This window comes from Novosphingobium sp. FSW06-99 (assembly GCF_001519065.1).
Taxonomy (GTDB): domain Bacteria; phylum Pseudomonadota; class Alphaproteobacteria; order Sphingomonadales; family Sphingomonadaceae; genus Novosphingobium.
This window is the reverse complement of record NZ_KQ954251.1, coordinates 511649-561258: the sequence shown is the minus strand read 5'-3', so window position 1 is coordinate 561258 and position 49610 is coordinate 511649. Positions and strand designations below refer to the sequence as shown.

The 49610-nt window shown below is 63.5% G+C and carries 68 protein-coding genes and 1 tRNA gene (1 of these 69 cut by a window edge); 35 read left to right on the top strand and 34 right to left on the bottom strand.

Annotated features, from left to right (window positions below; genetic code table 11):
• Positions 1-198 precede the first annotated feature (198 nt).
• The 25 genes from AQZ49_RS22085 to AQZ49_RS21680 all read right to left on the bottom strand — a co-directional run bounded on the left by AQZ49_RS22085 (position 199) and on the right by AQZ49_RS21680 (position 10317).
• Positions 199-714: an HNH endonuclease gene (locus AQZ49_RS22085; RefSeq protein ID WP_156428099.1), complete on the bottom strand. Its 516-nt coding sequence runs from the start codon at positions 712-714 to the stop codon at positions 199-201.
• Positions 711-917: a hypothetical protein gene (locus tag AQZ49_RS02685; protein WP_156428098.1), complete on the bottom strand. Its 207-nt coding sequence runs from the start codon at positions 915-917 to the stop codon at positions 711-713. Before AQZ49_RS02685 ends, AQZ49_RS22085 begins: the two co-directional genes overlap by 4 nt.
• 210 nt (positions 918-1127) lie before the next feature.
• Positions 1128-2432, bottom strand: coding sequence for a site-specific integrase (locus tag AQZ49_RS22490; protein WP_067612416.1), 1305 nt, complete (start codon positions 2430-2432; stop codon positions 1128-1130).
• A 5-nt stretch (positions 2433-2437) separates the two neighbouring features.
• Positions 2438-2785 (bottom strand): hypothetical protein, encoded by a 348-nt coding sequence (locus AQZ49_RS02675; protein ID WP_197410886.1) that lies wholly within the window; start codon positions 2783-2785, stop codon positions 2438-2440.
• Positions 2786-2908: 123 nt separating this feature from the next.
• A complete protein-coding gene (locus tag AQZ49_RS22705) occupies positions 2909-3394 on the bottom strand; it encodes a DUF2829 domain-containing protein (protein ID WP_067612414.1) in 486 nt (161 codons plus the stop codon).
• Between the two features lie 69 nt (positions 3395-3463).
• Positions 3464-3733, bottom strand: a complete 270-nt coding sequence (locus AQZ49_RS02665) for a hypothetical protein (RefSeq protein WP_067612412.1) — start codon at positions 3731-3733, stop codon at positions 3464-3466.
• 33 nt (positions 3734-3766) lie between these two features.
• A complete protein-coding gene (locus tag AQZ49_RS02660) occupies positions 3767-4090 on the bottom strand; it encodes a hypothetical protein (RefSeq protein WP_067612410.1) in 324 nt (107 codons plus the stop codon).
• The gene (locus tag AQZ49_RS22075) at positions 4087-4998 is read right to left on the bottom strand and encodes a DHH family phosphoesterase (RefSeq protein ID WP_156428097.1); all 912 of its coding nucleotides are present in this window, start codon (positions 4996-4998) and stop codon (positions 4087-4089) included. Before AQZ49_RS22075 ends, AQZ49_RS02660 begins: the two co-directional genes overlap by 4 nt.
• Entirely contained in the window at positions 4995-5540 is a 546-nt protein-coding gene (locus AQZ49_RS02655; protein WP_067612406.1) for a hypothetical protein, read from the bottom strand. Before AQZ49_RS02655 ends, AQZ49_RS22075 begins: the two co-directional genes overlap by 4 nt.
• Positions 5537-5875 (bottom strand): hypothetical protein, encoded by a 339-nt coding sequence (locus AQZ49_RS02650; protein ID WP_067612402.1) that lies wholly within the window; start codon positions 5873-5875, stop codon positions 5537-5539. The genes AQZ49_RS02655 and AQZ49_RS02650 overlap by 4 nt, the downstream gene beginning before the upstream one ends.
• A complete protein-coding gene (locus AQZ49_RS02645; RefSeq protein WP_067612399.1) occupies positions 5872-6108 on the bottom strand; it encodes a hypothetical protein in 237 nt (78 codons plus the stop codon). The genes AQZ49_RS02650 and AQZ49_RS02645 overlap by 4 nt, the downstream gene beginning before the upstream one ends.
• Positions 6105-6455, bottom strand: coding sequence for a hypothetical protein (locus tag AQZ49_RS02640; RefSeq protein ID WP_067612397.1), 351 nt, complete (start codon positions 6453-6455; stop codon positions 6105-6107). Before AQZ49_RS02640 ends, AQZ49_RS02645 begins: the two co-directional genes overlap by 4 nt.
• A 4-nt stretch (positions 6456-6459) precedes the next feature.
• Positions 6460-6864 carry a hypothetical protein gene (locus tag AQZ49_RS02635; protein ID WP_156428096.1) on the bottom strand — a complete coding sequence of 135 codons (405 nt, stop codon included), beginning with the start codon at positions 6862-6864 and terminating at the stop codon, positions 6460-6462.
• A 115-nt stretch (positions 6865-6979) separates the two neighbouring features.
• Positions 6980-7243, bottom strand: a complete 264-nt coding sequence (locus AQZ49_RS02630) for a hypothetical protein (RefSeq protein ID WP_067612391.1) — start codon at positions 7241-7243, stop codon at positions 6980-6982.
• Positions 7240-7569: a hypothetical protein gene (locus tag AQZ49_RS02625; protein ID WP_067612388.1), complete on the bottom strand. Its 330-nt coding sequence runs from the start codon at positions 7567-7569 to the stop codon at positions 7240-7242. Before AQZ49_RS02625 ends, AQZ49_RS02630 begins: the two co-directional genes overlap by 4 nt.
• Positions 7566-7934 carry a hypothetical protein gene (locus tag AQZ49_RS02620; RefSeq protein WP_067612386.1) on the bottom strand — a complete coding sequence of 123 codons (369 nt, stop codon included), beginning with the start codon at positions 7932-7934 and terminating at the stop codon, positions 7566-7568. Before AQZ49_RS02620 ends, AQZ49_RS02625 begins: the two co-directional genes overlap by 4 nt.
• Positions 7931-8119, bottom strand: a complete 189-nt coding sequence (locus AQZ49_RS02615; protein WP_067612383.1) for a hypothetical protein — start codon at positions 8117-8119, stop codon at positions 7931-7933. Before AQZ49_RS02615 ends, AQZ49_RS02620 begins: the two co-directional genes overlap by 4 nt.
• Complete coding sequence (locus AQZ49_RS22070) at positions 8116-8280, bottom strand: hypothetical protein (protein ID WP_156428095.1); 165 nt, start codon at positions 8278-8280, stop codon at positions 8116-8118. The genes AQZ49_RS02615 and AQZ49_RS22070 overlap by 4 nt, the downstream gene beginning before the upstream one ends.
• Positions 8277-8429, bottom strand: coding sequence for a hypothetical protein (locus AQZ49_RS22065; protein ID WP_156428094.1), 153 nt, complete (start codon positions 8427-8429; stop codon positions 8277-8279). Before AQZ49_RS22065 ends, AQZ49_RS22070 begins: the two co-directional genes overlap by 4 nt.
• A complete protein-coding gene (locus AQZ49_RS02610; RefSeq protein ID WP_067612379.1) occupies positions 8426-8605 on the bottom strand; it encodes a hypothetical protein in 180 nt (59 codons plus the stop codon). The genes AQZ49_RS22065 and AQZ49_RS02610 overlap by 4 nt, the downstream gene beginning before the upstream one ends.
• Positions 8602-8892 carry a hypothetical protein gene (locus AQZ49_RS02605; RefSeq protein ID WP_067612376.1) on the bottom strand — a complete coding sequence of 97 codons (291 nt, stop codon included), beginning with the start codon at positions 8890-8892 and terminating at the stop codon, positions 8602-8604. Before AQZ49_RS02605 ends, AQZ49_RS02610 begins: the two co-directional genes overlap by 4 nt.
• Positions 8889-9170 carry a hypothetical protein gene (locus AQZ49_RS02600; protein ID WP_067612370.1) on the bottom strand — a complete coding sequence of 94 codons (282 nt, stop codon included), beginning with the start codon at positions 9168-9170 and terminating at the stop codon, positions 8889-8891. The genes AQZ49_RS02605 and AQZ49_RS02600 overlap by 4 nt, the downstream gene beginning before the upstream one ends.
• On the bottom strand, positions 9167-9538 hold the full coding sequence (locus AQZ49_RS02595; protein WP_067612367.1) for a hypothetical protein: 372 nt from the start codon (positions 9536-9538) through the stop codon (positions 9167-9169). The genes AQZ49_RS02600 and AQZ49_RS02595 overlap by 4 nt, the downstream gene beginning before the upstream one ends.
• Before the next feature lie 78 nt (positions 9539-9616).
• Positions 9617-9904 (bottom strand): hypothetical protein, encoded by a 288-nt coding sequence (locus AQZ49_RS02590; protein WP_067612365.1) that lies wholly within the window; start codon positions 9902-9904, stop codon positions 9617-9619.
• The gene (locus AQZ49_RS21680; protein WP_231738633.1) at positions 9904-10317 is read right to left on the bottom strand and encodes a helix-turn-helix transcriptional regulator; all 414 of its coding nucleotides are present in this window, start codon (positions 10315-10317) and stop codon (positions 9904-9906) included. The genes AQZ49_RS02590 and AQZ49_RS21680 overlap by 1 nt, the downstream gene beginning before the upstream one ends.
• A gap of 65 nt (positions 10318-10382) precedes the next feature.
• On the opposite strand from AQZ49_RS21680, the gene AQZ49_RS22950 reads away from it, so the two are divergent.
• The 6 genes from AQZ49_RS22950 to AQZ49_RS02555 are packed head-to-tail and all read left to right on the top strand — an operon-like array spanning position 10383 to position 14592.
• A complete protein-coding gene (locus AQZ49_RS22950) occupies positions 10383-10607 on the top strand; it encodes a helix-turn-helix transcriptional regulator (RefSeq protein WP_067612359.1) in 225 nt (74 codons plus the stop codon).
• Complete coding sequence (locus AQZ49_RS22945) at positions 10604-10783, top strand: hypothetical protein (RefSeq protein WP_067612355.1); 180 nt, start codon at positions 10604-10606, stop codon at positions 10781-10783. The genes AQZ49_RS22950 and AQZ49_RS22945 overlap by 4 nt, the downstream gene beginning before the upstream one ends.
• Positions 10780-10968: a hypothetical protein gene (locus AQZ49_RS02570; RefSeq protein ID WP_067612353.1), complete on the top strand. Its 189-nt coding sequence runs from the start codon at positions 10780-10782 to the stop codon at positions 10966-10968. The genes AQZ49_RS22945 and AQZ49_RS02570 overlap by 4 nt, the downstream gene beginning before the upstream one ends.
• Positions 10965-12050, top strand: coding sequence for a DUF7146 domain-containing protein (locus tag AQZ49_RS02565; RefSeq protein ID WP_067612351.1), 1086 nt, complete (start codon positions 10965-10967; stop codon positions 12048-12050). Before AQZ49_RS02570 ends, AQZ49_RS02565 begins: the two co-directional genes overlap by 4 nt.
• Positions 12050-12613: a hypothetical protein gene (locus tag AQZ49_RS02560; RefSeq protein ID WP_067612348.1), complete on the top strand. Its 564-nt coding sequence runs from the start codon at positions 12050-12052 to the stop codon at positions 12611-12613. Before AQZ49_RS02565 ends, AQZ49_RS02560 begins: the two co-directional genes overlap by 1 nt.
• The gene (locus AQZ49_RS02555) at positions 12610-14592 is read left to right on the top strand and encodes a hypothetical protein (protein ID WP_067612346.1); all 1983 of its coding nucleotides are present in this window, start codon (positions 12610-12612) and stop codon (positions 14590-14592) included. Before AQZ49_RS02560 ends, AQZ49_RS02555 begins: the two co-directional genes overlap by 4 nt.
• 35 nt (positions 14593-14627) lie before the next feature.
• Here the strand turns inward: AQZ49_RS02555 and AQZ49_RS22695 are convergent, their stop codons facing one another.
• Genes AQZ49_RS22695 through AQZ49_RS02545 form a run of 3 tightly spaced genes read right to left on the bottom strand, consistent with a single transcriptional unit; the run spans position 14628 to position 15389 of the window.
• Entirely contained in the window at positions 14628-14789 is a 162-nt protein-coding gene (locus tag AQZ49_RS22695) for a hypothetical protein (RefSeq protein ID WP_231738627.1), read from the bottom strand.
• Positions 14790-14792: 3 nt separating this feature from the next.
• A complete protein-coding gene (locus AQZ49_RS02550) occupies positions 14793-15149 on the bottom strand; it encodes a hypothetical protein (protein ID WP_067612344.1) in 357 nt (118 codons plus the stop codon).
• Positions 15150-15173: 24 nt separating this feature from the next.
• A complete protein-coding gene (locus AQZ49_RS02545; protein WP_156428093.1) occupies positions 15174-15389 on the bottom strand; it encodes a hypothetical protein in 216 nt (71 codons plus the stop codon).
• Between the two features lie 1219 nt (positions 15390-16608).
• On the opposite strand from AQZ49_RS02545, the gene AQZ49_RS02540 reads away from it, so the two are divergent.
• The 24 genes from AQZ49_RS02540 (at position 16609) to AQZ49_RS02425 (ending at position 40885) form a co-directional block, all read left to right on the top strand.
• Positions 16609-17205 (top strand): hypothetical protein, encoded by a 597-nt coding sequence (locus AQZ49_RS02540; protein WP_156428092.1) that lies wholly within the window; start codon positions 16609-16611, stop codon positions 17203-17205.
• Complete coding sequence (locus tag AQZ49_RS02535; protein WP_067612335.1) at positions 17198-18748, top strand: hypothetical protein; 1551 nt, start codon at positions 17198-17200, stop codon at positions 18746-18748. The genes AQZ49_RS02540 and AQZ49_RS02535 overlap by 8 nt, the downstream gene beginning before the upstream one ends.
• An 11-nt stretch (positions 18749-18759) precedes the next feature.
• Entirely contained in the window at positions 18760-19005 is a 246-nt protein-coding gene (locus AQZ49_RS02530) for a hypothetical protein (RefSeq protein WP_156428091.1), read from the top strand.
• A gap of 1 nt (position 19006) precedes the next feature.
• Positions 19007-19348 carry a hypothetical protein gene (locus AQZ49_RS02525; RefSeq protein WP_067612326.1) on the top strand — a complete coding sequence of 114 codons (342 nt, stop codon included), beginning with the start codon at positions 19007-19009 and terminating at the stop codon, positions 19346-19348.
• A gap of 16 nt (positions 19349-19364) precedes the next feature.
• Positions 19365-21005: a portal protein gene (locus AQZ49_RS02520; RefSeq protein ID WP_067612325.1), complete on the top strand. Its 1641-nt coding sequence runs from the start codon at positions 19365-19367 to the stop codon at positions 21003-21005.
• Positions 21002-21313, top strand: a complete 312-nt coding sequence (locus AQZ49_RS02515) for a Bbp19 family protein (RefSeq protein WP_067612321.1) — start codon at positions 21002-21004, stop codon at positions 21311-21313. The genes AQZ49_RS02520 and AQZ49_RS02515 overlap by 4 nt, the downstream gene beginning before the upstream one ends.
• A complete protein-coding gene (locus tag AQZ49_RS02510; protein WP_197410885.1) occupies positions 21282-22163 on the top strand; it encodes a hypothetical protein in 882 nt (293 codons plus the stop codon). Before AQZ49_RS02515 ends, AQZ49_RS02510 begins: the two co-directional genes overlap by 32 nt.
• A gap of 199 nt (positions 22164-22362) precedes the next feature.
• Positions 22363-23316 carry a phage capsid protein gene (locus AQZ49_RS02505; protein ID WP_156428090.1) on the top strand — a complete coding sequence of 318 codons (954 nt, stop codon included), beginning with the start codon at positions 22363-22365 and terminating at the stop codon, positions 23314-23316.
• Between the two features lie 65 nt (positions 23317-23381).
• The gene (locus AQZ49_RS02500) at positions 23382-23852 is read left to right on the top strand and encodes a hypothetical protein (RefSeq protein ID WP_067612311.1); all 471 of its coding nucleotides are present in this window, start codon (positions 23382-23384) and stop codon (positions 23850-23852) included.
• 47 nt (positions 23853-23899) lie between these two features.
• Complete coding sequence (locus AQZ49_RS02495; protein ID WP_067612308.1) at positions 23900-24097, top strand: hypothetical protein; 198 nt, start codon at positions 23900-23902, stop codon at positions 24095-24097.
• Between the two features lie 13 nt (positions 24098-24110).
• Positions 24111-24716 carry a phage connector family protein gene (locus AQZ49_RS02490; protein WP_067612306.1) on the top strand — a complete coding sequence of 202 codons (606 nt, stop codon included), beginning with the start codon at positions 24111-24113 and terminating at the stop codon, positions 24714-24716.
• Positions 24717-24719: 3 nt separating this feature from the next.
• Positions 24720-26978 (top strand): phage tail protein, encoded by a 2259-nt coding sequence (locus AQZ49_RS02485; RefSeq protein WP_067612303.1) that lies wholly within the window; start codon positions 24720-24722, stop codon positions 26976-26978.
• The gene (locus AQZ49_RS02480) at positions 26975-27457 is read left to right on the top strand and encodes a hypothetical protein (RefSeq protein ID WP_067612299.1); all 483 of its coding nucleotides are present in this window, start codon (positions 26975-26977) and stop codon (positions 27455-27457) included. The genes AQZ49_RS02485 and AQZ49_RS02480 overlap by 4 nt, the downstream gene beginning before the upstream one ends.
• The gene (locus AQZ49_RS02475; RefSeq protein WP_197410884.1) at positions 27438-27977 is read left to right on the top strand and encodes a hypothetical protein; all 540 of its coding nucleotides are present in this window, start codon (positions 27438-27440) and stop codon (positions 27975-27977) included. The genes AQZ49_RS02480 and AQZ49_RS02475 overlap by 20 nt, the downstream gene beginning before the upstream one ends.
• Positions 27977-30070, top strand: a complete 2094-nt coding sequence (locus AQZ49_RS02470; RefSeq protein ID WP_067612294.1) for a hypothetical protein — start codon at positions 27977-27979, stop codon at positions 30068-30070. The genes AQZ49_RS02475 and AQZ49_RS02470 overlap by 1 nt, the downstream gene beginning before the upstream one ends.
• Before the next feature lie 7 nt (positions 30071-30077).
• A complete protein-coding gene (locus tag AQZ49_RS02465) occupies positions 30078-33158 on the top strand; it encodes a hypothetical protein (RefSeq protein ID WP_156428089.1) in 3081 nt (1026 codons plus the stop codon).
• Entirely contained in the window at positions 33155-35623 is a 2469-nt protein-coding gene (locus AQZ49_RS02460; RefSeq protein WP_067612284.1) for a hypothetical protein, read from the top strand. Before AQZ49_RS02465 ends, AQZ49_RS02460 begins: the two co-directional genes overlap by 4 nt.
• Before the next feature lie 163 nt (positions 35624-35786).
• A complete protein-coding gene (locus AQZ49_RS02455) occupies positions 35787-37931 on the top strand; it encodes a hypothetical protein (RefSeq protein WP_067612282.1) in 2145 nt (714 codons plus the stop codon).
• Between the two features lie 64 nt (positions 37932-37995).
• Positions 37996-38217, top strand: coding sequence for a hypothetical protein (locus AQZ49_RS02450; protein ID WP_156428088.1), 222 nt, complete (start codon positions 37996-37998; stop codon positions 38215-38217).
• Positions 38214-38738, top strand: a complete 525-nt coding sequence (locus tag AQZ49_RS02445) for a glycoside hydrolase family 108 protein (protein WP_067612278.1) — start codon at positions 38214-38216, stop codon at positions 38736-38738. The genes AQZ49_RS02450 and AQZ49_RS02445 overlap by 4 nt, the downstream gene beginning before the upstream one ends.
• Complete coding sequence (locus tag AQZ49_RS02440) at positions 38726-39028, top strand: hypothetical protein (RefSeq protein ID WP_067612275.1); 303 nt, start codon at positions 38726-38728, stop codon at positions 39026-39028. Before AQZ49_RS02445 ends, AQZ49_RS02440 begins: the two co-directional genes overlap by 13 nt.
• A 1-nt stretch (position 39029) precedes the next feature.
• Positions 39030-40001: a hypothetical protein gene (locus AQZ49_RS02435; RefSeq protein ID WP_067612272.1), complete on the top strand. Its 972-nt coding sequence runs from the start codon at positions 39030-39032 to the stop codon at positions 39999-40001.
• Positions 39994-40521, top strand: coding sequence for a hypothetical protein (locus AQZ49_RS02430; protein ID WP_067612268.1), 528 nt, complete (start codon positions 39994-39996; stop codon positions 40519-40521). Before AQZ49_RS02435 ends, AQZ49_RS02430 begins: the two co-directional genes overlap by 8 nt.
• Positions 40508-40885: a hypothetical protein gene (locus tag AQZ49_RS02425; RefSeq protein WP_067612265.1), complete on the top strand. Its 378-nt coding sequence runs from the start codon at positions 40508-40510 to the stop codon at positions 40883-40885. The genes AQZ49_RS02430 and AQZ49_RS02425 overlap by 14 nt, the downstream gene beginning before the upstream one ends.
• A 169-nt stretch (positions 40886-41054) precedes the next feature.
• Here the strand turns inward: AQZ49_RS02425 and AQZ49_RS02420 are convergent.
• Positions 41055-41131 (bottom strand) — tRNA-Arg (locus AQZ49_RS02420).
• Positions 41132-41290: 159 nt separating this feature from the next.
• Here AQZ49_RS02420 and ggt point away from each other — a divergent pair.
• Both ggt and AQZ49_RS02410 read left to right on the top strand, forming a co-directional pair.
• Positions 41291-43018, top strand: a complete 1728-nt coding sequence (gene ggt, locus AQZ49_RS02415) for a gamma-glutamyltransferase (RefSeq protein ID WP_156428087.1) — start codon at positions 41291-41293, stop codon at positions 43016-43018.
• 118 nt (positions 43019-43136) lie between these two features.
• Positions 43137-43670 (top strand): hypothetical protein, encoded by a 534-nt coding sequence (locus AQZ49_RS02410; RefSeq protein WP_156428086.1) that lies wholly within the window; start codon positions 43137-43139, stop codon positions 43668-43670.
• Positions 43671-43679: 9 nt separating this feature from the next.
• Here the strand turns inward: AQZ49_RS02410 and AQZ49_RS02405 are convergent, their stop codons facing one another.
• From AQZ49_RS02405 to AQZ49_RS02395, 3 genes are read right to left on the bottom strand one after another with little or no spacing between them, the layout of a single operon-like run.
• Positions 43680-44618, bottom strand: coding sequence for a LysR substrate-binding domain-containing protein (locus tag AQZ49_RS02405; protein WP_067612259.1), 939 nt, complete (start codon positions 44616-44618; stop codon positions 43680-43682).
• Complete coding sequence (locus AQZ49_RS02400; RefSeq protein WP_067612256.1) at positions 44615-45343, bottom strand: class II aldolase/adducin family protein; 729 nt, start codon at positions 45341-45343, stop codon at positions 44615-44617. The genes AQZ49_RS02405 and AQZ49_RS02400 overlap by 4 nt, the downstream gene beginning before the upstream one ends.
• The gene (locus tag AQZ49_RS02395; protein WP_067612253.1) at positions 45340-46476 is read right to left on the bottom strand and encodes a TauD/TfdA family dioxygenase; all 1137 of its coding nucleotides are present in this window, start codon (positions 46474-46476) and stop codon (positions 45340-45342) included. Before AQZ49_RS02395 ends, AQZ49_RS02400 begins: the two co-directional genes overlap by 4 nt.
• A 165-nt stretch (positions 46477-46641) precedes the next feature.
• Between AQZ49_RS02395 and AQZ49_RS02390 the strand changes: the two genes are divergently transcribed.
• Positions 46642-47430, top strand: coding sequence for a queuosine precursor transporter (locus AQZ49_RS02390; RefSeq protein ID WP_067612250.1), 789 nt, complete (start codon positions 46642-46644; stop codon positions 47428-47430).
• A gap of 206 nt (positions 47431-47636) precedes the next feature.
• On the opposite strand, the gene AQZ49_RS02385 is transcribed toward AQZ49_RS02390, so the two are convergent.
• Together AQZ49_RS02385 and AQZ49_RS02380 are read right to left on the bottom strand one after the other, a co-directional pair.
• Complete coding sequence (locus tag AQZ49_RS02385; protein WP_067612247.1) at positions 47637-47816, bottom strand: PspC domain-containing protein; 180 nt, start codon at positions 47814-47816, stop codon at positions 47637-47639.
• Between the two features lie 134 nt (positions 47817-47950).
• Positions 47951-48181: a hypothetical protein gene (locus AQZ49_RS02380; RefSeq protein WP_067612245.1), complete on the bottom strand. Its 231-nt coding sequence runs from the start codon at positions 48179-48181 to the stop codon at positions 47951-47953.
• Positions 48182-48261: 80 nt separating this feature from the next.
• On the opposite strand from AQZ49_RS02380, the gene rimP reads away from it, so the two are divergent.
• Both rimP and nusA read left to right on the top strand, forming a co-directional pair.
• On the top strand, positions 48262-48822 hold the full coding sequence (gene rimP / locus AQZ49_RS02375) for a ribosome maturation protein RimP (RefSeq protein WP_067612242.1): 561 nt from the start codon (positions 48262-48264) through the stop codon (positions 48820-48822).
• Positions 48823-48825: 3 nt separating this feature from the next.
• On the top strand, positions 48826-49610 hold the 5' end (the start) of the coding sequence (nusA, locus tag AQZ49_RS02370; protein WP_067612239.1) for a transcription termination factor NusA. The gene runs 868 nt beyond the window's last position; only the first 785 of its 1653 coding nucleotides appear in the window; its start codon is at positions 48826-48828; the stop codon falls past the right edge of the window.

Here is a 49610-nt window from a genome sequence, read left to right as displayed (position 1 = left end):
GGAATTCCGGCGACAGTATACACATTACAGCGCAAACGCCACGACAAGCCCATGCATCCCATAGAAAATTGGCGCGCCCTGCTGGATTCGAACCAGCGACCACCGGCTTAGAAGTATTGGAAAAAGGCGGTTTTCTGCGGTTTTTTGGGTGTGAAATGGTCAGATATTGCGTGTTTGACAAACAGGTCGTTGGAAGGGTTACGGGACATGGCGCCATGTCTTGCGCAAGCGGATCGCTGAAATGCATTGGTTGGTCACGTTGAGTTCCGCTGCGAGATCCAGCGTCGTTTTTTCGGATGATCTAATATAACGCACAGCTGCTTCGTTGAGTTTGGCAAGTCCTGATCCGCGTCCCATACGGATCGCGGCATCGTCCATGAGTGCGGCGGCGCGGCGCTGAGGACCACTGCGCTCCTTCGCGACCATATCGGCCATGTTCTCCATTTGGGTTCCCCATTCGAGGTGGTGTGGGTTAACGCAGAGCGGATTGTCGCATGAATGCATGGCAAGGTGCCCTGAACTCGGCCGCGCACGCCCACTCACCGCAAGAGAGACATGCGTCGCTAGAACACGCAGCGGTCTATTGCGTCGGGAACTGCCACTGGAAATCTGGCCGTAGCCTGCAGATGTGCGCGCACCTTTCCAATTCCAGCATTCGTCATCACCGCGCCGATCGACCTTGGCCCAATACCTGGCCAGCGTTTCGAGAATCATTTGAACCTCCCATTGTCATTGGCCACCACCGTGCTCGCATTTTGCATTGTCGCTTCGCATGCCACGCGCGCCGATTTGCGCACGATGGTTTCCAATGTCCCGGGATCAAGGCCTTGCGCCACTGCGAGCAGGCGTGCGCCCGCGACAATGCTTTCAACACTGTTGCAGAGGGTCGTAAAAGTTCGTGCCATTGGTCGCTCCATGTCTGGCCGACCATCCTCACGCCAATGAGGGTGGCCGGACGTGCCGCGATTGGCGTACCGTTGGAGCAACGGCGCATCCGAAGATGCTCGCAACACGCCCGACCATAAAAAACCCGCTGACACGGGTATCGTGGCGCGGGCTGCGCGCTCCAATGCGGTGACGCCAATCACCTGCGCGGGATTTACCGCACAGCCCCTTGTAAGCCGTATCTAGGACGATTGTAAACCGCTTCCCTTTGCCCCCTTGGTTTTACGAGCGGGTTTCGCCGGGGTGTCGAAGGTGCTGGCGATGGCGGCGGCGGTCATGGTGGGGTCTACCGGGCCATAGACTTTGAGCATCATGTTGATGCTTTGCAGGCTGTGGCCGGTGATGCTGGCGATCATGGCGGGGATCATGCCACGGCGGCGCAGGCGTACCACGCGGGTGCGGCGCAGATCGTGCCAGACCAGGTCGCGCATCTGGGTGCGGCCGGTGGTTTTGACGGCGTGTTCGATCACGTCGCGCCACGCCTGGATGAAGGGGCGCTTTTTCCAGGGCAGGCCCGTGCGATCGTCGACCAGGACATAAGTCAGCAAGCGTTGCGGATCGGCGGCGCGATCGCGCGCGCGGTTGGTGCGGATCGCGGTTTCAACCTTGGCGCGCAGCTTGGGATCGAACGGGATTTCCATGCTGGTGACAGCCTCGTCGGAGCTGGTCTTTTGCTGATGCATAACCCAGCCCATGACTTCACCATCCGGCCCTGTGAAACGCGCGCGCACGGGGGCGTCGTGCAGCTCGATCGACTGCAACTGGTGTTCGTTGAACGCGATCAGATCGCCTTCACGCTGGGCGGTGTAGAGCGCCAGTTCCATCGCCAGCGCCATGCCGGGCAGGCCGAGGGCATAGGCGGCGGTGATGAAGCAGCCCTCGTCCTCTGCCTCCCACACGTGGCGGCGCGGCGCTGGTGCGCCCAGGTCGAAGCTGCGTGCGGGATTGGCGCCGGGCGGGATGATATCGACCCGTTCGGCGAAGGCGAAAAGCTGGCGCAGGATCTTAAGCATGTTGAACGCGGGGGCGTGGCCGATGCCGCCCTGATCGACCGGCTTTGCCGTGGCATCGCGCAGGGCGCGCACGCGCGCGGGGGTGATATAGGCGACGGGATGCTTGCCCGCCCATGCCTCTATGCGGCGCAGCGCGATTTCATAGGTTTCGGCGGTTTTGGGTTTCAGCCGCGCTTTGCCGGTGGCGGGGTTGATGCCCTCGATCACGTCGCGGCGATAGCGGTCGATCAGGGCGTTGACGGTGCCGCCCTGCGGCTTTGGCTTGATCGCGCCGGGCATCGGGGCGCCGGATTTCCACGCGGCGACTTCGGCGTTGCGCGTGCGGGCGCCGGCGATCGCGGCGCCTTCGTCCTTGCCGAGAGACAGGGGTTTCCATCCGGCGCGGGCGAGTGTGGCGCTGGGTTGCCAGTACCAGCTTGTGACGCCAGCCTTGTTGGTTTTGCCGACCAGACAGGGGATGCGGATCTGGGCCATGGCGATCAGCCCTTTGGCGTGAGGCCGAGGCGCGCGGCCATGGCGTTCACTTCGGCGGCGCGGGCGCGCTGGGCATCGGCGTGGCCATCGTGGCGGGGCGGACGGGCCTGATCGGGGGTGTGGTTTTCGGTAAAGGCAGGCGAAAGCTGACGCTCGATCGCGCGCATGCGGGCGGCGCGGTCGAGCAGTTCCCGGCACACTTCTTCCAGAAAGCGGGTGTGCAGGCGGCGTTCGCCCGCCAATAGCATGCGCATCGAGCGTTCAGAGATATTCAGGATGGCGGCGGTGGCGCGCTGGCCGCCGAGCAGATCGACGGCCTGACGGAAGATTTCACGCTGGGTTTCGGTATCCATGTTCGGTCCTTTTGACCAGGTCACGCGGCGGGTGCCGGCGCGCGGGGGAGTGTGGCGGGGTGGGGTGGGGCCGGTCAAGTGCAACCTGACCGGCTCCGGTGCGACCCGGTTGGCCCGGGGTGGTTATTCGGGGACGAGTTGCCAGTCGTTTGCAAGCATGTCGGTTTGCGAGGCGAGCCAGGGAACACATTTGTCATCGACGGTTTTCATGACGATGTAGGGAAGTGCGTCAAATTCCGAACCATCAAACAGGGTGCTGTGACCCTCTGGCATAAGCAAAAGCCACATGCCTTTGCCGTTCCAGCCCGCGCGTGCGACTTTGTGGCCGTCTTTGAGCAGTTCGATCGCGTGGCCGAAGTTCAACGCATTGATTGGGCAATAGGAACGCTCGAAAACATCGGCCGGTGACCATGAAATATAGCCATCATGGTTAGGATGGTTGGCTGCACCGCCATCGGTGTATTCAACCAGATAACCAGCGTCTTCGGAGTTTTCATCTGTGGGAACTTCCCACCGGCGATAATCGCAATAGGCGCCTCGTGACATCGGTTCGGCGATAAGGGCTTTCGTGCCAAGATGGGTGGCACCATGTCGTGTCCGAAGTGACATAACGAACCTTTCACACATTCTGGTTTGCCGGGAACCGCCCGGCGCGGAAGGGGGAAGCTGGACCCCGGATCAAGTCCGGGGTGACGAGGGAAGTGTGGCGCGAGCGGCGGTCTGCCGCATCCGGCGCGCGATTTCGCGCTTGTGTTCGTGGGGTTGGTTGGTGTGGCGATTGATGTGCGGATCGAACCGCGGGGCGCCATTGTTGCGGCGAGAGCGAGGTTGCGTCGGATTGGGATCAAACAATTCGCGTGATGGCTGCAGGCCATGGAAAAGGCCCAACAGGCTTGCGGGAAAAAGTGTCTTGTACATTTTTACCTCTTGCAGGACGCGCACAGCCATCGTCCCTGCTGGCCCGGATGGTCGGGAAAGCGGTTAGAAGGGGAGATCATTTTCATCGACGGTGAGGCGTCGGCCGCCGTTTTGGCCGTAGCCCATGGAGGCCAGCGCCTTGGCGACCAGGTTCCACACGTGCTCGCGCAGTCGGGGATGGCCGTAGACTTCACCGGAGCGCTGGACGCCTCCTTCCGTGATCCTGGCCAAACTGCGATCGAGCGCGGCCTTCGATCCACCGCGCAGGGTGCGGCAACGGTAATCGCCGCGCGTCATGTCACCGCCGATGTTGTCGACGACCATGCGGGCCAGTTCGGTCTGTTCGCCGGTGACGGCAGACCAGAGTTCGACGCGGATAACGATCACGGCAACGGCACTCCGAAACCAGCAGCGTTCCGGTGGCCGCCTCCACCAAATTTCTTCGCGACAAAAGATACGTCCTGACGCCCGTCCTCTGAACGAAGTGACCAGCCACGAAAGCTTTTGAGATCGCAATAGGTGGCCGAAAACGGAGCGTCCGGATATTTCGCGAGCAAGTAATGTCCGACTTCGCTTGCAAACATCGGTGGGCAATTGCAAACCGGCACACCGCCGAAACCACCAAGATGGCATACGCGCGCAAAACGGGCGATTTCATCAACTTTCTGATCCATGAAGCGCTGCATCGCGAGCGCTTCTGCCATGATTTCAGCTAGGCCGTTCTCTTTGCAGAGGCGATCATCGACCGCACTCCATGCGTCGAACGTCATAGGCTCACACCGTAGCCAAGCCCCAAAAGGCTTGGTTTCGGGAAACGTAAATCGCCACAGATCGCGATCCTCAATCAAACGGATCAGCAACGGTACTTCGACGCCCGGATGACAAAAATCCCAGACCATCCGTGCGCCAGACCGGTCCATGTCAAAAAGGGCATTGATTGGCGGATAGCCATTATCCGCAAGATCGCGCGCCATTGAAGCCGCGACCGGCATGGTAAAACGGTGGGGCTTTTCGGAAAAACGACGATAAAGGGCAAGATCAGCTTCGGCGGTTTTGTGATGATCGAGAATGACGACGGATGCAGCGCCATGCAAAGAGGCGAGACCATCGGATTTATAGCTGAAATCGCCGATTAAGACATGCTTGCCAAGGACTTCAGGCGGGGCGTCTCCATAACTCGCCGGAAAAAACTGAACACGGTTTCCCCATTTTTTCCAGACTGCCCAAGCTGCTCCAAACCCATCGGCGCAATCGGCGTGATAGATCATAATATCGGGCTGATATGCATCGGTCATAGCGCAAGTTGCTCCTGGATAGGGCTGCCGTGGCGGGTGGCTAGGGTTTGGTGGACGTGGGTCCACCATTGGCGGAGGGCTTCGGCTTCGGGCGCGGTGTGGTCGGGCGCGTAGAAGCGGGGGCCGAACGGCGGGCGCGTGCCGAAGCTGTCGTGCCAGTCGTGGCCTTCGTCGTAGAGGTCGGCCATGGCGGACAGGCGGGTGACGCGGCGGGTGGCCTCTGCCTGATCGAGTTTGCCCTGGGCGATCCAGCGCGGGTAATGCTGCGCGCGGCGATCGAGTTCCTGGCGCAGGGCGCCGCGCCGTTGGGCCCAGGTGAACCCGCCAGAGAGCGCCACAGGGGCGATCGGCGCAATGGGCGGGGTTGCGGTCAACACAGCGGCGTATCGCGCGTGATCGGCACCCCAGGCAGCGCAGAGCGCCAATTCGGTGTCGGCCTGTGCCTGTGTCATCTGCAGGCGTTCGACCTGGCGCGGGTAGGCGGCGCGGCGCGCGGCGAGTTCGCGCGCGAGTTCGGCGGCGATTTCGGGGTGGGGAATCATTGCAGCGTTGCCCCCATTTGCGCGGCGGTGGCCGTGGTGGCGGCCTTTTTTTCGGCGGCGGTGATCCAGTTGCGCAGGGCGCCGGTGAGGCCCTGGACCGAGCTGGCACGGATACCGCAGCATTCGACGGTGACCAGATCGCCGCGCTGGCCGACGCGGGCGCCGAATTTGCGTTCCATATTCATGCCGAGGGCGTCGACCAGGTGGCGCATGGCGATCGTGCGGCGATAGCGATCGGTTTCTTTTTTCTCGGACAGCGCCGTAGCCATGGCCATGCCGCGTTTCACCCATTCGATTACCGCCGGGAGGTAAGGCTTTGCGGGTGCGGCGGTCATACCGCTGGGCCAAATTCGGCGATCAGCGCGTCTGCCACGGCAATAGCCGCGCGGGCAGCGATCAGGGCCAGATCATGCAATTCGCGATCGGCATCGGTGGCGTCGATCGCGGTGATAACCGCACCCAGCGCAGCGGCGGCGAAGTATTCGCGCTTTGTCAGGCCATCTGCGACGAACCCATCACGGGGTGACTTGTTGCCGCCGGGAAAGGCGCGGTGCGAGCGATGGGTCATTTGTTGAAATCCATCTGCAGTTGGCGGGCGGCTTCGGCGCGGTCGAGGCGTTCGATTTCGGCCAGGAGGAGTGCGGCGGCCTTGACGAGGTCGCGGCGGCGCGGGGCGAGTTTGAATTCGCTGGGGAGCCAGGGCCAGATTTCTTCGGCGCTGTAGTGGACGGGGCCGAGGCTGTCGGCATCGGCGCGCTGTTCGTCGGGCAGCGCGGCATAGAGCGCCAGCACGGCGGCGTGGCGGGCCAGTTCGCCGTGGTGATGGGTATCATCGTGGTGCGGATCGTAGCCTTCGATCGCGATCTGGCGCAGGCGTTCGTCGGCGATTTCGGCCAGGACAAGCGACAGGGTCATCGGTTCAGTCCTTCAAGTCGAGCATTTCGGCGCTGGCGTTGAACACGAAGCGCGGCAGCGAATTGCCGCCGGCGCCGGGCGAAAACGAGATCGCCGCGACGGCAAATTCTGGGAATTCCAGACTGAACAGGCCATCGGCGGTGGCCGCGTTGATGGTGAAGCCATAGTTGCCCGCTTTGTCGCGCGCGGCGCGGAACTTGCCGATTTCGTTGTCGGCGGTCACCTGGACTTTGCCCGCGTCGGCATCGGTGCCGAATGCCAGGCGCAGGCGCTGTTCGGGCTGGGTCAACGAAATGCTGCGCGCCAGTTTTGCGCCGATGGTGATGCGGATGAAGCGGACGACGGTTTTCTTGTCGTTGCGGGTCAACTGGCCCGCGCAAACGCGGATGCCGTCGGATGGAATAGCCAACTTGCCACTTTTTGCGTGAGACGGCTTGACGGCCTCGATTTCTTCAAATGCCATGATGTGATCCCCGGATTTTGAGGAAAGCTGGACCCCGGATCATGTCCGGGGTGACGAAGAATTACAGGATGCGGAACAGGGCGACGGCGGCGGCGCCGAGAAGGCAGCCGGTGATGACGCCAGCGATCGCGGCGAGAAAGCCTGGCGCGGGACCGTCTGTGGCGGGTTCCACGGCGGCGGGGTAATCGATCGGGATGATCGGGGGCAATGGATCGAGGGGCATGTTGCGACTGGCAGCGATGCGGCGATCGAGATCTTGCGCGATGGCGGCGGGCGCATCGGTGGCGACCAGGCGCAGGCGCGCGCGGGGTGGCTGACCGATCATTGGTCGGGGGCCTTTTTGGCAAGGGCGCCGGCGAGCAGGGCAGTGGCGTCGGCTTGCAGCTTCGTCTCAAGCCGTTCGGCGGCGCGCAGCAAACCCGCGGCCAGACCTCGCGCGCCTTCGGGCGTAACGCGCTCTATAAGGCCTTTCTTTTCACGCGAAATAAGGATGCCAATGCAATGCTCGTCGCTGCCGATAAGGATTGTATCGCTGGCGCAAAAGTGCACGCCATCAACATCAAGACACGAGGCGTTAAAAACCGAATGATCAGGATCATCGATATGCTCGACGTATTCCGGGGTTTTTTTCAAGCTTCCGTTGTGCTTCACAATGCATCCCCTTCGTTGTCGATGCGGTCGATGGTGGCGAGGGTGAGCGCGGCGAGTTTGACCAGGCGGCGGCGGATGCGATCGTGCGGTTTGTGGAACTGCACGTCCTCCACGATGGCGCGGGCGCCGGTGTGGAGATCCTCGACAAACTGGCGCAAAGGGCGCCGCGCGTCTTTTTCGGGGGTGTGGCCGTAGTGGAAGATCTGATCGTGGCGCACGGCCATGACATCCTCCATCGCGCGGACCAGGGCATAAGTCGGTGTGGCCGGGTTGGGCAGATCCCCGGCCACACCGTCCGCCACGCGCCGGGCGGACCCGTCACATTGATCCCCACCGTGGATGGCGCGAGGCGGAATTTCGTTCATGATGCCGATCTTTCCCGAAAGGCCCGGACCAGCGCCGCGCGCTGGGCGCGGTGGCTGCGGATCAGGGCGTGGATCACTTCGGCGGCGTGCTTGTCGCCGCCGTGCGCCAGGCGCGCGGCCAGGCGTTCGGCAGGGCGCGCGATTTCGTCGGCGCGCGTGAGGGTGTAGGCGCGGCGGCGCGTCATTTGCACAGCCATTCGATGAACGCGCCGATCAGGCCGAATGCCGAGACGATGATCATCAACACCGTGAAGGCCGGCGCCGGATCGAGACCACCAGAGTGCGCGATGACGGCGACGAAAAACACGCCGCAGATGAGCACGCCGAACAGGATGCCGATGATCATGGTTGCACCGTCTTTTCTGCAGCACGTGCCTTTTCCCAGGCGATGAAGCGCTTGTTGCGTTTGCACAGCGCCGGAAAGTTGTGGCGATGGTACGCTTCGGCCGCATAGGACCGCGCGGTGTGGCCGCAGGCCGGGCAACTGAGGTTCATGGCCGCACCGTCAATTCGCAGGGCGGCGGATCGGCGCGGAAGCAATAGTGCGGTTCGGGCGCCGGGCGGGGCGTGGTGATCCACGCGAGGGCCGCGCCGCCGAGGCTGAACGCGACCATGGCACACAGGGCGACGAGATAGTCGCTGGCGTGCATTTGGGTGTCGGGGCGGATCATTCCGCCACCTGTTCGGCATTGGCGCGGCCCCAAGGCGTATCGACACCATGAACGATGCACTGCGGATCTTCGCCGTGCACTTCCATGCAACTGCACCCGCCGGGGCTATGCCCGATCACCTCGTGCAGCTCGACGACGAAGTGCGACCAGCCATGGTAGCGGACCATTGGCCGCCCACTGGTTTCACAGACGGCGATAACCTTGCGCAGCGCGGTTTTGCAACCGCTGCGAGTGGGCGAACGAAAGTTGATCCAATCGCCGGGCTGGTAGTTCGCGCCGGCGCTCATCGGGCATGCCCGTGCGCCGCAAGGCGGGACCCGATAGTCGCGCTTACGCGTTCGATCTCGCGAGCCAAATGATCTGTGAACAATTTGATAATGGGCGGACGCAAGTGATCATCCAGCGCGGCCATGACCAACACAAGAGAATGCCCAAGCGCCGTTGTCGCGTCGATCGACGCATTGGCGAAAGGGACTTCAGCCGCCTCGCGGGCATCCATGAATTTGATGACCGCTGCTTCGATCGCACTGCGTAATGCAATGACATCTTTGTCATTAGCGCTCATGCCGCATTCCCCCGATAGTCGCGGCCGCCGACCAGGTGCAGGTGGGCGGCGGCGTTGTCCATTTCGGCGGCGGCGGCGCGGTGGGCCTGATCGTCGAGGGTGGCGCCGCAGTCGGGGGGGATGAAACCGGCCAGCCATGCATCGACGGCGGATTTGATCCAGGCCGAGCGGCGGTGCGGTTGGGTGGTGAGCGTGCCGTCGCGCAGCAGCAGGGGCAACGGGCGGGGAAAATCGTGCTGGGCGATAAGCTGGCGCAGATAGACGATCATGCGCCGTTCGGACATCGCCGACTGGCCGAGTTCGCGGCGGATATAGAACAGCGTGCACGTGGTGGCGCACGGGTCGATGATGGGGGAACGCGATGCCATTGGGGCCTCCGTCGAGTGGACGGGGGCTTTATGTAACGAAACGCATTACGCCGTCAAGACGGGAAATATCGTAAAACGTTACTCGTTGTCATCGGGCGCATCTGCGCCACCGCGACAAAGTGCAGGATTGCTGGACCCGCGACAGGCGTAATCGTGCAAAATCACCACCGAAGGGCGCGTCAGGATGTAGAGGGAGAGACCGGCCAGCACGGCGCAGGCGAGCGCGATCGCCTCACCACGGCGCGTGAGCACGCGCCGATCGCGGCGGCCGGTGAAATGGTAGAGCATGGCCATGGGAACGGCGGCGCAGGACAAGGTGAGCAACAGGGCGATGGCACCGGCCGTGCTCTGTTGCAGCCACGCCATCACGCGGCGCGCTGGGACCGGACTGTGGCGCGATCAAGCAGCGCCGCAGTGGGCGCATCGGGATCCGGGATGTCGATTATGCGTGGTTCGGCGACGCGATCGATCATTTCGCGCTGCAGCGGATCGGCGGCGCGGTAGCGGCGCACCAGCTCCATTTCTTCGGCCCGCAAAAAGGCGTTCTGATCCTCATCGTTGAGCAGGTCGACCGCGGTGACACCGAACACCTGGGCGATGCGGCGGGCATAGTCGAGTGAGAATTCGATGTTGCCGCGTTCGAGTGAGCTGATCGTCATTTTGCTGACGTGGATAAGATCGGCAAGCTGTTGCTGCGATATGCCGCGCGCCTGCCGGAACTCGCGGATGCGATTGGGCCATAAGTCCATGGCCGGAAAGTGTAATACATTTCCTGACATGCTGTAGCCTTGGTTTGATTACGGCGCCCTTGTCAAGGTGTATCGATTTGCGTTACATCGAGGGCATGACCGAAATGGCACGCCCGCACCCGCTGCGCCAATGGCGGAATTCCCGCAAACTGTCGGCCGAGGCGTGTGCACGGGCAGTCGGCACAAGCCGGCAGGTGTGGTGCAGTTGGGAACGCGGGCTGTACCGGCCCAGCGCCGCCTTCATGGATCGCATCCGCAAATTTACCGATGGGCAGATCAGCGCGGACGATTTTTTCCACAGCGTGGAAAAAGCCGCGTGATCGGGGATCAGGATCTGCATGTGATTGCGGCGAAGCGCGGTGAATGGGGCGTGCTGATCATTATCGACGGGGTCGAGATGCATTTGCCTGCGCGCCGTGTGCCTGCGTTTCTGGGCGCGGTTGAGGGCGCGCTGTTGGTGGCCAAGGGTGAACATGCTGCGCAGGTGGGCCCATGAGCGAGGCGGCACACCTGCCGAAAGTGCGCGTTGTCGAGCATGACGAGGGCGACCGCGTGGCGCTGATCCTGCCGCATGGCGTGGTGATGATGACGCCGCATGAGGCAATGGCGCTGGCGGGGGAATTGCACCTGGGCGCGATCGAGGCGGCGTTGCGCAAGACGATGCGGGGGCTGTTGCCGTGACCCTGCTGTCTGTCACCGAGATCGAGCGCGAGCTGCGCGCCAATGCGCTGGCGATCGGGCGGCAGTGTCTGCCCGGCGCGGTGGAAGAGGGCAGCCATTTGTGTGCCGGATCGATCGCGGGCGAGCCGGGGCAATCGCTGAAACTGGCGATCAGGGGCGACAGCAAGGGGTGGTGGCGCGACTATGCGGGCACCGACGGTGGCGACATGCTCGACCTGATCATGGCCACGCAGGGGTGTCGCAGCAAGGGCGAGGCGGTGGCGATCGCCAAGCAGTGGCTGGGCAAGGATGATGATTTTGGCCGGGTGCGCCATGCGCCGCCGAGTGCGGACGAGCTGGCAGCGCGGGCCGAGCGGCTGCGGCTGATCCAGGAGCGCGAGGCGGCGAAGGCGGCACAGACGCGGACTGCCAAGATCAAGGGGGCGCGCGCGCTCTATCTGCATGCGCTGGCGCGCGGGATCGCGGGGACGCCGGTCGAGGCCTATCTGCAGGGGCGCGGCTTGCGTGCGGGCGACCGGTGGCCCGGGGCGTTGCGGTTTCATCCCGAGGTTTACAACAAGGAGCTGGGCGACAAGGCGCCGGCGATGCTGGCGCCGATGTTTCTGGCCGATGGCACGCATGTGGCGACGCATCGCACCTGGTTGCAGCCATGTGCGCGGCGGGGATGGACCAAGCTGGACGTGGGCAGCCCGAAAATGGTGATCGGGCCGATGCGCGGCGCGTTTGTGCCGATCAACAAGGGCGCCAGTGGCAAGCCGATGTCGGCGATGCCGGAAGACGAGCCGGTCTATATGACCGAGGGGATCGAAGACGCGATCGTGGTGCGGATGGCGCGGCCCGAGGCGCGGATAATCTGCGCGGTGAACCTGCCCAATATGGGCATGGTGGTGTTGCCGGCGGCGGCGCGGCGGCTGACGATCGTGGCCGATCGCGACACCAAGCCCACGGCGATCGACGCGCTGGAGCGTGCGATTGCGGCGCAGCAGGCGCGCGGGCTGGACGTGCGCCTGGTGATGCCGCCCGTGGGGTTCAAGGATCTGAACGAATGGCTGTTGATGGGCCATGCGGCGCGGGAGGCATAATGAACCAGCGCACGCACCGCGCGTCGCAGATGGCGCGGATGAATTTGGGATGCCGAGCGAAAGCGGGCGATGAAGTGGCGGGGAGAATGCACACGAGCCGAACCGCCATGGAGCCCGTTAGTAGGGCCGACGTGGGCCGCACCACGTCTGCAACGTCTGAGATTATGGACGTGACGGCGGGAGAGAACGCACCAGAATTCCAGATACCCGGCGCGGGGTTCCAAACAGACGACAAGGGCAGCGACTGCGATGCGTTGACAGCGGAAGTATTAAACGGGTCTGCGCTGGGTGCTGCGTCGATCGAGCCCGTGAATGTCAGCGAATGCCCCACTTTTTCGCAGCCGGCGCGGTTGGCGCTCCCAACATCGAGCGCGATGGACGACATGGCTGCGGCATCGCGCATGTCTGTGGCCCAGGCGCGCGCCCATGGACGCCTGGATGTGCCATTTCTGGCGGATGGCGCGGACGGCAAATTCTGGTGCGCGACGTGTGAATGGCGAAAGCCGCTGTGGTTTGGTCGCGACTGCATCGAGGCGGGTTGCGCGCTGAAAGGTCGCGCATGACGCGGCGCAAGGCGACGACGGCCCCCGACCCGCTGACAGAGATCGGCGATGCGCTGGAAAATCCCGAGGCGGCGCCGACGATGGCCGCACCGGGCGACCGGGTGCGCGATGACGATGGTGACGATGGTGAGCCGTTTCCGCTCGATTGTCCGGTAGTGCCGCTGGGTATTCAATCGACCATCGACGGGTCGCAGCGGTGTTACTATCTGAACGTCAATGGCGAAATTGTTTCGCTGGAAGCCGGGAACAAGCACGGGAAGAACAACCTTGTGCATCTGTTCGGCAAGAGCGCCAAGTATCTGGAAAAGGCGTGGACGAAATGGTCGGCGCCGAAGAAGGAATACTCAAAGGCTGACAAGGCCTGGATCGAGGTTGAGCCGGCGCGGCCGATCGGGTTTGACCAGGCCGAGGCGAGCGCGGCGCTGATCATGGAATGCAGCCGCCGGGGGATTTTCGACCCGGCGGGCCGGTTGCGCGGGCGCGGTGCGCATGCGGTGACGGGCGGCGGCCTGGCGCTGCATGTTGGTGATGGCGTGGCGGCCGTGGTGCCGCGTGCCAATGGCGCCATGGGGGCGATGGCCTGGTATGATACCGGGCTGTATGAGCGGTTTGTCTATCCGGCGGCGGCGCCGTTGGCGCGGCCGTGGCCGCAGGCGGTGTCGCCCGATGTTGCGGTGGAACTGGCCGCGTTGCTGCGCACCTGGAACTGGAAGCGGCCGGCGCTTGACCCGGTTTTGCTGCTGGGCGCGATCGGGCAGGGCTTTATCGGCGGGGCGCTGGGCTGGCGATCGAACGTGTGGATTACCGGGGCGCGTGGCACCGGCAAATCGGCGCTGAACGGCAAATACGGGATCTGCCCGGCGATCTATGGCGACATGCTCTTTCGCACAGGAAATTCGAGCGCGGCGGCGATCCGGCAGAGCCTGAAGAATTCGACCGTGCCGGTGATGCTCGATGAGATCGAACCCAGCGCGGACAACCGCCAGGTGACGCAGGTGATCGAACTGGCGCGGATCGCATCGAGCGGCGACAACATGCACCGCGGCGGCCAGGATCACCAGGCGCACGAATTCACGCTGCAATCGCCGTTCTGGTTTTCGTCGATCAATATTCCACCGATCGAGGCATCGGACCGGTCGCGACTGGCGATATTGGAGCTGAAGCCCTTTACCGCCGACATGGTGGCGCCGAATTTCCGCAAGTATGACTTTGCGACGATGGGGCGGAAGCTGTTTCGGCGGATGGTCGACGGGTGGAGCTATTTCCGGCCGACGTTTGATGCCTATCACAGCGCGTTGCTGGCGCGCGGGCACGAGAGCCGGGGTGCGGATCAGTTTGCGACGTTGCTGGCCTGCGCGTGGGTGCTGCTCAACGACCAGGCGCCGGATGACGAGGACGTTTCGCATTGGATCGAGCATTGCCGGCCGCAGCGCATGGCCGAAGTCAACGACGCAACCAGCGACGAAGAGGCATGCATTCTGCACCTGACAACATTCCTGGTGCAGCCGCGCGGCAAGGATAGTCGCGAGGCGATCAGCGAGCTGGTGGGGCGGTGGGTGCACAACTCGATCAACCCCAGCGAATTGCCGGGCGCGGATGCCACGCGCAGCTATGTCGAGCAGATCGGGCTCAAGGTGATGAACGCGGTTTGGCATCCGGCCGAAGGCGACAAGCCGGGGCGGTGGGGCGCGGAAACGTTCATGCCGCGCAGTGCGCCGGGTTTCCTGGCCGTGGCGGCGCGGCACCAGGAGCTCGACAAGATCTTCTCGGGGACCAAGTGGCAGGGCGGCGTGTGGAAACAGACGCTGGCGCGTGTGCCTGGCGCGATCGAGGGCGTGACGATCAGCTTTGCGCGGGCAAAGATCCGCGCGGTGATGGTGCCGCTGTGCGCGATCATCGATGAGAGCGAGTTGCCCGAGCTGAGCCGTGAGGCCGCGTTGACGGAGTGGCTGGCGCAGCAGAAAGGGGCCGAGGTATGACCCCGGCCCCTGTTGGTGCGGTTAGGTTGGCGGGCTTAGCTGTATGCTCCGATGATCAGGGCCTCGATCAGCGTGGATCGTGGGCCCGGTTGTGCGTCGATCAGGGCGAGTGCCTGCGGGCTGAGGGTTATCAGGACATCGCGGCGTTTTTCGCCTGCGGGCTTGGTGGGGCGACCTCGGGGGCGTTTTTCGGTCATGGATTAGGCCGTCACTTCGGCCGCGCGCGCTTTGTTGGCCCGGCGGTTGGCGTCGTTTTGTGCAATAGCCTCGTCGGTGGCGTCATTTGCATAAGCCCAGACCTTACGGGCAAAAAATGCCGCGTGATATGCCAGCCAATCTTGCTCGGACCGCACCACAGTATTCGGGACATGCCGCCAGTTACCCAAAGCCGTTATCAGCATCGCGGGATATACCGGGGGTGCGTAAAAAAGCGGCGCGCCGTCGAAGCCATCCGGCGCTTCCTCAGTCAGTGCGACCGGTTTGTCAGTCGGGTGTTGAAGTGCGATTTGGCCAGGTTGATTGCCGTGGCGGGCGTAAAATACGGGCAGAAATTCCATAGCCTCGATCCTTTCCGTTTTGGGTTAAAGCCGAACGCGCGCAGCGAGTTGTTCAGCGGTTTGGCCGCCGATCCATGCGTTGTTGATGGCGTCGCAGATCGACTGTTCGAACTGATAACGCAGGTCATCATCCATCGTTTCCAGCTCGGTGCGCGCCGCAACAATGTCGAACGCGCCATTGAGTACAGCCAGCTCGGTTTCGCTGAACCCTTCGGTGTTGCTGTCGGTGAACTGAGCCATGATCCTGATCCTTGCATTTCCGTCCGGCCCTGCGCCGTCCTGATAAGCAATAAATACATATGCCGAAAACATACGTCAACAGGTTTTTTGCATATGTCGAAAAATGGTGCCAGTAGGTTTCACGGCCTTAGTTGGGAAACATTTCGCTCCGGCTTTTCAGAACCTAAAATCCCCGTCAATACGTTTGCGGTGTTAAGTTTTGCGTCGGTCCTGGCGCCGACTGGCGGCCGCAGCGTAGGCGCAGCCGGAGCGGTGCGCGGCCGCACATTTCAACCCCGGCCCGCGTCCTGGTGCAGTTGCTTGGGGTGCGTCTTGGTTTCGCGTTTGACCCCGGCCCGTTTGACTGCGATAAGATTGGTCAGCCAGCTTGCCGCGCCCATTGGGTCAGGGGTTGCGGTTGCAAGTGCAACCGTGCTGCAACCGTCCTGCAACTGGCAATCAATTGATATCATTGGCTTTTCGTGTGTGGTTGCGCGGTTGCACGTCGTGGCCTCGCGTGATGCGCATGTGGGCGCGTGTGTGCACGCCTATGCGCGTATACGTGCGCGTATCGCTGCAACCATGCAACCATTCACTAATCTATATATAAAACATAGGTTTAGTGGTTGCAGAGCGGTTGCAGCGCGGTTGCACCTGCAACCGGCGATATCGCCACGATCGGTCGCGCCGATCTCGTCGCCTGGCCTGAATATTCTAGGGGGCAGATATGCGTGCTGCGCACCTGGGCGCCTGATCCGGGGTAATTCGGGGGCAGTGCGACGGGAAACTTTGGGATTTGGCCGCGCGGGCGCGATCGGTCGAGCGCTGGGCGAGAATGGCGGATTTCTGCGGTTTTTCGGCGAGGCGCTGGGCTCTGTTGGAAGGGTGATGTTGGAAGGGTGGGCGGAAGGGGCTGTAATCGTGCGGTTTTCTTCGGCGCTGCATCTGCCTGACAGGCTGGCGCGCTGGGTGCGGTCGACGGTCACCATGGGCCATCCGGGGGGCGTTTTGGGCCCGCGATCGGGGGCGGGTGCCCCCAGCGGCCCGCGCCCTTCGCTCGCTCCCTGCCACACCCAATTTTCCGAAAATCGTTGTGATGCGACCTGTGGAGGGCGCGCAAAGGTCAGGCCCTGGGGAACGGGTCGGGGTGGGGGCTATCGGGTTTTTGGAAGAGCGGATCGGGGTGCTGAATTGCGCGCCCCGTGCGCCGCTGGGCAAACGCTAGGCGGGGGATTTGACCGTGTCAAAGCTTTCTGACGGTGTTTCCACCGCGGCGGCGGAAATGGTCGATCAGGCCAAGAAGGCGCATGACGCGCGCGACCTGACGCGGCCGGAACAGCTCGATCTGCTGGGCGTGCCCACGCCCACCGAAATGCTGGAGGCCCGGCGCAAGCTGGGGCCGAAGGCGAGCGCGCTGGAACTGACGGCCGAGGCACGCCGGGGCAGGCCGCCGGGCGCGAAGAACCGGGCCGGGCAGGACTTTCGCCGGTACATCATGGGCTTTGGCCAGGACCCGGCGATCACGCTGATGCAGATCCAGTCCACGCCGGCCGAGATCCTGATGGAACAATCGCGGCGGACCTATACCCGGATCGACCGGCACGGGAACCCGCACGAGATCGTGGTCGAGCTGAGCTATGGCGAGGCGCAGCAGTTGCGCAAGCAGTGCGCGGCCGAGCTGATGCCGTTCATCCATGCCAAGCAGGCCGCCGTGGACAAGGATGGCGAGGCGGTGGCGCCACTGATCATCGCCGGCAGCACGCACACCCAGCAGCAGGTCAACGATATCATCAACGCGGGCACGCTCGACGTCGATTGGGACGAAGTCGATGACTGAGGCGCGCGTGCTCAATTCGCCCGGGCCGATCGCGGATGCGTTCCGCCAGTCGCGCGCGTTCATCAAGATCTGCGTCGGGCCGGTGGGGTCGGGCAAGACGATCGCCGCGCTGGCGTCGGGGCTGGAACTGGCATCGCGGCAGGGCGGCCGGGTCGACAGCAAGGGCGTGCTGCGGCGCAAGGCACGGATCGGCGTCATCCGCGAAAGCTATCCCAGCCTGGAAGCGACCACGCTGAAATCGTGGTTCAACATCGTGCCCCGCGACAAGGGCTTTTCGATGCGGGCGCCCTATACGCACAAGTTTTCCAAGATCCTGAAGACCGATCCGGAAACCGGCGCGATCCTGGAACGGCTCGATTGCGAATTCGAATTTCGCGCGATCGGCGATCAGGGCGTGGAAGCCGCCTGCCGTGGCTGGGAAGTCAACGCGGTGATCGTGGATGAGGCGGATATTCAGCCGCCCGATCTGATCCCGTTCCTGACCGGTCGCGTCGGCCGCTTTTCCGACCTCGACCCCAAGATGGTGATCGACCCGCAGATCATCGTGGTGATGAACATGCCCGATGTCGAAAACCATGCCTATCGCCTGGCATTCGACAAAGCACTTATCGACCTCGATCCGGAAGCGGATGTGATCCTGCAGGACTGGCTCGGGGATCGCGAGCTGATCCAGACCTTTGTGCAGCCCGGCGGCATGGAAGCGGGCGCGGAGAACCTGCACAATCTGGAAGGCGGCCGCGCGTACTATGTGCGCCAGATCGCGGCGAACAAGCACAAGCCCGGCTATGTCGATCGCATGGTGCACAACAAGCCGGTGGCGCTGATGCACGGTCTGCCGGTCAACCCCGATTTCGATCACCGGCTGCACGTCGTGGAGGGGCTGAAATGGGACCGGCGGTTCAAGCTGATCGTGGGCGTGGATCAAGGCTTGTTCGCGGCGGCAGTTCCGCTTTACCGGAACGAATTGAACCAAGTCCGCACCCTTGGCGCACTGGCCAATCTGGCCCCTAACGGTCGGGAATTGTTGAAAGTTGGCGCCGCGCAGTTCGGCCGGATGCTGCGCAAATACCTGCTGGAAAAATTTTCGATCACGCATGCCGATCAGCTTCGCGTGGTGGGCGATCCGGCGATGTTCCTGTCGAGCGACCGGCCAGACGATGACTATGACTGGCGCGAGGTTTTCGAAAATGCGCTGGGGTTCAAGGTCCATCGGGCCAAGACGAACAAGGCATCGCTGCGCAACGAAGTGATCTGGAAGGCGATGAAGGAATTGCACGGGTACCAGATCGATGCCGGGGCGACGCACCTGATCAAGGCCCATGCGGGCGGATACCGCTATTCGAAGGCAGAGACATCGACCGGCGAAACGCGCGGCGAACTGTCGATTGCCGATACGATCTTCACCCACGTCGCCGACGCAGAGCAGTATGCGGCACTGGAAGGGCAATACACGATGGCCGATGTTCGCGGGCGCGAGCGAAAGCCGCAAAATCAGATCATCCGTTTCAACACCAATTACGATGTTTTTTCCAACCTTGATTGATGGAGGGTACAATGGCTCAAGCAGCTTTTCTTCCCATTTTGCTTGCCGGGGTTAGTGCGGCGGGCACGGTCGCGGCGCTCGTCGACCGGCCCAAGGCGCCGGTGGTGCCGCCGCCGGTCAGCCTGAACCAGGCGCAGCAACAGCAGAACGCGCAGGACAGCCTGCTTGGCCGCATGGGCAGCGCCGCTGACATGCTGACCGGGCCGAATGGGGCGCAGCCGATGATGCCCGGCCCGAAAACCTTGCTGGGGAACTGACATGGCGATGATCGAAAACCCCGCCTATGCGGCGATCGTGAGCGGCCGGAAGATCACCCTGGCGCTGGCGCAGTGCGACAAGGATACCAAGCACGAGCTGGGTGTCACGCTGACGGCCGGCGAAGGCGACTGGCTGATCCGGCAGGGCATGGATGTGATGCTGGTCAAGGATTGGCCACTGCCCACCGGCGAGACCGAACGCCGGTTCAACACCTGGATCATCCGCGTGGCCAATCGCGAGCTGGGGCGGGTGACCGTGCCGCAGCACGTGCTGCGCGCCCATGGCCAATACACGCTGTCGCGCGCGCTGTGCGTGCCCGAACGAGTGGCCGCCCCCGAATAATTCGAAAGGATGTCCCATGCCAGTCGATCAGGACCAGGTGCAGATTTTGCTCAAACGGCACGAAACACTGTGCGAGCAGCGCCGCGCGCACGAAAGCCTGTGGCGCCAGTGCGAGCGCTGGGCCGACCCCTATCAGCAGGGCGGTTTCTACAAGCTGACGCCCGGCTATCAGCGCGACCAGCACCTGACCGACGATACGGCGGTGTCGGGGCTGGAAACCTTTGTGGCGGCGATGCAGGCGATGCTGTTGCCCGATGGCGAACAGGTGACCAAGCTGTGGACCACCAACCAGACGCTGAACGCCATGCCCAAAGTGCAGAAATGGCTGGCAGGCGCGGCGGAACGGCTGCACGCGTGCCGCAATGCGCCGCACACCGGGTTTGCCAGCCAGAGCCCGCTGCGCTGGCGGCAACTGGGCCTCTATGGCACCGGGGCGTTCTGGACGGATGAAAACGTCGGGATCGGCCTGTCGTATCGCACGCTGCACTTGTCGGAGATCTTCATCGACGATGATTTTCGCGGCATGGTCGATACGATCCATCGCCGGTTTCGGCTGACCGCGCGGGCGATCGCGCAGATGTTCCACGATGACGCGATCGCGCGGTGCCCGAAAGTGATGGAGGCGCTGCGCGCGGGCAAAGTCGATCAGAAATTCCATGTGGTGCACGTGGTGCGGCCCAACAGCCATTGGGAAGCGGGCCGCATGGATATCGACGGGTTCCCGATCCAGAGCCTCTATGTGATCGAGGAGGACAAGACGCTGGTGTCGGCGCGCGGGTTCTACAGCCCGCCGCTGGCGGTAAGCCGCTATACCCTGGCGCCCAACGACCCCTATGGCGTCGGGCCCACGGCGATGAAGATCGGCACGATCAAGATGCTGAACCAGATGGGCCATGACTATATCCGCGCCACCCACCTGAACCTGTCGCCGCCCGTGCTGGTGCCCGAAGAAGGCGCGTTCAACCGCATGAGCATGACGCCCGGCGCGGGCATTCCCGGCGGCATGATCAACGGCAAACGGCAGATGGAGCCGTTCCTGGCCGGGGTGCAGACCGCCTATGCCGAAAAGGCGATGGAAACCTATCAGGCGGGGGTCGAAAAAACCTATCTGACCAACGCGTTTGCCATCATGCAGGAACCGATCGACCGGCAGACGGCCACCGAATATCTGGGCCGCAAGCGCGAGGCGATGGCGCTGCAGGCGCCGAATGTCGGGCGTCAGCTTGCCGAAAGCCTGACACCGCAAGTGGCGCGCGAAATGGATATCCTGTTGCGCGCGGGCCAGATCGACCCGCCGCCGGGCGAGCTGCGCGAGGCGCGCGCGGGTCTGCGCTACGAATTCGTCAATCCGTTCACCACGGCGGCCAAGTCGGCCGAGGCGCAACAGTTCCTCACCGGGTTGCAGGCACTGCAGCCACTGGCCGAAATCGACCCGAGCGCGATGGACGTGGTCGATACCGACGCGGCGCCGCGCGGGGTGATGCTGGCGCTGGGCGTGCGGGCCGACTGGCTGGCCGATCCGGACCAGGTGATCGCCAAGCGCCAGCTTCGCGCGCAGCAGCAGCAGCAGGAACAGTTGACCACGGCGGCGCCGGCGATGAGCCAGGCGATGCTGAACATGGCGCAGGCGGGCAAGGCCGCCGGGGCGATGGCATGATGCTTGGCAAATGGCGAATGCGGGAGCTTGATCGGAAGATCAGGGCGGCGCGCAAACAGTCGTTTGATGTGGTGTTCGACCTGAACGGCCCAAACGGCGTGCATGCGGGCCGTGTGCTGGCCTATCTGCGCGAATTTTGTCACGCGAATACGACTACGGCGACCGGAGATATGTACGACATGGCGGTGCGCGAGGGTCGGCGCCAGGTCCTGTTGCAGATCATGTCGATCCGCAACTTTCAACCCGAAGATATCAATCCCCTGACGGAGGTGCACGATGAGTTTATCCGACCTGATGAGTTCAAATGATGGCGGTGCGGCCCCGGGCGGGGCGCCCCCTGCGGCAGGCGATGGCGCACCCGCCGCGCCCGCCACGCCCGATCCGCAACTGACTTATGCGCCCTGGATGGATGCATTCGGCACTGAACCGCTGGGCGAAGGCGCGCCCAGTGCGCGCGACTGGGTGGCGCAAAAGGGGTTCAAGAGCCCCGATGAAATCGCCCGGTCGGCGCGCGAGGCGGAGCGCGCGCTGCATGCGCGCATCCCCATTCCCAAGGCCGAGGAAACCGACAAATGGGCCGAAGTGTGGAACAAGCTGGGACGGCCGGAAACGCCCGACAAATACACCATCGGCGCGCCGGACGGATTTCAGCCCGACCCGACCTTCACCAAAGCCTTTGCCGAGAGCGCGCATGCGGCGGGCCTGACGCAAGCCCAGGTCGAAGGGATCGTGGGGTGGTGGAACAATACCGCGATCCAGTCGATCGAGGGCGAAAAGGCCCGCGTCGATGCGCAAAAGGCCGCGCTGCAATCCGAATGGGGGGCCGATTACGGCAAGAACCTGCAATTCATGCGGCGCGGCGCCGAAGCGCTGGGATTTGACAAGGGCGCTGTCGACAAGCTGGGCGGCGCATTCGGTGTGGATGGCGCGGCCAAGATCCTGGCCGATCTGGGCAAGCGCACGTCGGAGGATCTGTTGCGATCGGGCGAAAGCGAGATTGTCAGCCTGAGCGTGCCGGAATTGCAGGCCGAGCTTGACCGGCACAAGCGCGAGAACGGTGCGGCGATCCGGTCGGGTGATGCCGTGGCGCGCGCGACCTATGACCGGCTGATCGCGCAACTGGCGGCAGCGAAGAAGGCGGCGGCGAAGCGCGATTGAATAGCCGCTTGACGGGCGCCCTGTCTTTGACGGATAAGGGCGCCCTCAACGCCGGATAAGCCGCATAACCCGTTTCGGGGCGGCCCCGGCGCCGGCGGTGCCGTTACACCCGCTCAAGCGTGCGTCAAACGCCAGACAAGGCCGGGCCTGCCCACAAGCCTTTCGATCGATGTTCAACCACATCTTTCGGGAGGCCCGCATGGCTGACCAGGTCTATGTTACCGAGAAAATCACGTTTCAGTCCAATATGGAACTGGCCCTGCAGCCGCGCGGTGGCGAGCTGCTGACTACCTGCATGGAAGGCGATCTGGACGGCATTCTGGCCGAGATCGAGGATTTCTTCGGCGCGGTGGAAACCGAAACCGTCGAAGGGCGCCACGTGCCGATCGTGCCCACCGATGGCGCGCAAACACGCCTTTGGCTGGGCAAGCCCGCGCCGGATTATTTCGACAAGCTGGTCAACAAGCAGGACCAGTTGATGGCCAATATCGACCTGACCGGTGGTTACACCATGCAGGGGTCGGCGGCCATTCGGCGATACCACAACCGCCAATGGATCAACGGCTTTTTCGGTGGCCGTCTGACCGGGCAGGGCGGCACGGCAGGCACGACCGTGGTGCCATTCCCGACCGCGCAGGTGATCCCGGCCAATTTCGGCTATGGCGCCAGCGGCAGCAACCATCTGAACGTGGCCAAGATCATCCAGGCGCGCACGGTGCTGGCCCTGGGCGATGTCGATTTCGACCAGTCGATGGCCTATATCATGGTTACGCCGATCCAGATGGGCGATCTGATGAAGGAAGTACAGGTTACCAGCGACGAATTTCGCGCGCTGGGCGGCCGGGCCTCGGCGGACGGCAAGAAGATCATCCAGTTCCTGGGCTTTGAATTCATCGAAGTGAACCTGGCCAGCCCCAGCTATGCCACGCGATCGCCGACCACCTATACTTCGCCCACCACGGGCCAGCTGGTGCGCAAGCTGCCGTTCTGGGTAAAGGCCGGGGTCTATGCCGGGTGGTGGGAACGGCTGTTCACCAACATCACGTTGCGCGAGGATCTGCACTACGAAACGCAGGTCTATGCCCGCAGCTGCATGGCCGTCACGCGCACGCAGGACGGCATGTCGGGCTTTATCGAATGCTACGAAAGCTGAGGTAGCGCGCACCGCGTGGCACGCGCCACGCGGTGCCGTCTGCCCCCCAACGAAAGGGTTGAGACATGCCATTTGGTTATTCGGTACAGGCCCAGCAATTCTGGGGCACGACCCCGCCGCAGTTGATGGATGGCGGCGTGGTCAATGCAGAGCGCCGGTCGTCGACGTTCGTGATCACCGGCGCGTCGCTGGTGGCACAGGGCGTGGGCGCGGCGAACGATATCGTGCTGATCGGCAAGCTGCAGGCAGGCGCCTATTTCGTCGACCTGCAGGCGCAGAGCGATACCACGCTGACGGGCGTTACGCTGGAATTCGGGTATGGCACCACGCCGCTGCCCGCCTCGATCGTCAGCGCCACCACGTTTGGCTCGATCGTCGCCCCGGCGGCGAACACGCTGAACACGCTGCGCCCGGTGGCGCAGCGCGTGGCGGGGCAGGTTACCGCCGACCAGTATCTGTTCATGACGATCGCCAACGCGGCGCTGCCGACGGCGTTCAACATGGAACTGCTGCTGAATTACATGATGACGAACTGAGCGCGCGGCCCCGGTTCGCCGGGGCCGCCGCAGTGTAGGAAACGGCGATGGCTGCATATTATTACCAGATCCCGGCCGGGGGCCGCGTGCAGGATGTGTCGGTCGGCGCCGGAACGCCCTCGATCGCCGCAGACACTATCTCGGTCATCTTCAACAAGACGGTCGAGATCAACCGCAACGACGTGATCATGGCGCTGGAACAGATCAAAATGGCGATTTTGGAAAACACGTTCCCGCCGGTTTGACGGAGCGCGGCCGATGCCATCGAAAATCGCCATCTACAATCTGGTTGCGGGCCATCTGGGGCAGGACGAAGTCCTGTCCTTTCCCGCGATCGGGCCGCTGGGCGATGCGATCGCAATGTTCTGGGAAACGGCGCGCGAAAACACGCTGCGCGCCAACACCTGGCATTGTGCGCGCACGCGGGTGACACTGGCACCCACCGCCGTACCGCCCGCGTTCGGCTATACCAACGCATTCAATCTGCCGGGCGATTTCGTGCGTATTGTCCAGGTCAGCATATCGGGATTTGGCGATTTTCGCGACTATGTGCGCGAAGGTCGCCAGTTGCTGTCGAATTTCGCACCGCTCAATCTGGTCTATGTCTATGACCTGAAAGAGGTCGATTATTTCGACGCCGATCTGGCCATGGCCTTTTCGCTGATGATCGCCGGGCTCGCCGCTGAAAAAGTGACCGGCGATGGCGATCTGGGCCAGCGGCTGATCCAGCAATTCCATGACAAGTATGACGATGCCGCACAGGCCGATGGCATGGAAGATCCGCCGTTGCAATTTGCCGAAGACGACTGGATCAACGCGCGGTGGAATGCCTCATACGGCCCGGTTGCCGCCGGATACCAGTAAGCCGTGGGCAACCAGCATGTCCTGATCGACAGCTTTGCGGGCGGCCAGATCTCGCCCCGCCTGTTCGGCCGCAGCGATCAGGGCATCTGGGACATCGCCGTTGCCAGCATGGTCAACTTTGCGCCGACGGTCGAAGGGCCCGCGATCAAGCGCAGCGGATCGCAACTGGCGGGCGTGGCGGCGGCCGGGGCGACCACGATCCTGCCGTTTGAGTACAACGCGACCGAGGCCTATGCGCTGGTGTTTTCGCAAGGGCTGGTGACGGTCTATTACGACGGTGCGATCCTGACCAATGGCGGCACGCCGGTGACGATCGCGGTGCCCTATGCCGCCGCCGATGCGCCCGGGCTGATGTACTGGCAGGATGCCGACGTGCTGTATCTGTGCCACCCAGGCTATCCCCCGGGCAGCATCAACCGCACCGGGGCCAGCACGTTCACTTATACCGCGCTGGCGCTGAAGGCCGGGCCCTATCAGCAATCGAACAGCGACCGCACGATCACCGTCTATCCCAGCGGCACGACGGTGGATGCATCGGTGACATTGACGGCCAGCAGTGCGATATTCCAGTCCGGGCATGTCGGCGGGTCGATCCAGCTGCAGGCCGCGGATTTTTCCGCCTATGTGCAGTGGAGCCCGGGCATACAGGTGGCCGCCGCGCAATATGTGTGGTGGGAGGGAAATCTCTACCAGCAGCAGAACGGCAATTGCACCGGGGCGACGCCGCCCACGCACACGCTGGGTTCCGAATGGGATGGATCGGACGGGCCCCCGCCGAGCAGTTCGACCAACGAGGGCGTGCTGTGGCTGTTTGTGTGCAACCAGTTCGGCCAGTTCACCATCACCGGCACGACCGGCACGCCGACCAGCCCCAGCACGACCTGCACGGCCACGGTTACCCAGGCCGCGCCGCCGTGCATGTCGACCAGCAGCTATGCCACCTGGCGCTGGTCTTTGCCGATGTTCTGCACCGCGAATGTCTGGCCCAAAGGGTGCCTGATCTGGAATGGGCGCCTGATCTTCTACACCGATTTCTGGATCATCGGATCGGTGGTCAATGACTTCCTGAATTTCAACACGTTCGACCCAACCGGGCTGGTTCAGGCGGATCTGTCCTATTCGTTCCGCATCGACGGGTCGGACGCGATCCAGTGGGCGGCGGTGGATCTGCAACTGGTGTTTTCGACCACGCGCGCCGAATATATCGTGACCGGGCAGAACAGCAGCGCCGCGGTCGACAGCACCAATATCCAGGTGGTGCGCCAGAGCAATTACGGCAGCGTGCCGGTGCGCCCGGTGCAGGCCGAAGAGCGCGTGATCTTTATCCAGCGCGGCGGCCGCAAAGTGCGCGAAGGGCTCTATTCGGTGATCTATGGCCGATACCAAAGCCAGAATGACACGGTGTGGTGCCGCGACCTGGTGCAGCCGGGGATAAAGCGCCTAGCCTGGCAACAGGAAACCGAAGAGCTGATCTGGGCGCTGCGCAACGATGGCATTGCGCTGGTCCATGCCTTCAACCCCGACCAGCAGGTAAAAGGCTGGTCGCAAGTGCCGATCGCCGATTTTGGCGGGGCGAATGCCAATGTGATCGACATGTGCAGCACGCCCAATGTCAGCGGCACGACCGATGTCATGTGGTTTCTGGTCGAGCGCGCGGGCGGCGTGATCACGGTGGAATACCTGAACGATTGGTGGGTAGAAGGCACGCCGATCGCGCAGGGGCGATTTCTGGACGGCGCGCTGTCGTATTCGGGCGCGCCAGCGACACATTTCGGCACCGGGGGCAGCGGGTTTCCATCGAACTATTACGGACAGACGATCAGCGTGCTGGCCGATGGCGTGGTGACATCGGCGGTGGTGGCCGGCGATGGCAGCTTTACACTGGGCACGGCGGCCAGCCAGGTTACGGCGGGCATCCTTTATACCGCGCAGATCGTCGGCCTGCCGCCGAAACTGGTGAACCGGGCGGGCGGCCAGAGCGAGCTGGTGAAAAAGCGTCTGATCAAGGGCATCATGCGGGTGATCAATTCGGCGGGGCTGTTCCTTAGCAGCCTGTTGACGGCAAAACCCACCGAAATGCTGCCGCGCCCGCAATCGACCCCGATGGACAGCGCGCAGCCGCTGTATGACGGGCCGACCAATGATCTGTTCGTGGCCGACAGCACCAACCGCAACGGGCAATGGGTGATCACCAGCCAGTTGCCGTTGCCCGCGATCGTCAGCCAGATGCGTCTGGAATATACGACGGAGGAACAGACGTGATCGCGTTTGAACCGATGCGGGCGGCCCACGTGCCGATGATCCAGCTTCGCGCCGGGCAACATGGCACGCTGGGGCTGCATGAGCCGCAGATGACCGAGGAATATGGCTGGCAACTGATCGGCGCCGGGCCGTGCTGGGCCGGGATCGAGGCGCATAGCGGCCGGGTGGCGGGGGCGGCGGGGTTCACCGTGGTCTATCCCCAGCAGGCGGCGGCCTGGGCGCTGTTTTCCGAATGCTTTGCCGACCATACGCGCGCGGTGGTGCGGTTTGTGCGCGAACAGATCGTGGCGGGGCGATGGGCGCGCGTGGAGGCGATGACGCGGTGCGACCGGCCCGAACAGGGCCGCTTTGCGCAGGCATGCGGATTTCACCGGGTTGCGGTGCTGCGGCGGTGGGGCCCGGCGTCGATCGACATGGTGCTGCACGAAGTGATTGACGGCAAACTGTGGGAGAAGCGCCATGCAAGCAGCGGGTGCTAACCCCTATGCCATGGGATTGCAGGCATTCGGCACGATCGGCCAGGGCGTCGCCGGGATGCAGGCGGCCGATTACAACGCCAGCATTGCGCGCCAGAACGCGGCGATCGCCACGCAAACCGGCCTGACCCAGATCCAGAACAGCGATATGCAGTTCCGCCAGGCCGAGGGCAAACAGATCGCCGCAGCGGGCGCCAGCGGCGTGTGGGGCACGACCGGATCGCCCCTGGAGGCGCTGGCCCAGTCGCGCCTGGAACAGACTTATTCGGCGATGAACATCATGCGCGCTTCGCAGGTGCGCGCGGCAGGGTTCGACGAAGAGGCACAGATGGACCAGCAAAGCGGCCTGATGAAGATGCTGGCAGGGATCACCGGCGCGACCAGCGGCCTGATGAAAACCCAGACCGACTATGCCAACGCCAACAACCAGTATGGCTATAACCCGCTGTCGCCCGGCGGCGCGGTGCAGCCGTTTGCCCCGGATGAAAGCCTGTATCCCAGCGTGGCGCAGGTGATGGGCTGATGGCCGATTTTGCGCCACCACCGGTGCCGACACCGGAAGCCACGCCCTATCTGCCCGAGGCGGCGACGCCCGATGCCTTTGGCGCGCCGGTGGCCGGTGCTGCCGAACAGGCGGGCGCGACGATGCAGGCAGGCGCGCTGGACGCGCACCGCATCCTGCTGAACAACCAGTACGATGCCGATCTGTCGGCGGCGCAAGTGCGCGCGGCGCAGCTGCGCCCGCAGATGCAACAGGCGATCGCCACGATCCAGGGCGACCCGGATCTGAAACTGCCCGAATATAGCCAGCGGGTGGGCGACGCGTTTGACCAGATCGCCGGGCAAGTGACCGACGATGTGGCCAACCCCAAGATCGCCCGGATCATGGCCGCGCAAGTGGCCGACATGCGATCGAGCTATGCCACCGAGGCCGGGCAATGGCAGACCGTGCAGACGGCGGGACAGGCGGTCGGGCAGTTGGGCGCGCTGAAGCAAGCCCTGACCGGGCAGGCCTATTCGTCGGCAATGCCCGATGATGTGCTGAAGCTGGGCCAGCAATGGTCTGACACGGTGCACAGCCAGCAGGGCCTGACACCCGACCAGCGCAGCGCGATCGCGTTGAGCGGGCTGGAGGAATTGCCCGTGGCCTATGGCCAGGGCCTTGCCTATTCGGATGACCCGGCCAAAGTGCGCATGGGCTATCAGCTTTACCAGAGCGGATGGTTTGCGCAGGCGGGCGTCAAGGGCGACCAGTTGCACCTGCTGGGCCGCATGTTCGACAGCCGCATGGCGCATGTCGATGCCCAGCAAAAGGCGCAGAACGAGGCGGCGATCCAGGGCTTTGTGGGCCAGACCGATCAGGCGCTGGCCACGATCAACGCCGGGGGCAATGTGCCCATGCCGCAATTGCAGGCGATGGCGCAACAGGCGCGGCAACTGGCGGATGCGGCACAGGCCGCGGGCAAGCCAAAACCGGAACTGATCAACCGCGCAGACCAGCTCGAAGCCGCCCTGGCCAAAGTCGATGTCAATGGCCGATACCAGTATCTGCCCCCGGCGCAATTGACTGCCATGGCCGAAGCGGCCGAGGCGGACAACGCGCGCAAGGTGGCGGCGGGACAGCCGGTGAGCCTCGCCGAGGGCGCGCATGTGCAGGCGCTGCGCAATCTGGCCAATACCACGCAGGCGGCGGTGCAGAGCGACCCATGGTCACTGGCCACGGCGCGCGGCGTTGCACCCGCGCCGCTCGATCCGACCAACCCACAAAGCTATGCGACGCGGGCGATGCAGGCCCAGCAATTGCAGCGCGTTCTGCAACTGCCCTATCCGATCGCGCCTTTGCAAAAACCGGAGGCCGAGCAGCTGGGCAAGCAGGCGGCCAGCAGTGAACAGGGGCGCATGGCCGCACTGGCCACGCTGGATCATTTCGATTTCGCCACGCGCGATCTGGCGGCGCGGCAGGTCATGCCGCATGACAGTGGTTTCGTGATCGAGGCGGGGCTGGACCCGTTCAACCGCGAAGTGGTGCAGCAAGGTCGCGAGCGCGCGAGCGCCGACCCCGGCTTCTGGTCGGCAAAACCGGCCGATGCGGTGCCCGGCACCAAACCGCCCGCACAGGCGCATATCGCCGATCTGAACGCGCGGGTTGATGCAGCGCTGGGACCGATGATGGATCAGACCGAAATCGCCGGCGTGAAAACCACCGCGGCGAACTGGATCGCCGGCATGCTGGTGCGCCAGGGCCGATCGAGCATGACCGTTACCGACACCGATGTGCAGAACGGATTGCGCGCCGCGCTGGGCGGCCATGTGACATCGGGCGGGCAGGTGACGGGCGGGATCGGATCGTGGGGCGCGCCCAACAATGTCTATGTCGTGCCGACCAGCATGAACGCGCCGGGCTTTGTCAATTACGTCAACCGGCAGGTAACCGCCGATCGCGCGAAAGGTATGGGCCCGGTCAATCCCGATGGCACACCGTTCAATCTGAGCCAGGCGGTGCCCGTGTTCGCCGGAAACGGCACATACAAGTGGAAAACACCCGCCGGATGGGTGATGGCCCCGGCGCACCCCAGACAGGCGCCACAGCCCTATCTGACGCGCGGGGCCAATTGACGTGGGCGTGTTGCAGACTGGCCAGTTGCTGCCACCCGAACAGCAGGGCGGCCCGCCGCCGACTGCACAGGCCAGCGACACCGATATGGCCGCGGCGTCTTCACCCGGGTTCGGCACAACCTTCGGCGCGGCAATGTCGGCGGCCAAAGACCAGACCTGGACCGTGGCGCAATTCCGGCTGAACAGCGCCTATTCAGGGCTGGCAGACCAATTGGCGACGCAGACCGGGCAACCGGTGGATGCCTATTATATGTCGGGCCAGAGCGACACCAAGGCATCGCCCATGCGGATATGGCAGACGATCGCCGCGCGCCGGCAGACTGACCCCGATTTCATGAAAGATGTCGGCAGCGACCAGGCCGATTTTGAAAAGCGCGTGCTGACACGCGGTGGCCAGCACCAGATCGATGCCGCAACGGCATCTGCAGGCGGATGGTTGCCCAATCTGCTCGGCACGGCGGCAGCCGGGGTCTATGACCCGTTTCAATGGGTGGCGGCCACGCTGGGCGGCCCGGAAGTGGGAACCGCCGCGCGCAGTATCGTGGCGGGCGGTCTGGCCCGCGTGGGCGTGGCGGCGGCGACCAATGCCGCCTTTGCAGCGGCGGAAGAGCCGATGAACGTCGCGACGCGCCAACAGATGGGCGAAACCGTGACACCGGGCGATGTTGCACAAGACATCGGCGGCGCGGCAGTCTTTGGCGGTGCATTGCACCTAGGCGGCGAACTGTTGGGCCCGGTCGCGCGTAGTGCGGCGCAGGCGGCGGCGCCGGTGGCGCAGCCGATCGCCGACACCACGGCGGCCGCGCTGCGCAACGCGGGCGATCAGGCGCGCACCGGCTATGAAAGCGCGCTGGCGAAAGTCTATTCGGCATTGCCCGATAGCGTGCTGCAACAGCACTTTGCGGACAAAACCGCACCATTTGAACGCACGCCCGACGAACAGGCCGCGTTGAACGTGCTGGGTCGCCAGGGCGAAATCGACGCGACCAATCCCTATCAGCCCAGCTATGCGGCGATGGCGGTGCACCAGGCCAGACTGGCGCAGGCTGGCGCGGCGCTCGATGACGGGCGCGTCGCCCAGGGTGGCGCATTCGCCAATCCGCCTTCGAGCGGACCGCAGGCGGCTTATTTCGATCGACTGGCGACGATCGAGAGCGGCGGCCGGGCCAATGCCTCGCCGGGCACGTCGAGCGCGAAGGGCCTCTATCAATTCACCGATCAGACGTGGCTGAACCTGTACAAGGCGCACTTTGGCAGCGCCGGGCAAACCGATGCGCAGATCCTGGCGCTGAAAACCGACAATGGATTGCAGAACACGCTGGTGCGCGATCTGACGCACCAGAACGCGGCGGCATTGGCACATCAGGGCATCGCGCCAACAGACCCGAACCTCTATCTGGCGCACTTTGCCGGGCCGGATGATGCCGCGCGGATCATCAACGCCGATCCTGCAACGCCGATCTCCGACGTAATGCGCGCCCGCTCGATCGAGGCCAATCCGTGGTTGCGCGGCAAGACGGCCGGCGACGTGCGCGCCTGGGCAGAACGCAAGATGGGCACCGGCGGCGCAACGGTCGCAGCGCCGATCGCGACGGGCGACGACACGGACGCCACGCTTGCCGCCAGCGATGCCGCTGACGCCGGGCTTGAGGCGGACGAGGCGGCCGCGCCCTATGATCAGGAAGCACCGCCCGGGCCCGACGGTGGAACGCCAGCGGAACTGCCCTTGTCGGTGCAAACGCTGATGCCCGCGCTGCGCGCGGCGGTGGCCGACAAGACAGTACGGCTGAACCGGTTTGACGATCTGGCGCAAAGTCTGGGCGCATCGAGCGAGGACGTGCAACGCGGTCTGTCGGAACTGGTGCGATCGGGCGAGCTGCGCCAGCGATCCGACAATGGCAGCTTTACCCGGGCGGCGCCGCCGGCGCGGGAACTCAGCCTGATCCAGTGGATCAAGGCCAATGGCGGGATTACCGACCCCGGCGGCGATTTTGCCGCGATGGGCCTGAACGACTGGTACAAGGGCGGCCCGTTTCGCGACAAGAAACCGATCATTGCGCCCGATGGTACACCCGATCGCGGCGCCGACACGGTGATGCGCGCGGCGGTGGAGGCGGGATATTTTCCGGAGCATCGCGCCGCGCTGGATGCAAAGGGGCCCGACGCGCTCGATACGAACGACTTGCACAAGGCGATCGATCACGAGCTGCGCGGACACCCGCGATATCCCATGGCATCGAGCGCGTGGGAAAAGGCGGTTGGCCTGACCGTTTCGGATGACGGACGCCTGCCGCCTGGTGAGGCGCCGATCACCGGCCCACGCACGATGGACGAGGCGTTCGGCAATCTGCCCGAACACCTGCAGTCGGATCTGTCGCTGGCATCGATCGTCAACCATGATCGGCCGATCGAAAGTCTTGACCCGTGGATCGTCGATCGCGCACACTATCTGTGGCATGAAACCACGCTGCCGATCGACGAAGCGCTTGACCGCGCGGTCAACGATTATGCGGCCAAAAACGCGCGCGAAGCACTGGCGGAAACCGGCGACAAGAGGTATGGCAATGTCGACTATGAATGGCCAACCTACCATGATCCCGAACCCGAGGGACAAGGCGCAGCAACAGCGCCAGATCGCGGCGGACAAGCGCCTGCCGATGGCATTGCGGACGCGGGCGGCGCACGCGGCGGATCTGATGGAAGCGGCGGCGGCCAAGGCCAGCAAGGGCCAATAGACCCCGAAGCCTTCCGCGAATACGACAGCCCGGATACCGATCGCATTGCCAAGGCAGCCGACAGCGCCTGGCACGACATCGAACAGCGCATCGATCCGGCCATTGCCGAGCGCGACCGCCAACGCGTGCAAATGGGGTTTGATGCGCCGTTGCGCGGCGAGAACAAAACAGGCGTGGCGCAAGAGGGGACCATGGGCCTTGGCCTGTTCGATGCCAGCGATCAGCCGGTGTTCGACCTTGGCCCCGGCGACAACGCGGGCAAGATCGAGGCGATCCAGTCGGCGCTGAACGCCGATCAGGACGCGCTCAACACGATCACTTCCTGCCTGACGCCAAAGATGGGTGGACAATGACGATATCGGTATGCGTGTCCGGGCTGATCGCCGATGGCCGGATCACCAAAGGGCAGGGCGAAGAGATCGAGCGTTACTACACCGCGCATTTCAATCGGCTGAAAGGCCAGATGGATATGATGGCGGCGGCGGATCTGGCCAGCGAGCGCGCCATTCGCCAGATGCAATATGCCATCGACCGGCGCAAATTGCTGGCCGCACGCGCGATCGAGACGCAGACCCGGCTGAACGAACAGTTGCACGCCTATAACGGCGGCAAGATGTCCGACGGCAAGGGCGGCGGCCCGATCGACCCGCGCGCGTTGCCGGCGCTGCTGGGCGGCAACGACCCGCGCCACCTGGGCGGCACGCTCGAAGGCAAGCACATGGCCGTGCAGGCACAGATCGACAGCATGATGCGCCAGGTGCTGCTGAAACATGGCCCCGATGTATTCGGCCGGATTACCGACAAGGCCGGCCTCGACGATCTTGGCCGCGAAGCCTTTGGCCAGGACACCGGCAACCATGCCGCGCGCGATCTGGCCAAAGCGTGGGAAACCGCGCGCGAATGGACGCGCGGCCGTGCCAATGCTGCGGGGGCCGATATCGGCAAGCTGGAAGACTATGGCCTGCAGATGCATTGGGACAGCGACAAAGTGCGCGCGCTGCCCGATTATGCGGCGTTTCGCGATGTGGTGCTGCCGGAACTCGACCGCACGCGGATGATCGACCATGAAACCGGCGTGCCGTTCGACGATGCGAAGCTCGACGAAGTGATGCACAAAGTCTGGCAGGGCATCCGGTCGGACGGGTGGGATGATCGCGAGCCGGGCGGCGTGGGCCGCGCAAGCATGGCCAATGACGGGCAGGACCCGCGCTTTTTCGTGTTCAAGGACTACGACAGTTGGAACCGCGCCAACGACCGGCTTGGCAACGGCAATGCGTTCACCAGCATGAATGGCATGCTGGAACACCGCGCCCGGCAGATCGCGGCGCTGGAAACGCTGGGTCCGAACCCCGATCACACGATGCAATGGCTGCAGGACGTGGTGACCAAGTCGGCCAAGACGGACGAAGCGCCGAACACCAGGGCGCCCGAGGCAGCCGCGCACCAGAACCGCATCGCCAACAACATGTGGCAGGAATTCAAGGGCACGCTGAACCGACCCGAAGACAAGAAAATCGCCGCGTTTTTCGGGACCATGCGCAATCTGAAAAGCGCGGCCGCGCTGGGAAGCGCGTTCATTTCGCAGCAATCGGATCTGGGCCTCAACTGGTCGGCCCGCGCGTTCAACGGATTGCCGGAAATCAAGGTGCTGGGCCAATGGCTCGACATGCTGAAACCCAGCCTGAAAGAGGATCGCGAATTCGCCGCGCGCCAGTTGATGGGGCTGGAGGAACAGCGCCACTATACGGCGGTGCAAAACCTCCTGTTTGGCCGCGAATTTGCAAAGCCCTGGTCAACCCGCATGGTGTCGACGGTGATGAACCTGCAAGGATCGTCGCGGTGGGCGCAGTTGGGGCGCCACAATTTCGGCCGGGATTGGTGGGGCGCGATCACCAGCGAGCGGGCCAAGGCATGGGATGCGCTCGACCCCACATTTCGGGGCGCAATGCAGCGTGGCGGATTTGACGCGGCCGCATGGGACCAGCTGCGCGCCACACCCACCGAAGATGTGCGCGGCGTGCCATGGATCGTGGCCGACAATATCCAGGATGAAAACCTGCGACTGAAAGCCGCCGAGATGATCCTGCGCCAGGCGCACACGGTGGTGCCCATTCCCGACCTTCGCGCCCGCGCGGCGATGAACAGCGTGGTAAAGCGCGGCACCTATCTCGGCGAAATGCTGCGCAGCCCGATGATGTTCAAAGGCTTTGGCGTGTCGATCGCCATGGCGCAACTGCAGCGGATCATGACGATGCCGGCGCAAAGCGCGGCGCGCTATGCCGCACGCTTTGCGATCGGCATGACGGTGCTGGGCGCGCTGGAAACGCAATTGCGTCATATCACCAAGGGTCAAGATCCGGAGGATATGACCAAACCCGGGTTCTGGGGCAACGCCATGCTGGCGGGCGGGACCGGCGGCATCTTTGCCGATTATCTGAAAGAGGCAATGCAAGACCCGGACAAGGGCATCCTGTCGATCTTTGCCGGGCCGATGGCAGAGGATCTGCAGAACCTGGCACACGTGGTGGTGAACAAAGGCCCCGACGGCGGCATGGCGCTGAACCGCAACCCGGCCGGATCAGCCTACAAATTCGCGCGCACCGCATTGCCCGGCGGATCGATCTGGTATGCGCGCCTGGCGTTTGACCGGATGATCGGCGACGAAGTGCAACAGGCGGTTGATCCGAATTACCGCCATAGCTGGTCGACCGTGCAGCAATATGCCCGCGAGCGCGGATCGCCGATGTTCGCCCCGCCCGGCGAACCCATGCGCGCGCCGGACTTTGGTCGCGCGACGGGCCAGCCTTCGCAACCTTGACGCAAAGCCCCCGCTGTGAGACACAGGGCGCGCCGGACAAGCGCGCATGCCCCGGCCCCTGTGGTGAGTAGCACCCGGTCACGCGGTCGTTACACGCGAGAAGCGGCCCCGCCCACTGGATAAGCCCTTCGTCTGAGTGTTTGACACACAGCGAGGGTTTTGCGTGACGGTTCCCGTCGAAATTCCGTTCACCACCTTTACCGGCGATGGCAGCACCACGTCTTTCGTGGTGCCGTTTTCGTGGACGGAAAGCGGCGACGTGCAGGCCAATTACACCGCCGGCGGGGTGACGACCAGCGCGGGGTATTCCATCACCGGCACCAGCGGCAATTCGCATGTGGTGTTCAGCGTGGCGCCGCCGGCGGGCGCGATCGGCGCGATCTGGCGGCAGACACCGGTCGAACAGGAACAGTCCACACCCTTTGCCAGCGGCGGGGCGTTTCCCAACCAGGCGTTGATGGCCGGCCTCGATGCGGTGACGCGCATGATCGCAGAGCTGAACCTGCAACTGGCGGCATGTGTGCGCGGGCCGCTGGGCGATACGATCCAGATCCTGCCGCCGGCCACCGTGCGCGCGGGCAGTTATTTCGCGTGGGACGCCACGGGCAAGATACCGATCGCAGCCAGCGGCACGGGCGCCGATGCATCGCTGCGCGCCGATCTGGCCGCGCCGACGGGCGGCGCGATCGTCGGCTTTCAGCAATCCGGCACTGGCGCGGTGGGCCGCACGATCCAGGCCAAGGCAGGCGAGGGGGTCAGCATCCTAGATTACGGGGGCGCGGCCGACGACGAAACCGACAATTATCCCGCGCTGATGGACGCCATTGCGGCGTTTCAGGCGTCGAACGGCAATCCCGACTATGTCGCCGGGCCGCGCATCCGGTTTCCCTGGGCGCCGCTGCCGTATTATTTTTCCGAACCAGTCAATCTGAAAACGACGGTCATTCTGGAGGGCGACACATCGCCCTATGCCTTGAACGGGCTGGCGACGGTCTTGCGGTTTCCGGAAAGCACGCCCGGTTTTATTGTCAACCGCTACAACACGCTGGGATCGACGACACTGACGACGCCGACGACGGGCGCGGATGGCAGCACGTTTCGCAATCTGGCGATTGTCGGCGGCGGCGGCCCGGTGGATTACACCGGCAACACCGCAGGCATCTGGGCGCGCGCGCAAGTTACCATCGAGGATTGCTATGTCGCGGATTTCGCGGGCAACAATGTGCAGATCGTCGCCACCAGCGGCGCGGGGGGCGCGGCCGAGGGGCAGGCGAGCGGATACAAGATCGACGGCCTGTACGTGAATGGATCGGGCCTGCACGGCGTTTACATCCAGGGCGGCGATGCCAACGTGGGCAGCACCAATCGCATCAATGTGCACAGCGCCGGCGCCGGCGGCCTGATCGACCTGTCTTTCCTGGGATCGACCCATATCAGCACCCAGATCGATGACTGCAACGCCAACAACCAGTGCCAGGTCAGCTATACTGACGGCAACGCCTATCAGTTGATCGATCACACCCCGGGCATAGGCGCCAGCACGACCCCGGGCACCAACGCGGCAATATGGTATCCGCTGGGCACAACGACACAGTTTCCGGGCCATCCGGCGTGGTCAAACGCCGGAACCTATGTCATCGGATCACCGTTGTTTGTGCAATCGGGCGGCCCGGCCCCGGACAACTTCATATCGCCCTATATCGAAGGCGGCCTGCCACTGGCGCATCTGGGCAGCGCATCGATCGCGTTCAACCCGATCAACGGCGCGGCGAATTTCACCAACACGACACCGGTGTGGTTCAACGACGGCGGGGTGGGATCGTTTGTCATGTCGGGATTTCGCCTGGCACAGAACACGCCGTTTCAATCGGGCGGCAACAGCTATTTCTCATTGGCCGGGCTTGGCGAGGGCGGCGCCAATTATGCCGGGACGATTATCAATTATACCAACACGCTGAATTGGCCGCTGTCATTCCGCCTTGCCACCAATTTCGAGGAAGGCAGCGATGCCGATATCGCGTTTTCCTATGCATTCAGCGATCAATACCAGTATTTCACCGGGCCCAACACAACGCAGACCTTTGGCCGCACGGCGCCGGTGCCCTATGTTTCGGGATTTCCCCAAGTGGCGATCGGCAGCGGCGCCAATGCGCGCATCATGGCCAACGGCACCGCAGCGCCCACCACCGGTTATCACGCGCAGGGCGAATTCGTGTGGAACATCGCGCCAACGGCCACCGGCACGCTGGGATGGTCATGCACGGCATCGGGTACACCAGGCACATGGACGGCGGTGACGGTCCCATGATGCACAATCCCACCACGACAGGATGCCCCGGCTAATGGCAGACGACGACGACAACAGAACTGACATGCCAAAGGCTGATCTGCGCGGGATGCGCACGATCACCCAGGCAGACGCGCGCGCGATCGCCGTGGCGCTGCTGAAGGAAGCAACCGAGCAGATTTATTCGGCCACCGGTCGCGGGATCTGGTCGACGTTCAAGACGCTGTTCTGGCCAATCGCGATCGGCGCGCTGTTGTATTTCATGGTGCTGACCGGGCGCCCGCTGGCGATGGGACCGACCAAATGACCCACACATTTGCCGATGCATTGCCGGTCGTGCTGACCGAAGAGGGCGGCTTTGTCGATGATCCGCGCGACCCGGGTGGCACGACCGATCTGGGCATCACAGCGGCTGTCTGGGCGTCATGGAGCGGTGAACCGGCAACAGAGGCTGTCATGCATAGTCTGACGCCTGAGAAAGTCACACCGCTCTACAAGGCGTGGTTTTGGGACAAGGTTGCGGGTGAAAAACTACCCGATGGCCTCAATCTGTGCGTGTTCGACTTCGCGGTAAATGGCGGTGTCAGTCGTGCGGCCAAGATGCTGCAACAGATTGTCGGTGCATCGCAGGATGGCATGATCGGCCCGGGCACGCTGGTGCAGGTGGGCGCCTATATGGCGCTGCAGGGGGGGGATGGTCTGGTTTCGGCCTATAGCGAGGCGCGGCGCACGTTCTATCGCGCAGACCCGCGCTTTTCGGTGTTTGGCACAGGATGGCTGAACCGCGTGGCGCATGTCGAGCAAGTGGCGCTGTCATGGCTGGCGTGACCACCGAAACCGCGCGGCCGACGCCGTGGTCTGAACGCACGATCGCGGGCCTGGCGCTGGCGTTCAATGTGAACCTGATCATCTTTGCGCTGTTTCTGGTGTGGCGGAAATGGCCAGACGCGGTAGCGCCCTCGATCATCTGGTACCTCGGCGGGGTGCTGATCATCATGGCGCTGGGTAATCTGCTGATCATCGGCGGCATGATGTCGCCCTGGATCGGCACGATCAGGGTTTCCGGCATGGGCATGGATCTGGACGTCAACGGCGGCGCCGACGCGGGAGCGAATTGACATGACGAAAGTTATCACCTCGGGCACGCTGGGCGGCGACGGCGTGGCCTATGTCGAAACCACCGATGTCAATGGCAGCCCCGCCAAGATCGGCGCGGTGACGCTGGTCGACCAAAGCGGCACATTGCTGGGCCCGACCGGCAATCCGCTCGCCATCCTCGACGGATTTCAGGCCGCTGTCACTGCCGCATGGACCACGGCGACAACCGTGAACACCGCGTTGGCGGTCAACACTGCGGGGTATGACACCATTGTCGTAACTCTGAACGCAGGCGCCACTTTCGCAGGCGGCGCAGCGGTGTGCGAAGTGTATGACGGCGTGAACTGGCTGCCCATCAAGGGTTCTGTGGTGCTGAACTACACCACCACCGGCAACACCATAACGCCAACAGCCAACACCATTGTCGGGTATCAGTTCGGCGTGGCCGGATTTCCACAATTCCGCGTCCGACTTGGCACGGTGCTGAGCGCGGGCACTTTGGGAGTGACGATTATCGCGTCATCGGCGCCCGATACGTCGCTGGTGACAGTCGGGCTCGATCCATCACAGCCGCTGCCGTCCGGAACGAACAGCGTCGGCACGGTCGGGTTGAATGCCGGCGGGAACCTGATTGGCGCAACGGTGCCATCGGCAGTTAGTTCATCGATCGGCACGGCATTGTCTGCACTGCGAATCCCCAGCGGTGCCAGCGGGGTGGTCAAGGCATCGTCCGCGCGCTTTTATGGCTATGACCTGATCAACACCCAGACAACGCCGCGCTATCTGCAGCTTTATAACAAGACGACCGCTGGCGTCCCTGGCACCGATACCCCGGCCATCACGATCCCGCTGACGGCGAGCGGATCAAAAAATACTTTCAGCGATATCGGTGTGGCCGAAAGTTTGGGCTTGAGCTGGGCGATTACCACAGATGCGCCGGGCGCGACGATCGGCGCATCGGGCGATGTGCTGGGAACGGTGTATTATGCCTGAAATCGTTTTGTCATTGCTGGGAAAATACTGGCAATCGGTCGCACTGGTCGCGGTGTCATTGCTGGCATGGCATTTCGATGCGCGCGCGGTGGCCAATGCCGACGCCGTGCGCGTGCAGGCCGCACAGTTCAAACAGGCACAAGCCAGCGCGACCGCGATCGCGCAGGCCGCGCTACAACACGTCGATGCCATCTATCAGGCCAAAGCGCAGGAGGCAGACAATGCCCATCAAGCCCAATTGGCGGACGCCCAGTCTGCCGCTGATCGCTATATCGCTTCTCACAGCGTGTGCCCCACAGCCGCTGGCCGTAGTGCCAGCCCAGCCCCTGGCGCCGCCCAAAGTGCCGCTGCCGGCGTTCCTGCAAGCCTGCCCGCCGGCGCCGTCGTGGTATCCGCCAACGACGTGCACGCCTGTACCGCCGCCGTAGGCTACGCCTTCGCCGCACGAAACTATGTGCTGTCGATCTCTGCCGCATCGCAATCCACCCCGAGCGCGGAGCCCACCGATGGCGATCATTGAAATCATCGTCATGGTCGCCGCAGGGTTCGCCCTGGGCGTCCTTTTCATGGAGGTAAGAATGAGCCTGTTTGCCCGTCTGGCCGCGCTGGAAGCGACTGCCAAATCGATTGTCGAAAATGCCGCCGGCAATGTCGAACGCGCGGTGGAAACCGTCAGCCTCGATGCGTTCAACGCGGTCAAGTCGACGCTGGAAGGCGTGGTGTCGGACATTGCCGCGCTGAAAGCCGCGATCGGCAGCGAAAGCGATGCGCCGACCTCGACCACCACGACCAGCACGACCGCATCGACCACGGGCGAGCCGGCCGCCGAGATCCAGCAGATCGGCCCGGCCGCGACCGAAAGCACCGGCGCGCCGGCGAGCTGATTTCCCCAGGCCGTTCGGCCCAGCAAAGGAGGCCGCCATGCGCTGAATGAGGATCTTCCTTGCAACCAAAACAGCCGCGGGGCCCCACCCCGCGGCTATCTTGTTGGAATTCCAACATTGGAAAATGTTGGAAGGGTTCGCGAAAACCCCACGCAAGCTATTGATTTATTGGCGCGCCCTGCTGGATTCGAACCAGCGACCACCGGCTTAGAAGGCAGGTGCTCTATCCAGCTGAGCTAAGGGCGCGCGCGGGGCGTGCATAAGCCGGGAGCGGGGCGGATGCAAAGGGGAGTTTTTGGCGGGATGTCCGCATCTTTTTTTCCGCCTTGCGCAAAACAGTGGCTGGTTTCTGCGTGCAGGGCGGTTAAGTTGGGACAAGTGTCAAGTTTTTGCGAGGGTGGTTGCATGCGCAGGCGGTTGGGCGTGTTGGCGGGGTTCGCCGCCGGGGTGTCGTTGGTGGCGGGTGTGCCGGTCGGCGCGCAAACCGCGCCCGGCACGTTCGATGCGTATCGTGGTGACCGGTCGACGGGCTGGCTGGGGCAGACGCGGTCCGAAGTCATGGCGTTGAACGGCATGGTTGCGACCAGCCAGCCGCTGGCGGCCGAGGCCGGGATCGAGGTCTTGCATGCGGGCGGCAATGCATTTGATGCGGCGGTGGCGACGGCAGCGGCGATCAATGTGGTCGAACCCGAAGCGACCGGGATGGGCGGCGACATGTTCGTGCTCGCCTGGGTGGCCAAAGAGCACCGGCTGGTCGCGCTCGATGCTTCGGGCCGGGCGCCGATGGCGGCGACTTTGGCGCATTACCGCGCGAAATTTGGCGAGAACATGCCCGAAGATGGCCTGGAATCGGCGGTTGTGCCCGGTGCGGTTGATGGATGGGCCACACTGCTGGGCAAATATGGCAAGCTGGGCTGGCACGGCGTGCTGGCTCCGGCGATCCGCATTGCCGAACAGGGCTTTCCCATCAGCCAGCGGATCGGCACCGAATGGGGCATGAGCCGCGACTTGCTGGCCAAAGACCCCGACACCGCCGCGATCTATCTCAACCACGGCACGGCGTGGCACTGGGGCGACATCTTCCGCAATCCCGATCTGGGCAAGGCGTTTCGCCTGCTCGCCGATGGCGGACGCGATGCCTATTACAACGGGCCGATCGCGCAAGCCATCGTCGCCAAGTCGCAGGCCCATGGCGGGCTGTTCACCATGGCCGATTTCGCGCAGATGCACGCGCGCTGGGTCGATCCGATCAGCACCACCTTCAACGGCTATGTGATCCACGAAATGCCGCCCAGCACGCAAGGGTTTGCTGTGCTGGAAATGATGAACCTGATCGAGGTGTGCCCGGCCAGACTCGGGCTGTCGCCCGACCGGATCAATCCCAAATCGGCCGATTTCTGGCATCTGATGGTAGAGGCCAAGAAGATCGCCTATGCCGATTTGCGCACGTACAATGGCGATCCCGATTTTTCGCATGTGCCGGTGGCGATGCTGATTTCCAAGGAATTCGCCGCGCAGCGTTGCGCCAAAATCGACATGAAGCATGCCGCCGCGCTCGATCCTTCGGAAGAACCGCTGGGCGGCACGGCCTATCTGACCACCGCCGATGCCGAGGGCAATGTCGTCAGCTTTATCTATTCGGTGTACAATTTCTTCGGGTCGGGGGTGACGGTGCCGGGCTATGGCTTTGTGCTGAACGATCGCGCGGCGGCGTTCACGCTCAAGCCCGACCGGCCCAACACGATCGCGCCGGGCAAGCGCCCGTTCTATACACTGATCCCCGGGTTTGTGACGCATGATGGCAAACCGTTCGCGTCGCTGGGCGTGATGTACGGCGATCAACAGGCGCAGGGGCAGGCGCAAGTGCTGGTCAACATGCTGTTGTTCGGCGCCAATCCGCAGGCGGCAGGCGATGCCGCCCGCTTTGCCCACGCGCAGCGCACCAACCGGCTACAACTGGAAAGCCAGCTCTATGATGCGATCGGCGCCGACCTGAAAGCGCGCGGCCACGATGTCCATTCCGCCGACGGGTTCGACATGGGCGGCTATCAGGCGATCATGATCGACCCGACAACCGGCGCCTATCGCGGCGCATCCGACCCGCGCAAGGATGGCGAGGCGATCGGGTTTTAAGCGGCGGTGACAGGGGCGGTCATTGGCGGCGGCGGTTGACAGGATCAAAGCAAACGTCGCAGTTTCGGGCGCGGCTCTATTCGCTTGTAGGGCAAGCCGTGTGGGCTACGCTCGGTTGATGAAAAAGAATCGCAATGCCTTTGCAGTAGCTTGTGCGCTTGCTCTTGGCGTGTTCCCGTCTGGGGGACACGCCTATTGCGTTGGCTGGGACAAGACGCTTCCGAACTACGATCCGCAATACTATTCGGTGAGCCATGAATTGCGTCGGTCGGAATGGGTCCTCAAGGCCAAGGTCATAAACGAAACCTGGATCGGCGACGACGGGAAGGCAAAGCCTTTGCAGCCGCCTTTCCAAAACGGCGCTCCGCGACCTTGGGGATTTGATACCTATGCTGGTGCTTTTTACGACCTTCAGGTCGAGCACGCATTCAAAGGAACTCCTCCACCGACCATCAGGGTGTTCAGTGAGAATGCGACGAATCGGTTCTGGCTCAAAGAAGGGCAGGAGATATTGGCATTCGTCTCTGAAGAGGTGTTTGAAGAACCAATTGGCAAGCAGTTCACACTGGACACTTGCGGAAATTTTCGGACCTATCCCAAAGCGAACGGGTTAGTCGCGGCGGTGCTCAAGGCGGCGAAGGCTTCCAAGTGATTGGCGGCTTTAATCGGCTGCTCGATCCAGCGCAGAATGTGTCCATGCCGCCTCGGCCACTTCCGCCTGCAACCAGCCGATAAACCGTTCCACCGCCGCATTGCCAGCGCTGCGCGGAGGGACGACCACGTAATAGGCGCCGTCTTCGGGCACCACCGGGGGCAGGCCAACTATGGCAAGACGGCGTTCGTCGACCAGATCGCCGGTGATCGAGCGCCAGCCGAGCATGATGCCTTGGCCGTTGAGCGCGGCCTGCGTCGCCTGGACATACGTGTTGAAGCGCAAGTCCGCGCCGGTGCCGCGCACGATGCCGGTGGTCTGGCAATAGCCGGTCCAGCTTCGCCAGGATGCGTCATCGACATCGACATGGATCAGCGGCCAGCCATCGAGCGTGGCAGGCACGCTGCGGCGCGCGAGGAAGTCGGGGCTGGCGACGGGATCGATGCATTCCTGAAACAGGCGGATCACCGTGCCGTCGCGCCAGCGGCCATGGCCGTAGCGGAACAGCACATCGGCATGTGCGGCATCGGGCGCGGCGTCGTGCGGCGTGGTCATCACGCTGACCGCGATATCGGGGCATTGCGCGCCAAACGTGGCCAGGCGGCGCATCAGCCAATACGTCGCAAAGCCGATCGAGCAAGACACGCGCAAGCTGGTGTCGCGTTCGGCATGGCGTTGCCCGATGCGGGCCACCGCCTCGGCAATCAGGCCCAGCCCCTGGCGCGTCGCGGCCAGCAAGTCTTCGCCGCTTTGCGTCAGCATCAGCGGGCGGCGGGTGCGGTCGAACAGCGGCACTCCGATCCAGCGTTCCAGATCGCGCAAGGCCTTGCTGACCGCGGGTTGGGTGACATTGAGCGTGCGCGCCGCGACCGACAGGCTGCGGTGTCGCGCCGCTGCCTCGAACACCGTCAACAGCCGCAGCGGGGGCAGGGGCGTGGCTGGCGTCATTGCCGGTACGACGGGTCTTCGGCGTCCAGCAGCGATTTCAGATGGTCGAAATGGGTAAAAGCCATGCCGCGATAGGCGTCCCAGCCTTGCGCGGTGTGTTCGGCAATCGCGTCGCTCATCACCGCCAGCGGTTGCCCGGTGGCATAGGCGCGCAACAGCGTTTCGGCGGCTTTTTCCAGAAAATACAGGTTTTCGAACGCTTCGGCAACGGTCTCGGCCACGCACGTCACACCATGGTTGGCCATGATCAGGGTGGGCGCCTGCGCCAACAGGCCGGCGATGCGGATGCCTTCGTCATCCTGATCGGCAATTCCGCCGCATTCGGGATCGATGACATAGCGGCCGAAAAACCGGGCGGTGTTCTGGTCGATCGGCAACAGGCGCGGATCGGCCAGCGTGGTCAGCGTGGTCGCCGCGATCGGATGGCAATGCAGGATCACCCGGGCCGAGGCGACACGGCGATGGGCATTGCCATGGATGCACCAGGCCGAGGCATCGGGGGCATCGGCGCGCGTCATCACATCGGGATCATCTGCATCGAGCACTTGCAGGTCGCTGGCGCGGATCGTGGCGAAGTGGCGCCATTTGCGGTTCATCACAAACCGGCGGCCATCGGCCGACAGCGCCGCGCTGAAATGGTTGCCCACCGATTCGTGCCAGCCGAACCGCGCGGCCAGCCGGAAGGCGGCAGCTAGGTCGATGCGCAACGAGGCTTCGTCGGTCATGCCGAAAATCGCCCTTCGCCCGACAATTTGCGCCAGCGGCTGCGCAATTCACCCCGGTCGGTATACGTCCCGCGCAAATACCGCTCGCCGCTTTCGGCCACAAACGCCGATCGGGCGTGGACCACCCGATGGTTGTCGAACACGATGCATTCGCCCGCGTTGAGGCGGAACCGCATGACAAAGCGCGGGTCCTGCAACAGGCGGCCAAACCGGCAGAACGCGGGGTAATAGGCATCGAGAAAGCGCTGATCATGGTCGAACACGTCGGCCATGTGCTGGCTCATCGTCACGCCCGCGATATCGCCATGATCGTCGAGTTCGATCACCCGCTGGCGCGCGCGCATGTCATAGGCATCGTGTTCGTTGTAGAACGGCACGGTGGTTTCGCACAGCAGGCGGAAATCTTCGGGATGCGTGCGGCGCAGTTCGGCGGCAACCGCGGCGCCATCGACAAACAGGCTTTCCCCGCCATCGACCGAATTGCGGCGGCAATGCAGGAATTGCACCCCCGGCGGCAGATCTTCGGCCGGCACATCGGTGTGCAGTTCCAGCGCCTTGGCGGTATAGGCCAGGTTGTCGGGATCGATATGCAGCCGCACGTCGAAATAGGCGCCAAAGAACGTGGGCCGGGGAAATCCGATCAGGTTGGCCGCATCGGTCAGCCCCTGATCGCTGTCGGGCATATGGGTCAGGATCGCCACGCCTTGGGTCAACAGCGCATGGACCCAGTCTTTCAACGTGGCACGGTCGGTGCTGACCGCGTCAAAGGCAAACCGCGCTATCGCCGGGTAATGGTCGGCATACCAGTATTCGCGCGGCAGCACGGCGGGATCGGGGCGGGGCCCGGCCACCGCATGCGCGCCCAGCCAGGCCAGCGGATACGTCGAACGATGCCCCGATCCGGCCCATTCGATCACCAGCGCATCGTCGATGACGCTGGCCCGTGTCGCGCGCGGCGGGGTGTCTTCGGCAAAGATGTCATAAACCCGCTCGCGCGTTTCGGGATCGAACGAGGTGGCACAATTGTCGCGCAGCCAATAGTAGTTGAAGTAATGGCGTGCGCCCCCATCGAGCGTCACCTCCAGACCACGGTCGAGCAGGGCAGGGGGCGGGGGGGCGGCAAGAGTGGCCATTGTCGGGCTCCATCAGGGCGGGCCTAGCCGTGGTACGCCGCGACAGGCCGGTGCTCAAGCCGCGAAAATATCATGCCAGCATAACCGTGAGGTTATGTCATGGATGATCGATCGTGCCCCAAATGGCGCTTTGCGCGCGCGGCGAATGCGGTTAGCCTTTGGCGTATGAGTGATCCCCAGCTTTCCCGCATCGACGGCAATCTCGGCGCGCGGCGTCATTTCCGCTATTTCGACTATATGATGGCAGCGTTTGTCGGCATCCTGCTGCTGTCAAACCTGATCGGTGCGGCCAAGCTGGCGCAGGTCGGCGGGCAGACGTTCGGGGCGGGCATCCTGTTCTTTCCGATCTCGTATGTGCTCGGCGATGTGCTGACCGAAGTCTATGGCTATGCCAATGCACGGCGCTGTGTGTGGGTGGGGTTTTTCGCGCTGCTGTTCATGGCGGTGATGAGCTTTGTCGTGGTGGCAATGCCGCCATCGCCCGACTGGGGCTGCGCATCGAGCGCGGACCCGCGCTTTGCCGATATCGTCGCGAAAACATCGAAGGGCGCGGTCTGCCAAACCACCTATGATTCGGTGTTCGGCAGCACCTGGCGCATCGTCGCGGCCTCGGTCATCGCGTTCTGGGCGGGCGAATTCGTCAATTCGTTCGTGCTGGCGCGGATGAAAGTGTGGACCCAGGGACGCTGGCTGTTCACCCGCACCTGGGGCTCGACGATTTTTGGCCAGGCGATCGACAGCGCGCTGTTCTATCCGATCGCGTTTCTGGGCACCTGGTCCAACCGGTCGGTAATCACGGTGATGATCACAAACTGGGCGTTCAAGGTGATCTGGGAAATCGTGCTGACGCCGTTCACTTATTGGATCGTGGCGTTCCTGAAACGGCACGAGGGGGTCGATGTTTACGATACCGACACCGATTTCTCCCCCTTTGCCAAAGCCCCGGTTATCTGACTGTCTGACCCGACACTGTCGTGTCGGGAAGTCGGCACCGGCCCGCTCCCCCACCCGACCACCCTACTATAGGTATCCTATGGGTGGTCGGCTCCTCAGCGAAAACGTCCCCCGGACGTTTTCGTGTTCTTCGTCGCGGGGAGCGGGCCGGTGCCGACTTCGAAACGCGCCCTTTCGCGCGTTTCGCCGACATCGAGGCAAACCGCTCAGTCCGCGATCAGTGCGACGGCGAAATAAACCAGGATCGCCGAGCCGAACCCGGCCAGTGTGCCGATCACAAATGCGGCGCGTACCAGCATCGGGTCCCACCCGAAGTGGGCGGCAATGCCCGAGCACACGCCCAGGAATTTGCCGTTAGCGCGATCGAGACGGAAGCGGTTGCTCATGACGGGGGTCTCCATTTCGAGAGGGGATCAGGCGATGATCTGCGTCGCGCCGAACGGAACAACCACGGTTGCCGCCATCAGCGAGAGCGAGAGGATAAGCGCGGCGGACATGCAATAAAGCGTTTTCATGATGGTCACTTCCCTGTTTTGAGTGGCTGATCCAGTGATTGCATGGGTCGTGCCAATTGCGAAAAGGCACGGATTTTCGGGGTTTGGGCCTGCGACAGCGCTGCACTGCACTGCAAATTGCGCCAATGGATCGCAAAATGCGCCGCAAATTGGCGTTGTTCCGATTTGGCGCCACACGCCGCTTTGCGCTTGCCTTTTTGTTCCGCGCTCCCTATCTGGCGGATCAATCCCGACATTGTGAAAGCAAAGTCAGGCTGGGCCAGAAGGCACCGGCGGCAGACTGCTTTGCAATGCCGAACCATGACACGGAGTACGAATGGCCGACATCGCGCGCATTACCGAGGTTGTAGAGGCTGAAACGCGTGCGTTGGGCCACGATCTCGTGCGTGTGGTGCTCTATGGCAAGAGCGAAGTCGGCGATGAAGAGCGCACCTTGCAGGTGATGGCCGAGCGGCCCGAAACCGGGCAATTGCTGATCGATGATTGCGCCGCGCTGTCGCATCGCATTTCCGACCGGCTCGATGCGCTGGAAGAAGCGGGCGAAGTGCTGATCGAAGGCGCCTATCGGCTGGAAGTCAGTTCGCCCGGCATCGACCGCCCGTTGACCCGGCCCAAGGATTTTGCGGCGTGGATCGGGCACGAGGCGCGCATCGAACTGCGCGAACTGCTCGACAAGCGCAAGCGGTTCCGCGGCGATCTGGTCGGATTCGATACCGCAACAAACACGATTTCGATCGAGGAGGATGCCGTGGTATATACCGTGCCATTCGATCTCGTCGACAATGCCAAACTTGTCCTGACGGACAAGCTGATTACCGCTTCCCGCCCGATCGACATGACCGGTGCGGATACAATCGTCGAGGAACAGGAAGACTAAGCCATGGCCAGTGCGATTTCCGCCAACCGCGCCGAGCTTCTGGCAATTGCGAACGCAGTTGCCAGCGAGAAGATGATCGACAAGTCGATCGTCATCGAAGCGATGGAAGAAGCCATCCAGAAATCGGCGCGCAACCGCTATGGTGCCGAAAACGATATCCGCGCCAAGCTTGATCCGCGCACCGGCGATCTGCGTCTGTGGCGTGTGGTCGAAGTGGTCGAGGAAGTCGAAGACTACTTCAAGCAGGTCGACATCAAGCAGGCCGAAAAGCTGCAGCCCGGTGCCGCCGTCGGCGATTTCATCGTCGATCCGCTGCCCGCTGTCGAGCTGGGCCGTATCGATGCGCAATCGGCCAAGCAGGTGATTTTCCAGAAAGTCCGCGATGCCGAACGCGAACGCCAGTTCGAAGAGTTCAAGGACCGCGTCAACGAAGTGATCACCGGGGTGATCAAATCAGTCGAATTCGGCCATGTCATCGTCAACCTGGGCCGCGCCGAAGGCGTGATCCGCCGTGATCAGCAAATCCCGCGCGAAGTGCCGCGTGTCGGCGAACGCGTGCGCGCGCTGGTGATGAAAGTTGAACGCACCAACCGGGGCCCGCAGATTTTCCTCAGCCGCGCGCACCCCGAATTCATGAAAAAGCTGTTCGCGCAGGAAGTGCCCGAAATCTACGACGGCATCATCGAGATCAAGGCCGCCGCGCGCGATCCGGGCAGTCGCGCCAAGATCGGCGTGATCAGCCGCGACAGCTCGATCGACCCGGTCGGCGCCTGCGTCGGCATGAAGGG

What these genes read in the sequence shown, in the direction of transcription:
- AQZ49_RS22705 (WP_067612414.1), bottom strand. Translation starts at nt 3,394, where the DNA reads ATGTCACTTCGGACACGACATGGTGCCACCCATCTTGGCACGAAAGCC.
- rimP (WP_067612242.1), top strand. Translation starts at nt 48,262, where the DNA reads ATGGCCGACATCGCGCGCATTACCGAGGTTGTAGAGGCTGAAACGCGT.
- AQZ49_RS02555 (WP_067612346.1), top strand. Translation starts at nt 12,610, where the DNA reads ATGACGCGGCGCAAGGCGACGACGGCCCCCGACCCGCTGACAGAGATC.
- AQZ49_RS02500 (WP_067612311.1), top strand. Translation starts at nt 23,382, where the DNA reads ATGCCATTTGGTTATTCGGTACAGGCCCAGCAATTCTGGGGCACGACC.
- AQZ49_RS02530 (WP_156428091.1), top strand. Translation starts at nt 18,760, where the DNA reads ATGGCTCAAGCAGCTTTTCTTCCCATTTTGCTTGCCGGGGTTAGTGCG.
- AQZ49_RS02435 (WP_067612272.1), top strand. Translation starts at nt 39,030, where the DNA reads ATGACGAAAGTTATCACCTCGGGCACGCTGGGCGGCGACGGCGTGGCC.
- AQZ49_RS02395 (WP_067612253.1), bottom strand. Translation starts at nt 46,476, where the DNA reads ATGGCCACTCTTGCCGCCCCCCCGCCCCCTGCCCTGCTCGACCGTGGT.
- AQZ49_RS22695 (WP_231738627.1), bottom strand. Translation starts at nt 14,789, where the DNA reads ATGACCGAAAAACGCCCCCGAGGTCGCCCCACCAAGCCCGCAGGCGAA.
- AQZ49_RS02385 (WP_067612247.1), bottom strand. Translation starts at nt 47,816, where the DNA reads ATGAGCAACCGCTTCCGTCTCGATCGCGCTAACGGCAAATTCCTGGGC.
- AQZ49_RS02445 (WP_067612278.1), top strand. Translation starts at nt 38,214, where the DNA reads ATGACCCACACATTTGCCGATGCATTGCCGGTCGTGCTGACCGAAGAG.
- AQZ49_RS02535 (WP_067612335.1), top strand. Translation starts at nt 17,198, where the DNA reads ATGACTGAGGCGCGCGTGCTCAATTCGCCCGGGCCGATCGCGGATGCG.
- AQZ49_RS02665 (WP_067612412.1), bottom strand. Translation starts at nt 3,733, where the DNA reads ATGGCTGTGCGCGTCCTGCAAGAGGTAAAAATGTACAAGACACTTTTT.
- AQZ49_RS22950 (WP_067612359.1), top strand. Translation starts at nt 10,383, where the DNA reads ATGACCGAAATGGCACGCCCGCACCCGCTGCGCCAATGGCGGAATTCC.
- AQZ49_RS02490 (WP_067612306.1), top strand. Translation starts at nt 24,111, where the DNA reads ATGCCATCGAAAATCGCCATCTACAATCTGGTTGCGGGCCATCTGGGG.
- AQZ49_RS22085 (WP_156428099.1), bottom strand. Translation starts at nt 714, where the DNA reads ATGATTCTCGAAACGCTGGCCAGGTATTGGGCCAAGGTCGATCGGCGC.
- AQZ49_RS02475 (WP_197410884.1), top strand. Translation starts at nt 27,438, where the DNA reads ATGCAAGCAGCGGGTGCTAACCCCTATGCCATGGGATTGCAGGCATTC.
- AQZ49_RS02605 (WP_067612376.1), bottom strand. Translation starts at nt 8,892, where the DNA reads ATGAGCGCCGGCGCGAACTACCAGCCCGGCGATTGGATCAACTTTCGT.
- AQZ49_RS02630 (WP_067612391.1), bottom strand. Translation starts at nt 7,243, where the DNA reads ATGATCGGTCAGCCACCCCGCGCGCGCCTGCGCCTGGTCGCCACCGAT.
- AQZ49_RS02400 (WP_067612256.1), bottom strand. Translation starts at nt 45,343, where the DNA reads ATGACCGACGAAGCCTCGTTGCGCATCGACCTAGCTGCCGCCTTCCGG.
- AQZ49_RS22075 (WP_156428097.1), bottom strand. Translation starts at nt 4,998, where the DNA reads ATGACCGATGCATATCAGCCCGATATTATGATCTATCACGCCGATTGC.
- AQZ49_RS02460 (WP_067612284.1), top strand. Translation starts at nt 33,155, where the DNA reads ATGACGATATCGGTATGCGTGTCCGGGCTGATCGCCGATGGCCGGATC.
- AQZ49_RS02515 (WP_067612321.1), top strand. Translation starts at nt 21,002, where the DNA reads ATGATGCTTGGCAAATGGCGAATGCGGGAGCTTGATCGGAAGATCAGG.
- AQZ49_RS02510 (WP_197410885.1), top strand. Translation starts at nt 21,282, where the DNA reads ATGAGTTTATCCGACCTGATGAGTTCAAATGATGGCGGTGCGGCCCCG.
- AQZ49_RS02380 (WP_067612245.1), bottom strand. Translation starts at nt 48,181, where the DNA reads ATGTCGGGATTGATCCGCCAGATAGGGAGCGCGGAACAAAAAGGCAAG.
- AQZ49_RS02470 (WP_067612294.1), top strand. Translation starts at nt 27,977, where the DNA reads ATGGCCGATTTTGCGCCACCACCGGTGCCGACACCGGAAGCCACGCCC.
- AQZ49_RS02655 (WP_067612406.1), bottom strand. Translation starts at nt 5,540, where the DNA reads ATGATTCCCCACCCCGAAATCGCCGCCGAACTCGCGCGCGAACTCGCC.
- AQZ49_RS02640 (WP_067612397.1), bottom strand. Translation starts at nt 6,455, where the DNA reads ATGACCCTGTCGCTTGTCCTGGCCGAAATCGCCGACGAACGCCTGCGC.
- AQZ49_RS02410 (WP_156428086.1), top strand. Translation starts at nt 43,137, where the DNA reads ATGAAAAAGAATCGCAATGCCTTTGCAGTAGCTTGTGCGCTTGCTCTT.
- AQZ49_RS02505 (WP_156428090.1), top strand. Translation starts at nt 22,363, where the DNA reads ATGGCTGACCAGGTCTATGTTACCGAGAAAATCACGTTTCAGTCCAAT.
- AQZ49_RS02390 (WP_067612250.1), top strand. Translation starts at nt 46,642, where the DNA reads ATGAGTGATCCCCAGCTTTCCCGCATCGACGGCAATCTCGGCGCGCGG.
- AQZ49_RS22070 (WP_156428095.1), bottom strand. Translation starts at nt 8,280, where the DNA reads ATGATCATCGGCATCCTGTTCGGCGTGCTCATCTGCGGCGTGTTTTTC.
- AQZ49_RS02570 (WP_067612353.1), top strand. Translation starts at nt 10,780, where the DNA reads ATGAGCGAGGCGGCACACCTGCCGAAAGTGCGCGTTGTCGAGCATGAC.
- ggt (WP_156428087.1), top strand. Translation starts at nt 41,291, where the DNA reads ATGCGCAGGCGGTTGGGCGTGTTGGCGGGGTTCGCCGCCGGGGTGTCG.
- AQZ49_RS02450 (WP_156428088.1), top strand. Translation starts at nt 37,996, where the DNA reads ATGCCAAAGGCTGATCTGCGCGGGATGCGCACGATCACCCAGGCAGAC.
- AQZ49_RS22065 (WP_156428094.1), bottom strand. Translation starts at nt 8,429, where the DNA reads ATGAACCTCAGTTGCCCGGCCTGCGGCCACACCGCGCGGTCCTATGCG.
- AQZ49_RS02550 (WP_067612344.1), bottom strand. Translation starts at nt 15,149, where the DNA reads ATGGAATTTCTGCCCGTATTTTACGCCCGCCACGGCAATCAACCTGGC.
- AQZ49_RS02560 (WP_067612348.1), top strand. Translation starts at nt 12,050, where the DNA reads ATGAACCAGCGCACGCACCGCGCGTCGCAGATGGCGCGGATGAATTTG.
- AQZ49_RS02545 (WP_156428093.1), bottom strand. Translation starts at nt 15,389, where the DNA reads ATGGCTCAGTTCACCGACAGCAACACCGAAGGGTTCAGCGAAACCGAG.
- AQZ49_RS02610 (WP_067612379.1), bottom strand. Translation starts at nt 8,605, where the DNA reads ATGATCCGCCCCGACACCCAAATGCACGCCAGCGACTATCTCGTCGCC.
- AQZ49_RS02650 (WP_067612402.1), bottom strand. Translation starts at nt 5,875, where the DNA reads ATGACCGCCGCACCCGCAAAGCCTTACCTCCCGGCGGTAATCGAATGG.
- AQZ49_RS02600 (WP_067612370.1), bottom strand. Translation starts at nt 9,170, where the DNA reads ATGAGCGCTAATGACAAAGATGTCATTGCATTACGCAGTGCGATCGAA.
- AQZ49_RS02590 (WP_067612365.1), bottom strand. Translation starts at nt 9,904, where the DNA reads ATGGCGTGGCTGCAACAGAGCACGGCCGGTGCCATCGCCCTGTTGCTC.
- AQZ49_RS21680 (WP_231738633.1), bottom strand. Translation starts at nt 10,317, where the DNA reads ATGTCAGGAAATGTATTACACTTTCCGGCCATGGACTTATGGCCCAAT.
- AQZ49_RS02620 (WP_067612386.1), bottom strand. Translation starts at nt 7,934, where the DNA reads ATGAACGAAATTCCGCCTCGCGCCATCCACGGTGGGGATCAATGTGAC.
- AQZ49_RS02405 (WP_067612259.1), bottom strand. Translation starts at nt 44,618, where the DNA reads ATGACGCCAGCCACGCCCCTGCCCCCGCTGCGGCTGTTGACGGTGTTC.
- AQZ49_RS02615 (WP_067612383.1), bottom strand. Translation starts at nt 8,119, where the DNA reads ATGACGCGCCGCCGCGCCTACACCCTCACGCGCGCCGACGAAATCGCG.
- AQZ49_RS02595 (WP_067612367.1), bottom strand. Translation starts at nt 9,538, where the DNA reads ATGGCATCGCGTTCCCCCATCATCGACCCGTGCGCCACCACGTGCACG.
- AQZ49_RS02645 (WP_067612399.1), bottom strand. Translation starts at nt 6,108, where the DNA reads ATGACCCATCGCTCGCACCGCGCCTTTCCCGGCGGCAACAAGTCACCC.
- AQZ49_RS02685 (WP_156428098.1), bottom strand. Translation starts at nt 917, where the DNA reads ATGGAGCGACCAATGGCACGAACTTTTACGACCCTCTGCAACAGTGTT.
- AQZ49_RS02520 (WP_067612325.1), top strand. Translation starts at nt 19,365, where the DNA reads ATGCCAGTCGATCAGGACCAGGTGCAGATTTTGCTCAAACGGCACGAA.
- AQZ49_RS02430 (WP_067612268.1), top strand. Translation starts at nt 39,994, where the DNA reads ATGCCTGAAATCGTTTTGTCATTGCTGGGAAAATACTGGCAATCGGTC.
- AQZ49_RS02525 (WP_067612326.1), top strand. Translation starts at nt 19,007, where the DNA reads ATGGCGATGATCGAAAACCCCGCCTATGCGGCGATCGTGAGCGGCCGG.
- AQZ49_RS02675 (WP_197410886.1), bottom strand. Translation starts at nt 2,785, where the DNA reads ATGGATACCGAAACCCAGCGTGAAATCTTCCGTCAGGCCGTCGATCTG.
- AQZ49_RS02440 (WP_067612275.1), top strand. Translation starts at nt 38,726, where the DNA reads ATGGCTGGCGTGACCACCGAAACCGCGCGGCCGACGCCGTGGTCTGAA.
- AQZ49_RS02495 (WP_067612308.1), top strand. Translation starts at nt 23,900, where the DNA reads ATGGCTGCATATTATTACCAGATCCCGGCCGGGGGCCGCGTGCAGGAT.
- AQZ49_RS02425 (WP_067612265.1), top strand. Translation starts at nt 40,508, where the DNA reads ATGGCGATCATTGAAATCATCGTCATGGTCGCCGCAGGGTTCGCCCTG.
- AQZ49_RS22490 (WP_067612416.1), bottom strand. Translation starts at nt 2,432, where the DNA reads ATGGCCCAGATCCGCATCCCCTGTCTGGTCGGCAAAACCAACAAGGCT.